51 protein-coding genes are annotated in these 56,097 nt (G+C 69.5%); 31 read left to right on the forward strand and 20 right to left on the reverse strand.

The window, feature by feature from the left end:
- Positions 1-76 precede the first annotated feature (76 nt).
- From DDF62_RS03630 to DDF62_RS03640, 3 genes are all read left to right on the forward strand, one after another.
- Complete coding sequence (locus DDF62_RS03630; RefSeq protein ID WP_116487847.1) at positions 77-1,159, forward strand: helix-turn-helix domain-containing protein; 1,083 nt, start codon at positions 77-79, stop codon at positions 1,157-1,159.
- Between the two features lie 86 nt (positions 1,160-1,245).
- Positions 1,246-2,385, forward strand: coding sequence for a flavodoxin-dependent (E)-4-hydroxy-3-methylbut-2-enyl-diphosphate synthase (gene ispG / locus DDF62_RS03635; RefSeq protein ID WP_116487848.1), 1,140 nt, complete (start codon positions 1,246-1,248; stop codon positions 2,383-2,385).
- Positions 2,386-2,463: 78 nt separating this feature from the next.
- The gene (locus DDF62_RS03640; RefSeq protein WP_133244884.1) at positions 2,464-3,048 is read left to right on the forward strand and encodes a YajG family lipoprotein; all 585 of its coding nucleotides are present in this window, start codon (positions 2,464-2,466) and stop codon (positions 3,046-3,048) included.
- A gap of 8 nt (positions 3,049-3,056) precedes the next feature.
- Here DDF62_RS03640 and DDF62_RS03645 read toward each other — a convergent pair whose 3' ends face one another.
- Entirely contained in the window at positions 3,057-4,439 is a 1,383-nt protein-coding gene (locus DDF62_RS03645) for an aminotransferase-like domain-containing protein (protein ID WP_116487850.1), read from the reverse strand.
- Between the two features lie 96 nt (positions 4,440-4,535).
- Between DDF62_RS03645 and DDF62_RS03650 the strand changes: the two genes are divergently transcribed.
- The 4 genes from DDF62_RS03650 to prfA all read left to right on the forward strand — a co-directional run bounded on the left by DDF62_RS03650 (position 4,536) and on the right by prfA (position 7,816).
- A complete protein-coding gene (locus DDF62_RS03650) occupies positions 4,536-5,204 on the forward strand; it encodes a LysE family translocator (protein WP_116487851.1) in 669 nt (222 codons plus the stop codon).
- A 59-nt stretch (positions 5,205-5,263) separates the two neighbouring features.
- Positions 5,264-5,740, forward strand: coding sequence for a molybdopterin-dependent oxidoreductase (locus DDF62_RS03655; RefSeq protein WP_116487852.1), 477 nt, complete (start codon positions 5,264-5,266; stop codon positions 5,738-5,740).
- A gap of 59 nt (positions 5,741-5,799) precedes the next feature.
- Positions 5,800-6,642 (forward strand): alpha/beta hydrolase, encoded by an 843-nt coding sequence (locus DDF62_RS03660; protein WP_116488200.1) that lies wholly within the window; start codon positions 5,800-5,802, stop codon positions 6,640-6,642.
- A gap of 112 nt (positions 6,643-6,754) precedes the next feature.
- On the forward strand, positions 6,755-7,816 hold the full coding sequence (prfA, locus tag DDF62_RS03665; RefSeq protein WP_116487853.1) for a peptide chain release factor 1: 1,062 nt from the start codon (positions 6,755-6,757) through the stop codon (positions 7,814-7,816).
- Positions 7,817-7,956: 140 nt separating this feature from the next.
- On the opposite strand, the gene DDF62_RS03670 is transcribed toward prfA, so the two are convergent.
- Both DDF62_RS03670 and DDF62_RS03675 read right to left on the reverse strand, forming a co-directional pair.
- The gene (locus DDF62_RS03670; protein WP_116487854.1) at positions 7,957-8,481 is read right to left on the reverse strand and encodes a GNAT family N-acetyltransferase; all 525 of its coding nucleotides are present in this window, start codon (positions 8,479-8,481) and stop codon (positions 7,957-7,959) included.
- 155 nt (positions 8,482-8,636) lie between these two features.
- Entirely contained in the window at positions 8,637-9,884 is a 1,248-nt protein-coding gene (locus DDF62_RS03675; protein ID WP_116487855.1) for a YihY/virulence factor BrkB family protein, read from the reverse strand.
- A gap of 86 nt (positions 9,885-9,970) precedes the next feature.
- Between DDF62_RS03675 and DDF62_RS03680 the strand changes: the two genes are divergently transcribed.
- On the forward strand, positions 9,971-10,735 hold the full coding sequence (locus DDF62_RS03680; protein ID WP_116487856.1) for an MOSC domain-containing protein: 765 nt from the start codon (positions 9,971-9,973) through the stop codon (positions 10,733-10,735).
- Here the strand turns inward: DDF62_RS03680 and DDF62_RS03685 are convergent.
- Complete coding sequence (locus DDF62_RS03685; RefSeq protein ID WP_116487857.1) at positions 10,732-11,685, reverse strand: DUF1028 domain-containing protein; 954 nt, start codon at positions 11,683-11,685, stop codon at positions 10,732-10,734. The genes DDF62_RS03680 and DDF62_RS03685 overlap by 4 nt on opposite strands.
- A 270-nt stretch (positions 11,686-11,955) precedes the next feature.
- Between DDF62_RS03685 and prmC the strand changes: the two genes are divergently transcribed.
- From prmC to DDF62_RS03725, 8 genes are all read left to right on the forward strand, one after another.
- Positions 11,956-12,825: a peptide chain release factor N(5)-glutamine methyltransferase gene (prmC, locus tag DDF62_RS03690; protein ID WP_116487858.1), complete on the forward strand. Its 870-nt coding sequence runs from the start codon at positions 11,956-11,958 to the stop codon at positions 12,823-12,825.
- A 252-nt stretch (positions 12,826-13,077) separates the two neighbouring features.
- Positions 13,078-14,172 (forward strand): DUF4167 domain-containing protein, encoded by a 1,095-nt coding sequence (locus tag DDF62_RS03695; protein ID WP_116487859.1) that lies wholly within the window; start codon positions 13,078-13,080, stop codon positions 14,170-14,172.
- Positions 14,173-14,255: 83 nt separating this feature from the next.
- Positions 14,256-15,287: a sensor histidine kinase gene (locus tag DDF62_RS03700; RefSeq protein ID WP_116487860.1), complete on the forward strand. Its 1,032-nt coding sequence runs from the start codon at positions 14,256-14,258 to the stop codon at positions 15,285-15,287.
- Complete coding sequence (locus tag DDF62_RS03705) at positions 15,287-15,625, forward strand: response regulator (RefSeq protein WP_116487861.1); 339 nt, start codon at positions 15,287-15,289, stop codon at positions 15,623-15,625. Before DDF62_RS03700 ends, DDF62_RS03705 begins: the two co-directional genes overlap by 1 nt.
- Before the next feature lie 63 nt (positions 15,626-15,688).
- Entirely contained in the window at positions 15,689-16,282 is a 594-nt protein-coding gene (locus DDF62_RS03710) for a DUF4893 domain-containing protein (protein ID WP_116487862.1), read from the forward strand.
- A 203-nt stretch (positions 16,283-16,485) separates the two neighbouring features.
- Entirely contained in the window at positions 16,486-17,235 is a 750-nt protein-coding gene (locus tag DDF62_RS03715; RefSeq protein ID WP_116487863.1) for a M48 family metallopeptidase, read from the forward strand.
- Between the two features lie 100 nt (positions 17,236-17,335).
- Entirely contained in the window at positions 17,336-19,921 is a 2,586-nt protein-coding gene (gene clpB, locus DDF62_RS03720) for an ATP-dependent chaperone ClpB (protein ID WP_116487864.1), read from the forward strand.
- 430 nt (positions 19,922-20,351) lie between these two features.
- Positions 20,352-20,930, forward strand: coding sequence for an OmpA family protein (locus DDF62_RS03725; RefSeq protein WP_116487865.1), 579 nt, complete (start codon positions 20,352-20,354; stop codon positions 20,928-20,930).
- A gap of 120 nt (positions 20,931-21,050) precedes the next feature.
- Here the strand turns inward: DDF62_RS03725 and DDF62_RS03730 are convergent, their stop codons facing one another.
- Positions 21,051-21,527, reverse strand: a complete 477-nt coding sequence (locus DDF62_RS03730) for a tRNA (cytidine(34)-2'-O)-methyltransferase (RefSeq protein WP_116487866.1) — start codon at positions 21,525-21,527, stop codon at positions 21,051-21,053.
- A 201-nt stretch (positions 21,528-21,728) separates the two neighbouring features.
- Here DDF62_RS03730 and petA point away from each other — a divergent pair, with 201 nt between their 5' ends.
- The 3 genes from petA to DDF62_RS03745 are packed head-to-tail and all read left to right on the forward strand — an operon-like array spanning position 21,729 to position 24,459.
- Positions 21,729-22,274 (forward strand): ubiquinol-cytochrome c reductase iron-sulfur subunit, encoded by a 546-nt coding sequence (gene petA / locus DDF62_RS03735; RefSeq protein WP_116487867.1) that lies wholly within the window; start codon positions 21,729-21,731, stop codon positions 22,272-22,274.
- Between the two features lie 5 nt (positions 22,275-22,279).
- Positions 22,280-23,599, forward strand: coding sequence for a cytochrome b (locus DDF62_RS03740; protein WP_116487868.1), 1,320 nt, complete (start codon positions 22,280-22,282; stop codon positions 23,597-23,599).
- Between the two features lie 5 nt (positions 23,600-23,604).
- Entirely contained in the window at positions 23,605-24,459 is an 855-nt protein-coding gene (locus DDF62_RS03745) for a cytochrome c1 (protein WP_116487869.1), read from the forward strand.
- A gap of 203 nt (positions 24,460-24,662) precedes the next feature.
- Here DDF62_RS03745 and DDF62_RS03750 read toward each other — a convergent pair whose 3' ends face one another.
- The 4 genes from DDF62_RS03750 to DDF62_RS03770 all read right to left on the reverse strand — a co-directional run bounded on the left by DDF62_RS03750 (position 24,663) and on the right by DDF62_RS03770 (position 29,441).
- On the reverse strand, positions 24,663-25,058 hold the full coding sequence (locus DDF62_RS03750) for an OsmC family protein (RefSeq protein WP_116487870.1): 396 nt from the start codon (positions 25,056-25,058) through the stop codon (positions 24,663-24,665).
- A 28-nt stretch (positions 25,059-25,086) separates the two neighbouring features.
- Positions 25,087-25,830, reverse strand: a complete 744-nt coding sequence (locus tag DDF62_RS03755) for a hypothetical protein (protein ID WP_165832165.1) — start codon at positions 25,828-25,830, stop codon at positions 25,087-25,089.
- A gap of 258 nt (positions 25,831-26,088) precedes the next feature.
- The gene (locus DDF62_RS03765) at positions 26,089-28,347 is read right to left on the reverse strand and encodes a beta-glucosidase family protein (protein ID WP_116487873.1); all 2,259 of its coding nucleotides are present in this window, start codon (positions 28,345-28,347) and stop codon (positions 26,089-26,091) included.
- A gap of 56 nt (positions 28,348-28,403) precedes the next feature.
- Positions 28,404-29,441 carry a LacI family DNA-binding transcriptional regulator gene (locus DDF62_RS03770; protein WP_116487874.1) on the reverse strand — a complete coding sequence of 346 codons (1,038 nt, stop codon included), beginning with the start codon at positions 29,439-29,441 and terminating at the stop codon, positions 28,404-28,406.
- A gap of 668 nt (positions 29,442-30,109) precedes the next feature.
- Here DDF62_RS03770 and DDF62_RS03775 point away from each other — a divergent pair.
- The 3 genes from DDF62_RS03775 (at position 30,110) to DDF62_RS03785 (ending at position 36,525) form a co-directional block, all read left to right on the forward strand.
- Complete coding sequence (locus tag DDF62_RS03775; RefSeq protein ID WP_116487875.1) at positions 30,110-33,253, forward strand: TonB-dependent receptor; 3,144 nt, start codon at positions 30,110-30,112, stop codon at positions 33,251-33,253.
- 165 nt (positions 33,254-33,418) lie between these two features.
- Positions 33,419-34,957 carry a tryptophan halogenase family protein gene (locus tag DDF62_RS03780; protein ID WP_116487876.1) on the forward strand — a complete coding sequence of 513 codons (1,539 nt, stop codon included), beginning with the start codon at positions 33,419-33,421 and terminating at the stop codon, positions 34,955-34,957.
- A gap of 38 nt (positions 34,958-34,995) precedes the next feature.
- Complete coding sequence (locus tag DDF62_RS03785) at positions 34,996-36,525, forward strand: tryptophan halogenase family protein (protein WP_116487877.1); 1,530 nt, start codon at positions 34,996-34,998, stop codon at positions 36,523-36,525.
- Positions 36,526-36,563: 38 nt separating this feature from the next.
- Here the strand turns inward: DDF62_RS03785 and DDF62_RS03790 are convergent, their stop codons facing one another.
- From DDF62_RS03790 to groES, 5 genes are all read right to left on the reverse strand, one after another.
- Positions 36,564-37,247, reverse strand: coding sequence for a Fe2+-dependent dioxygenase (locus tag DDF62_RS03790; protein WP_101718209.1), 684 nt, complete (start codon positions 37,245-37,247; stop codon positions 36,564-36,566).
- A gap of 216 nt (positions 37,248-37,463) precedes the next feature.
- The gene (locus tag DDF62_RS03795) at positions 37,464-37,775 is read right to left on the reverse strand and encodes a hypothetical protein (RefSeq protein WP_101715081.1); all 312 of its coding nucleotides are present in this window, start codon (positions 37,773-37,775) and stop codon (positions 37,464-37,466) included.
- Positions 37,776-37,806: 31 nt separating this feature from the next.
- Positions 37,807-38,673: a TonB family protein gene (locus DDF62_RS03800; RefSeq protein ID WP_116487878.1), complete on the reverse strand. Its 867-nt coding sequence runs from the start codon at positions 38,671-38,673 to the stop codon at positions 37,807-37,809.
- A 159-nt stretch (positions 38,674-38,832) separates the two neighbouring features.
- Positions 38,833-40,476, reverse strand: a complete 1,644-nt coding sequence (groL, locus tag DDF62_RS03805) for a chaperonin GroEL (RefSeq protein ID WP_116487879.1) — start codon at positions 40,474-40,476, stop codon at positions 38,833-38,835.
- A 62-nt stretch (positions 40,477-40,538) separates the two neighbouring features.
- Positions 40,539-40,829, reverse strand: coding sequence for a co-chaperone GroES (gene groES / locus DDF62_RS03810; protein ID WP_058347663.1), 291 nt, complete (start codon positions 40,827-40,829; stop codon positions 40,539-40,541).
- A gap of 217 nt (positions 40,830-41,046) precedes the next feature.
- Between groES and DDF62_RS03815 the strand changes: the two genes are divergently transcribed.
- The 3 genes from DDF62_RS03815 to DDF62_RS03825 all read left to right on the forward strand — a co-directional run bounded on the left by DDF62_RS03815 (position 41,047) and on the right by DDF62_RS03825 (position 42,701).
- A complete protein-coding gene (locus DDF62_RS03815) occupies positions 41,047-41,430 on the forward strand; it encodes a VOC family protein (protein ID WP_116487880.1) in 384 nt (127 codons plus the stop codon).
- 9 nt (positions 41,431-41,439) lie between these two features.
- Positions 41,440-41,874 (forward strand): DUF4345 family protein, encoded by a 435-nt coding sequence (locus DDF62_RS03820; protein ID WP_116487881.1) that lies wholly within the window; start codon positions 41,440-41,442, stop codon positions 41,872-41,874.
- A gap of 68 nt (positions 41,875-41,942) precedes the next feature.
- On the forward strand, positions 41,943-42,701 hold the full coding sequence (locus DDF62_RS03825; protein ID WP_133244885.1) for a TlpA disulfide reductase family protein: 759 nt from the start codon (positions 41,943-41,945) through the stop codon (positions 42,699-42,701).
- Here the strand turns inward: DDF62_RS03825 and DDF62_RS03830 are convergent.
- A complete protein-coding gene (locus DDF62_RS03830) occupies positions 42,669-43,196 on the reverse strand; it encodes a methylated-DNA--[protein]-cysteine S-methyltransferase (protein WP_116487883.1) in 528 nt (175 codons plus the stop codon). The two genes, DDF62_RS03825 and DDF62_RS03830, sit on opposite strands and share 33 nt — an antisense overlap.
- Before the next feature lie 301 nt (positions 43,197-43,497).
- Between DDF62_RS03830 and DDF62_RS03835 the strand changes: the two genes are divergently transcribed.
- Together DDF62_RS03835 and DDF62_RS03840 are read left to right on the forward strand one after the other, a co-directional pair.
- The gene (locus tag DDF62_RS03835; protein ID WP_116487884.1) at positions 43,498-44,520 is read left to right on the forward strand and encodes a hypothetical protein; all 1,023 of its coding nucleotides are present in this window, start codon (positions 43,498-43,500) and stop codon (positions 44,518-44,520) included.
- 80 nt (positions 44,521-44,600) lie between these two features.
- Positions 44,601-45,683: a S1C family serine protease gene (locus DDF62_RS03840; RefSeq protein ID WP_116487885.1), complete on the forward strand. Its 1,083-nt coding sequence runs from the start codon at positions 44,601-44,603 to the stop codon at positions 45,681-45,683.
- 9 nt (positions 45,684-45,692) lie between these two features.
- Here DDF62_RS03840 and DDF62_RS03845 read toward each other — a convergent pair whose 3' ends face one another.
- Both DDF62_RS03845 and DDF62_RS03850 read right to left on the reverse strand, forming a co-directional pair.
- Positions 45,693-46,652, reverse strand: a complete 960-nt coding sequence (locus DDF62_RS03845) for a TraB/GumN family protein (protein ID WP_244286691.1) — start codon at positions 46,650-46,652, stop codon at positions 45,693-45,695.
- 32 nt (positions 46,653-46,684) lie between these two features.
- Positions 46,685-47,683 (reverse strand): TraB/GumN family protein, encoded by a 999-nt coding sequence (locus DDF62_RS03850; RefSeq protein ID WP_244286692.1) that lies wholly within the window; start codon positions 47,681-47,683, stop codon positions 46,685-46,687.
- 145 nt (positions 47,684-47,828) lie between these two features.
- Here DDF62_RS03850 and mutL point away from each other — a divergent pair, with 145 nt between their 5' ends.
- From mutL to DDF62_RS03865, 3 genes are all read left to right on the forward strand, one after another.
- The gene (gene mutL / locus DDF62_RS03855) at positions 47,829-49,772 is read left to right on the forward strand and encodes a DNA mismatch repair endonuclease MutL (protein ID WP_116487887.1); all 1,944 of its coding nucleotides are present in this window, start codon (positions 47,829-47,831) and stop codon (positions 49,770-49,772) included.
- 71 nt (positions 49,773-49,843) lie between these two features.
- Positions 49,844-50,710 carry a DUF4261 domain-containing protein gene (locus DDF62_RS03860; protein ID WP_116487888.1) on the forward strand — a complete coding sequence of 289 codons (867 nt, stop codon included), beginning with the start codon at positions 49,844-49,846 and terminating at the stop codon, positions 50,708-50,710.
- 88 nt (positions 50,711-50,798) lie between these two features.
- Positions 50,799-51,200 carry a VOC family protein gene (locus DDF62_RS03865; protein WP_116487889.1) on the forward strand — a complete coding sequence of 134 codons (402 nt, stop codon included), beginning with the start codon at positions 50,799-50,801 and terminating at the stop codon, positions 51,198-51,200.
- A gap of 3 nt (positions 51,201-51,203) precedes the next feature.
- Here the strand turns inward: DDF62_RS03865 and DDF62_RS03870 are convergent, their stop codons facing one another.
- The 3 genes from DDF62_RS03870 to DDF62_RS03880 all read right to left on the reverse strand — a co-directional run bounded on the left by DDF62_RS03870 (position 51,204) and on the right by DDF62_RS03880 (position 54,500).
- Positions 51,204-52,400: a hypothetical protein gene (locus tag DDF62_RS03870; RefSeq protein ID WP_116487890.1), complete on the reverse strand. Its 1,197-nt coding sequence runs from the start codon at positions 52,398-52,400 to the stop codon at positions 51,204-51,206.
- 83 nt (positions 52,401-52,483) lie between these two features.
- Positions 52,484-53,752, reverse strand: coding sequence for a hypothetical protein (locus DDF62_RS03875; protein ID WP_116487891.1), 1,269 nt, complete (start codon positions 53,750-53,752; stop codon positions 52,484-52,486).
- A 157-nt stretch (positions 53,753-53,909) separates the two neighbouring features.
- Positions 53,910-54,500 carry a GNAT family N-acetyltransferase gene (locus tag DDF62_RS03880; protein WP_116487892.1) on the reverse strand — a complete coding sequence of 197 codons (591 nt, stop codon included), beginning with the start codon at positions 54,498-54,500 and terminating at the stop codon, positions 53,910-53,912.
- A gap of 167 nt (positions 54,501-54,667) precedes the next feature.
- Here DDF62_RS03880 and DDF62_RS03885 point away from each other — a divergent pair, with 167 nt between their 5' ends.
- Positions 54,668-55,972, forward strand: a complete 1,305-nt coding sequence (locus tag DDF62_RS03885; RefSeq protein WP_116487893.1) for an acyl-CoA dehydrogenase family protein — start codon at positions 54,668-54,670, stop codon at positions 55,970-55,972.
- Positions 55,973-56,097: the final 125 nt, after the last annotated feature.

Below are 56,097 nucleotides of genomic sequence, written 5' to 3' on the forward strand. Positions count from 1 at the left end.
ACGAATGCCGGCTAGCGTCGGCGCAAATCGGTCGGACTCTCGTGCGACGCGAATTTTCTGGGGTGATCTGTTCGTCATGCCGCTCGACACGGGCACGGTGAGCCATTTGAACCTGGTCGCCGAAGGCGATCGTGACGACACGGTCGCGCCGCCGGCGCAGCCGTCGGTCGACCATGGCGTCGACCTGGGCGAGGCCCTGCGCGCCGCCCGTCTGTTCCATGGCATGACTTTGCAGGACGTGGCCGACGCCACGCGCATCCGCCAGGCCTATGTCGAGGCGCTGGAGGACATGCGCCTGGACGAGTTGCCGTCGCGTCCGTTCACCATCGGCTACATCAAGGCCGTGGCCGGCCTGCTGCGCCTGGATCCCGAGGCGGCCGTGGCCCGCTTCAAGCTGGAAGCCCACGACGACGCCGAGCCGCTGCGCGCGCCCATCGGCGTGCACCGTCAGCGCGACCCGCGCCTTGGCCTGCTGCTGGCCGGCGGTCTGCTGGTCGGCGGCGCCATCGTGCTGTGGAACGTCGCCCAGCGCGCCATGACCCACGACGCCGAGCCCAAGGCCCAGGTGGCCTCGCAGGCAGCGCCCGCCGCTCCGGCGACCTCGGTTCCAGCCCAGGCCGGCGGCGCCGTCTCGCTCGGCGCGCCGCTGCCGGCCCCGGCCGAATCGACCACGCCCGCGCCCTACGTGACCCCCGGCCTGGAAGCCGCCGCCGCCGCCGGCGGTTCGGCCGACGCCGTGGCCGCCGCCGCCAAGGCCCGCAAGGAAGCCGAGGCCCTGGCCGCTCCGGAGGCGATCGCCAACCTCGGCGCGCCGTTCAAGGGCAAGGGCGCGATGTATGGCGCGGCCCCGACCGACTCGGCCGGCGTGATCCTGCAGGCCCGCAAGTCGACCTCGCTGACGGTGCGCGGCGCCGACGGATCGGTCTATTTCACCCGCTGGCTGTCGACCGGCGACGCCTTCCGCATCCCGCGCACGCCCGGCCTGGTGGCCGACGTCTCCGAGCCGACCTCGATCGACGTGTTCACCAATGGGGTGCTGACCGGCCGCCTTTCGGCGCCGCAGACCCAGCTGTCGAAGCTGGCGCCGGCGCCCGCCGCCGCGCCCGCGCCGGGCAAGCCCGCCGTCGCCCCGGCGACCGCGACGACGCCCCGCCGCTGATCCTTTCCGTCGATCCTTTCCGAGCGGCGTCACGAAGCTTCCGTGACGCCCTTGGGTTCCTTCGCCAAACCCCTTAGATTGGCGCCATGGCCGCAGACCACACCCACGTCCGTCCCTGGCGCATGATCGAGCGTCGCAAGTCGCGGAAGATCCGCGTCGGCAGCGTGGAGGTCGGCGGCGACGCGCCGATCTCGGTGCAGTCGATGACCAACACCCTGACCAGCGACGCCGCCGCGACGCTGGCTCAGATCCGCCAGCTGGAAGAGGCCGGCGCCGACATCGTGCGCGTCAGCTGCCCCGACGTCGAAAGCACCGAGGCCTTCAAGATCATCGCCCGCGAGGCGAAGGTCCCGCTCGTGGCCGACATCCACTTCCACTACAAGCGCGGCATCGAGGCGGCCAAGGCCGGCGCGGCCTGCCTGCGGATCAATCCGGGCAACATCGGCAGCCCCGATCGCGTGCGCGACGTGGTCAACGCCGCCAAGGACCACGGCTGCTCGATCCGCATCGGCGTCAACGCCGGCTCGCTGGAGCGGGAACTGCTGGAGCGCTACGGCGAGCCGTGCCCCGAGGCGATGGTCGAAAGCGCCCTCAACCACGCCAGGATCCTGCAGGACCACGACTTCCACGAGTTCAAGATCTCGGTGAAGGCGTCCGATCCGTTCCTGACCGTGGCCGCCTACCAGCAGCTGGCCGAGGCTATCGACTGTCCGCTGCACCTGGGCGTCACCGAGGCCGGCGCCCTGCGCACCGGCACGGTCAAGAGCGCCATCGGCATGGGCTCGATGCTGTGGGCCGGCATCGGCGACACCATCCGCGTCAGCCTGGCCGCCGACCCGGTGGAAGAGATCAAGGTCGGCTTCGACATCCTGAAGTCGCTGGGCCTGCGCCACCGTGGCGTCAACATCATCGCCTGCCCGTCCTGCGCCCGTCAGGGCTTCAACGTCATCAAGACGGTGGAGACGCTGGAAGAGCGCCTGGCTCACATCTCCACGCCCATGTCGCTGTCGATCATCGGCTGCGTCGTCAACGGCCCGGGCGAGGCCCTGATGACCGACATCGGCTTCACCGGCGGTGGGGCCGGGGCGGGCATGGTCTACATGGCCGGCAAGCCCGACCACAAGCAGTCCAACGAGGGCATGATCGACCACATCGTCGAGCTCGTGGAAAAGAAGGCCGCCGAACTGCAGGCCGCCAAGGATGCCAAGGCGATCGCGGCCGAGTAGAGTTCTCAGTCGATATTGACTTAAGGATGTATTTTCCCGACGCTCTCGTGACGCCTGCATCTTGCCGGGCGTCTGGGGGTGTCCGCCTTGAGATCGATCCTGATCGTCGCGCTGGCCGCGATGCTTTCGGCCTGCGCCTTGACCGAGGACGTCGTGCCGATCGTCTATGCGCCCGCCGCGGCGGGACCGGTTCCCGGCGCGGAAGGGATCCTCGTCACCGTCACGGCCATCGACGCCCGGGCCAAGGACCGCGATCGGATCTCCACCAAGATCAACGGCTACGGCATGGAGATGGCCGCGATCCGCTCCGAGCGCGAAGTCGCCGACGTCGTGCGTGAGGCGCTGTCGGCCGAACTGCGCCAGCGCGGCTATGGCCTGGGCGAGGGCGGGCCGCGGGTCGAGGTCAGGGTTGTGGTCTTCCACGCCCGGTTCAGCAACGGCTTCCTGGCCGGCAAGGCCGAGGCCGATGTCGACCTGGCGGTGTCGGTGATCTCGCCGGAGGGGCGGGCGATCTACAGCCATGACCTGAAGGCGCGGGCCAAGCGGCCGATCCAGGTGGCCAGCGGCAAGAACGCGGCGGCGACCCTGAGCGACGCCCTGGCCGACGACTTCAAGGCGCTGTTCGCCGATGAGGCTTTCGGGCGGGCGCTGGCGGTCCGCTAGTCCGCGACTCAGATCACCGGTCGCGAGCGCTCGTCGACATCGGCCAGGGCGGCGGCGACGATGCGCAGGCCGGTTTCCAGCTCCACCCGGTCGGCGGCCGCGCCGAGCGCCAGCCGCACGCCGGTGACGAGGCCGGGCGAGACGATCGGGGCGGCCGGCGGGGTCACTTCCGCGCCGCCGCGCAGGGCTCGGCCGGCCAGGCGCTCGGCGTCCAACTCGCTCATCGGCAGCCACAGGTGCGGAACGGTGGGCGAGGCGGGGCTGGCCAGGGCGTTCCCCAGCACTGAGCGCGCCAGGGCGACGCGGGCGGCGGTCTCCTCGCGGATCTCGGCCAGGATGGCGTCGGCGCTACCGTCCTCGATCCACTGGCCGGCGATAAGCATGCCGAAACCCGGCGGGGCGTAGGCGATGGCGCGCATCGTATCGAGGATCCGCTCCAGGGCCGCGTCGCCTGGGGCGATCACGAAGCCGGCCCGCAGGCCCGGGGCCAGGGTCTTGGACACGCCCGAGACGTGGAAGGTCCGCTCGGGCGCCAGCATGGCCAGGGGCGGCGGGGCGCCCGGCGCATAGGCGCCGTAGATGTCGTCCTCGATCAGGGTCAGGTCCAGCCGCCGGGCGATCGCGACGATCGCCTCGCGCCGGGCCAGCGACATGATCCGGCCGGTGGGGTTCTGCAGGGTCGGCAGCAGGGCCACGACCCGGGCGCCGGTGCGCTTGGCGGCCTCTTCCAGGGCCTCGGGGATCGCGCCCTCGTCATCCATGGCCACGCCTTGCAGGCGATAGCCGGCGTGGGTCGCCAGGGCCTTGACCCCATGGAAGGTCGAGGCCTCGCACAGCACGACGTCGCCGGGGCGCACGGCCGCGCCGAAGGCCAGGGCCAGGCCCTGCTGGGCGCCGGCGCAGCAGACCAGGCGCGTCCAGTCGGCGGTCTCGAAGCCGGCGCTGCGGGCCAGCCAGGCGGCGGCCGCGCGGCGGTGGCGTTCCAGCCCGGCGGCGGGGGCGTAGTCCAGGTGGTCGGCCAGGTCGGGGCGCCGGCGCAGGCGCTGCATCGTCTCGCCGATCACCCGCGCCGCCGGCCAGTTCAGGGCGACGTTCTGGGCCAGGTTGATCGGCCCCTCGCGGCGGCGCGGACTAGCGATCGCGCCCGGCGCGTTGACGAAGCTGCCGCGGCCCACATGGGCGCTGACCAGCCCCGCCTTCTCGGCCTCGACATAGGCGCGGGTGACCGTGCCCAGGCCCAGTCCCAGCCGGTGGGCCAGGTCGCGCTGCGGTGGCAGGCGTGTTCCCGCCGGCAGGGCGCCGGACTCGACGTCGGCGCGCAAAGCCTCGACCAGCCGCTCGTAGATCGGGGCGTCGTCGTCGGGCAGGACGGGGGTCCAGGGAGCGGTCATGGGCGCGGTCCGTCTAGATTGTCACTGTATCAATATAAGTTTTGACTCATGGATCAATCGAAATCATCACCGTGACATTCCGCCAGGGAGGTCCCGATGACGCCGCAACTGATCCTCGCCTTCGTGCTGTTCGCCTTCGCCACGGCGGGCACGCCGGGCCCGAACAACATGATGCTGCTGGCCTCGGGCGCGAACTTCGGCTTCCGCCGCACGATCCTGCACATCCTGGGGATCAGCCTGGGTCTCGGCGTCATGGTGCTGGCCATGGGTTTCGGCCTCGGCGGCGTGTTCAAGGCCTGGCCGGTGCTGCACGAGATCCTGCGCTGGGCGGGCGCGGTCTACATGCTGTGGCTGGCCTGGAAGATCGGCACGGCCAAGGGCGTGTCCGAGCGCGACGCGGGCAGCCGGCCGATGGGCTTCTGGGCGGCGGCCGCCTTCCAGTGGGTGAACCCCAAGGCCTGGGCCATGGCGCTGGGCGCGGTGACGACCTATGCGCCGGAGGGCGGCGGGGTCATGGTCGTGCCGCTGCTGGCGGGCCTGTTCATGCTGGTCGGCGCGCCGTGCAGCGCCGCCTGGGCCGGGTTCGGCATGGCCCTGCGCCGTTTCCTCGACCGGCCGGCGATCCTGCGGACCTTCAACGTGACCATGGCCGTGCTGCTGGTGGCGTCGCTGTATCCGACCCTGTTCCGGGATCATGCGTCCAAGGCGGCCCCGCGCGACCTGGCCTTCGCGGCCAAGCCCTTGGTGTTCGGCTGGCGTGGTTGAGGCTTGCGCCGATCGGGGCAGGCGCGTCACATCGCGCGATCCTTCCGGAGCCTCCTTCCATGCGCCTCGCCGCCGTTCTCGTCGCAACCGTCCTGGCGCTGGCCCCCACGGCCTTCGCCCAGGACCTCAAGGTCGTCGTCCAGGGGCGTGACAGCATCGTGCTGACGCCCGCCGATCTGGCCGCCCTGCCGCGCGGCAAGGCGACCATGGTCGAGGGCGGCAAGAGCGCGGTCTACGAAGGCGCTCTGCTGAACGCGGCCCTGGTGCAGGCCGGGGTGGTGCATGGCGACCGGCTGATGGGCCGCTACCTGAACCAGGTGGTGCTGGTGAAGGCCGCCGACGGCTATGTCTCGATCCTCTCGCTGGCCGAGACCGATCCGTTCTACCGGACCAATCCCGTCGTCATCGCCGACCGCAAGGACGGAGCGCCGCTGGACGCCCGCGAGGGTCCGTACCGCGTCGTGGTGGACGGCGACCTCAAGCCGTCGCGCTCGGCGAGGCAGGTGACGACGATCGAGGTCAAACCGGCCTTCTGAGCCTGGACAATCGAGGCGAACCGCAGAAGCCTGCGCGCCAAACGATAGTGGGGCTTTTCGTGACCAAGCTTATCCTGAACCGCCGCGGCCTGCTGGCCGCGACCCTGGCCTTCGCCGCGACGCCTGCCCTGGCGCTCGCCGCGACGGCCATCTCGACCACCACCCTCAAGGTCGGCGACCGCGACGTCGAACTGACCATCCTGCGTCCCGACGCGCCCAAGGGGATCATCATCTTCTCGCACGGGGCGGGCGGCTGGCCGGCGCCGTACAAGGCGCTGCTGGACCTGTGGACGGGGGCCGGCTTCATGATCGTCGCGCCGCTGCACGTCGATTCCCAGAAGCACCCCAAGCGCGCCGACTACGACCTGCGCGCGGCCTTCTCGCTGCGCCTGGCCGACCTGGCGGCCGCCACCGACTACGCCGAGAAGGCCGCGCCGGGCCTGCCGATGGCCTCGGCCGGCCACTCCTACGGCTCGCTGATGTCGCTGATCCGCGCGGGAGCGCTGGAGGGCATGATCCCGGCCCAGGACCCCCGGACCAAGGCCGCCCTGTGCTTCTCGAGTCCCGGCGTCATCAAGGGCCTGATCGGGCCGACCTCGTACGCCAGTGTCAAGAAGCCCGTGCTGATGGTCACCGGCGACCAGGACGTGCTGCCTGGCATGATCGCCGACTGGCATGAGCACCTCTATCCGTTCGAGACCAGCGCGCCGGGCGAGAAGTACCTGTGGGTCGGCAAGGGGATCGGCCATGGCCTGGCCTATCACCCCGAGGCGCCGGGCTTCGCCGAGTCCTCGGCGCTCAGCGTGGCCTTCCTGAAGGCCAAGGTGCTGGGCGACAAGGCCGCCGAGGCGGTGCTGGCCGCGCAGGGCTCGACGCCACTGGCGGACTGGAAGACGCGCTAGGCGTCGAAGCCGGGCGCCGTCCTCGCAGCGGGGCGGCGTCCGGCTCCATTCCATTCCCCACCGAAAAGGCCTAGAGAGACCGACCCATCCTTCAGCCGTGCGATCTCTTCCCTTGCGACTGCCCCAGGCCCGCCTCGACCAGGTTCTCGACCGTTTCCGCGAAGTGGAGGCCCGCATGGGTGCGGCCACCGATGGCGGCGAGATCGTCAAGCTCTCCAAGGAGCACGCCGAGCTGCGTCCGGTGGCCGAGGCTGTCGAGCGCCTTGCCAAGCTGAGCGCCGAGCGCGCCGAGCTGGACGAGATGGCCGCCGATCCGGAGATGGCCGCCATGGTCCGCGACGAGATCGTCGCCCTGGACGAGAAGCTGCCGGTCATGGAGCGCGAGCTGGCCCTGATGCTGGCCCCTAAGGACAAGGACGAGAACGCTTCCGCCATCCTGGAAGTCCGCGCCGGCACCGGCGGCGACGAGGCGGCCCTGTTCGCCGGCGACCTCTTCCGCATGTACCAGCGCTACGCCCAGAACCAGGGCTGGCGCGTCGAGGTCGACAGCATCTCCGAGGGCGAGATGGGCGGCTTCAAGGAAGTCATCGCCTCGATCACCGGCGACGGCGTGTTCGGCCGGCTGAAGTTCGAGAGCGGCGTGCACCGCGTGCAGCGCGTGCCGGAAACCGAAGCGCAAGGGCGCATCCACACCTCGGCCGCCACGGTGGCCGTGCTGCCCGAGGCCGAGGACGTCGAGATCGAGATCAAGGAAAGCGATCTGCGGATCGACACCTACCGCTCGTCCGGCGCCGGCGGCCAGCACGTCAACAAGACCGACTCGGCCGTGCGCATCACCCACTTGCCCACGGGCGTGGTGGTGACCTCGTCGGAGAAGTCGCAGCACCAGAACCGCGCCCGGGCGATGAAGAACCTGAAGGCCCGGCTCTACGACATGCAGCGCGAGGCCCTGGACACCGCCCGCTCCGACGCCCGCAAGAGCCAGGTCGGCAGCGGCGACCGTTCCGAGCGCATCCGCACCTACAACTTCCCGCAGGGCCGGGTCACCGACCACCGGATCAACCTGACCCTCTACAACCTGACCAAGGTGATCGAGGGCGAGGCCCTGGACGACGTCATCAACCCGCTGATCGCCGAGGACCAGGCCGCGCGGCTGGCCAGCCTGGAAGATTGAGGTCTGAAGATCCTCCCCCTCTGGGGGAGGTGGCCCGGAGGGCCGGAGGGGGGCGTTCTCAGCTTCCGCTTGTACGGCCCCGATCTTAGTAACTCCCCTCTCCGTCGGCTTCGCCGACACCTCTCCCACAGGGAGAGGATCTAAAGCGCCTTCTCCATCACCACGAAGCTCAGATCCTCCCGCAGCGGCTTGCCGAAGCGGTCGTCGCCGTGGGGGAAGGGGCGGGTCTCGCCGGTGAGGGCGTAGCCGCGGCGTTCGTACCAGGCGATCAGGGTGTCGCGGATGTGGACCACGGTCATCTGCATCCGGGCCGCGCCGCGTTCCTTGGCGTAGGCCTCGCCGGCCGCCAGCAGGGTGCGGCCCATCTGCCGGTCCTGCAGGTCGGGGCGGATGGTCAGCATGCCCAGGTACCAGACCCCGGCCTTCGCCGGCTCCAGCCAGACGCAGCCGAGAATGGGTCCGTCCGCTTCGTCGCGGGCGGTCAGGATCAGCGCCTGGGGCGCTGCGGCCAGGTCGGCTCGCAGGCTTTCGAGGTCGATGCGCTGGCCGTCGATATAGCCGGCCTCGGTGGTCCAGCCGGCCTGGGCCCCCTGGCCGCGATAGGCTGAATTGACCAGGGCGACGAGGGCGTCGTGTTCGGACGGGGCGGCGGGGGCGAAGATCATGGCGGCGAGCTAAGCCATGCGTCGGCGAGCTTGCCAAGCGGTCGTCGTCCTGCGTGAACCTCGCCCTTCGACGGGCTCAGGGTGAGGTTCAATTTCGGCGTGGCGGTCCATTCGAAATCCTCATCCTGAGCTTGTCGAAGGACGAGGATTTCGCATCACTGTTCCGGCGGCGGCGCCCTCTTGCCCATCCGCGTCGCATGCCCCCAATAGCGGCCGCCGATCCGCTTCACCGTGCCGGCTTCGCGCTTGATCATCTCCCAGGGATGGAAGGCCAGGCCGACGGTGTCGGCCATGGCCGCGCCGCGCGCGCCCATCGGCTTTTCGGGGCCGGTGGTGGAGTCGTGGGCGGTCTGGTGCTCGATCTCGGCGTTGAGCTCGGCGCCGACCAGCACGGTCATGATCGAGAACCACACCCAGACCATGAAGGCGATCACCGCCCCCAGCGGCCCGTAGGTGGCGTCGTAGTGGGCGATGCGGTTGACGTAGATCGAAAAGCCCAGCGAGCCTACCAGCCAGGCCGCCGCGCCGAACAGCGCCCCCAGCACCACCCAGCGCCAGCGCGGCCGGGCCCGGCAGGGGGCGAACCGGTAGAGCATGGCGAAGGCCAGGGCCGTCACCAGCCACACCGCCAGCCAGCGCAGCGGGATCCAGAAGGCCGAGATCGCGCCCAGGCCCACCCGCTCCAGCACGATCGGCATGGCGATCAGCACCGCGGCGATGAACACCGCATAGAGCAGGGCGCACAGGGTGAAGCCGTAGGTCAGCAGGGTCTTGCCCACGAAGTTGCGCTTCTCGTCCTCGTCGTAGGCGACGTTCAGCCCGTCGAAGAGCGCCTTCATGCTGGCGTTGGCGCTCCAGATCGACAGCAGCAGGCTGACCACGAAGGCCACGCCCAGCTTGCCGCCCTCCTGGCTGGCCAGGCGCAGCATCTGCTCGCCGACGATCTGGACGACGCTGGCCGGAAAGACCGTGGCCATCTCCTGCAGCTGCTTCTCCACCGCCGCCACGTCGGCGAACAGGCCGTACAGCGACACGAAGGCGCCGATGGCGGGGAACAGGGCCAGCAGGGTGTAGAAGGTCACGCCCCCGGCCACCGACGGCAGCTTGTCGACGCTGATCTCGCGCGCCGTGCGCCACAGGATGTCGCGCCAGCCCAGCAGTGGGATGCCGTGCGGATGGCGAGCGGCGCGGCCGCGCCGGGGCTCGGCCTGGTCGAATTCGTGCGGCGGCAGCACACGGTCTTCCGACAGGCCCGGCGGCGGGGCGTGCGGCTCGACCTCAGGCTCCAGGCGCTTGGGAAAGGCGAAGGGCGCGACCGCCAGCAGCAGGATCCAGGGCGCCAGGTGATAGGGCCGCGAGGCCAGCCACGACCTTACGGGGCGTCGCGGCGTGGTGTCGGTCATGAGCAGGCCTCCCTGCAGGTCAAATCCGCCAGAGCCTGCGGCGTTCCCGCCTTGCAAAGCTCGATCGCCGCGACCACCTTGCCGCCATGCAAGCCCAGGTCGCCTCGCTCTATCGCCATCCCGTCAAGGGGTTCACGCCCGAACGGCTTTCGGCCGCGACGCTGGAGGCGGGCGCCTGCTTTCCCTGCGACCGGCTGTACGCGGTCGAGGACGGGCCCAGCGGCTTCGACATGGACGCGCCGTCGCACCTGTCGAAGATGAAGTTCACGGTGCTGGCCAAGATCCCGGCCGTGGCCAAGGCCCGCACCGCCTATGACGAAGCCAGCGGCGTGCTGACCGCCTCGGCCGAAGGGCTGGCGCCGTTCTCGGGCGATCTTTCCGGCGACGACGGCCGGCGCGGCTTCGAGGCCTGGCTGGCGGCCTTGCTGGGCGACGAGGCGAAAGGCCCGCTGCGCGTGCTGGAAGGACCGGGCGCGCACCGGTTCATGGACAGCAAGCAGGGCTTCGTCTCGATCGTGAACCTGGCCAGCGTGCGCGATCTGGCCGAGAAGATCGGCCGTCCGGTCGATCCCCTGCGTTTCCGCGCCAACCTCTATGTCGAGGGCTGGCCGGCCTGGGTCGAGAACGGCTGGGCGGGCAAAACCGTGCGGGTCGGCGATGCGACGGCGCAGGTGCTCAAGCCCATCGTCCGCTGCGCCGCCACCCATGTCGATCCGGTCACCGCCGAGCGCGATATCGAGGTGGTGAAGGCCCTGTTCGACAACTACGGCCACACCTTCTGCGGCATCTACCTGAACGTCACTGCCGGCGGCGCGGTGGGGCAGGGCGATGCGGTGGTGGTCGAGGCCTAGAAGCGGCTCAGCGCCGGGTCCTCGCGGACAGGGGCGAACAGCGGGTCGTCGCGCTCCATCCTCGCCCACTTCGGATTGAGACGGTGCATGGCCGCCAGGGCCTGCACCGCCCCGGCGCGGTCGCCCATCGACATTCGCAGGCGCGCGGCCCGACGCCAGACGCGGTCCCAGTCGCCGCCCAGGCCGATGGCGGCCGTGATCTCGTTCCGGGCGGCGTCAGGCTTGCCCCTACGCGCGGCGCGCTCGGCGGCGGCCAGCCGCTCGTTGGCCTGGCGCAGGTTCAGCAGGCGGCGCAGTTCGGCGACCGGCGCGGCGGAGGCGTCCACCCGCAGGTCGATATCGCTCCAGCCGCCATCGACGGTGCGGACCAGAAGCGCCGCCGACATCCGCCCCGTGGTCTGGCCGCCCGCCGCCTCGCCGGCTTCCAGGGCGGCCATCAGCCGGTCGGGCAGGGGGCCGCTCGCCCGCGTGAAGGCCGCTTTCATCGCTTCGAGCACCTGCGCGCCCGCCAGGCCGTTGCCCTGGACGCTGTAGCCGGCCTGGGTCTGGTGTCCCGCCCAGGTCGAGGCGGCGGCTTCGGCGCCGGTGAAGGCGAAGGTCCGGCCGTCGGCCGCGACCACGGCGACCTGCCGCCAGCTTGGGTCCTGGTCCTCGAAGCCGCCGTCCTCGGCCAGCAGGGTGGTCACGACCGCCTGCGGATCCTGACCGCGAGCCAAGAGGGCGAGCCCCTTGGGGCCGTAGTGCGGGTTGGTCTCGAACTGGGTGACGACCGCGCCGACCCCGCCCTGCGCGTAGGCCACGCTGGCGCCGACGGCCAGGTTGTTGGTGGCGACCGCCACGCCGCAGGTCTTCTGGGCGTCGCAGGCCACGATCGAGAAGGTGGCGGCGGCGGGCGTGGCCAGGGCGACCAGACCGCAACCGGCCAGACCCGCGAACATCGAACGGAACATGTCGTCATCCCCCTGATCCCGGCCCCTGATCCCGGGGCGCGACTGTTCCGGCGGCGCCTCCGGGCTGTCACGTGAAAAGTGGTTCATGCCGCGCGTCGACGGCCTTGCGCGGCGCGGGTTTCGAGGCGCCACCGGAGCGGACCAAGAGGGGCGCCCGCAGCAGGTCCGAACAAGCAACAGCGCATCGCCGCCGCTAATCCATCCGCAATCTCGCCCTCGATCTCGCCCTCGATCTCGCGTTGGGGGCCGCGACGCGCTATTGGAGCCGCCATGACCCTCACCCTCGTCAAAGCCTGGAACGGCGCCAAGGAGCGCCTGAAGGAAGCCGGCATCGATCAGCCCGCCATCGACGCGCGCCTGATGCTTGAAGTCGCCGCCGGCGTCAGCCGCACCGACATCATCACCGACCCCTATCGTGAGCTGACCGCCGAGCAGCTGGCCACGCTGGACGACTACCTGGAGCGCCGCGCCCGCCGCGAGCCGGTCAGCCACATCATCGGCCGCAAGGGCTTCTGGAAGATCCTGCTGTCGGTGACCAAGGACGTCCTGACCCCGCGTCCGGAAACCGAGGTCATCGTCGACGAGGTGCTCAAGGCCTTCCCGGAGACCATGGCCTTCAACATGCTGGACCTGGGCGTGGGCTCGGGTTCGATGCTGCTGGCGATCCTGGCCGAGCGCCCGGCCGCCAAGGGCCTGGGGATCGATATTTCCGAGGAGGCCCTGGCCGTGGCGCGCGAGAACGCGGCCAACCTGGACCTCGACGGCCGCGTGGCGCTGATGCGCGGCGACTGGACGACCGGCCTGGGCGACGCGTCGTTCGACGTGGTGGTCTCCAACCCGCCCTACATCCCCACCGCCGACATCGACACCCTGGAGCCGGAAGTTCGCGACCACGAGCCGCGCCTGGCCCTGGACGGCGGGGCCGACGGCCTGACCGCCTATCGCGCCCTGGCGCCCGAGATCCTGCGGGTGCTCAAGCCGGGCGGCCTGTTCTGCGTCGAGATCGGTTTCGACCAGTCGGCCGACGTCGAGATCCTGTTCAAGGCCGCCGGCGCCCAGAACGTGCGGACGGTCAAGGATCTGTCCACTCACGACCGTGTTGTCACGGGCTTCAAAAACCCCTTGGAAACGCCGGCGTGAGGCGGTAGACGATGAGGGTCTCCTTCCAAATCGCCGGGTGACGGGAAGAGCGGTCGTTTCGACGGCCGCTAGACACATCCGGCAGGCGCGAACGGCCGACGAGGCCGAAAGCCGCGCCCGATCCGGACGGAGACTCTACGGAAACCCAGGTCTCAAGAACATCGAAGGCGAGCCCGAGACGGGCGCACCCAGTCTCAAGAGACCGAATACCGATCGGGCTAAAGTGTCCAGATCGGACAGGTTTAGAAGAAGATGAGAGATTTCAAGGGCATGAAGCGCCAGCGTGGCCGCAACAACCGCGGGGGCGGTGGTGGCAAGCCGCAGCAGCACAACGCCAACCGGGCCTTCGATTCGAACGGTCCCGATGGCGTGAAGGTCCGCGGCGCGGCCCAGAGCGTCTATGAAAAGTACCAGCAGCTGGCTCGTGACGCCTCGTCGTCCGGCGACCGGGTGCTGGCCGAGAACTACCTGCAGCACGCCGAGCACTATTTCCGCGTCCTGCGCGCCATCCAGCCGAATCGTCCGGTCAGCGACATCATCGGCAAGGACGCCTATTCGGCCTACGAGATCGACTTCGAGGCCGAGCCGGAAGAGGCCCCCGAGGCCCCGCCGGCCGCCGAGACGCCCGCCGAGGGCGCCGAAGGCGGCGAGGGCGGTGAAGGTCAGGGCGAGCAACGCCGCAACCGCGACCGCTTCGAGAACCGCGACCGTGACCGCAATCGCGATCGTGACCGCGATGGCCAGCAGGGCGAAGGCCGCCGCGACCGCTGGCGCGACCGCGACGACCGTGACCGCAACCGCGATGATCGTCCCCGTGACGACCGTCCGCGTGATGATCGTCCCCGCGATGACCGCCCGCGCGAAGACCGCTTCCGTGACCGTGACGATCGCCCCCGCGACGACCGTCCGCGCGAAGAGCGCCAGCCGCGCGAGGACCGTCCGGCGGCCGAAGGCGGCGAATTCCAGGGCGAGGCCCGCGAAGGCCGCCGCTCGCGCCGTGACCGGGATCGTGACCGCAATCGCGATCGTGACCGCGGCGAGCGCGACCCGCTGGCCGTGATCGAGCCGGAAGCCGCCCCGCTGGGCGGCGAGGCGCAGGCGGCCGAAAGCTCGCCGGTGCTGCGCGGCCAGGACGGCGCCGTCAGCCACGCTCCGGCGTTCCTGGGTCGCAAGTCCGAGCCCAAGCCCGCTCCCGAACCCAAGGCCGAAGCCGCTCCGGCGGCCGAGAGCCCCGTCGCGCCGGCCCCCGAGGCCGCCGGCGAAGAGGTCAAGAAGCCCCGTCGTCGCCGCGCCCCGCGCAGCTTCGAAGGCGGCGATTCCCCGGCTCCCGAGTCGGAAGACGCCTGAGACGTTCGTTAGACTCCGCCGCGAGGACTTGGCGGCGGATCAACCCATAGGCTAGGCTCCTCTGGACCACAGGGGAGCCAGCCATGGGCGGGCGTGGAGCACAGTCAGGCGGCGCGGGCGAAGAGGCCCGCTATCGCGCCATCGTCGACACGGCGGTGGACGCCATCGTCGTCATAGATGAGCACGGCCGCATCGAAGCCTTCAATCCCGCCGCCGAGCGCCTGTTCGGCTATGCGGCGTCCGACATGATCGGATCCAACGTCAACGGCCTGATGCCCGAGCCGCACCACGCGGCCCACGACGGCTATCTCGACACCTACCGCCGCACCGGCGAGCGCCGGATCATCGGCATCGGCCGCGAGGTGTTCGGCCGCCGCCAGGACGGCACGACCTTTCCTCTGGAGCTTTCCATCGCCGAGTGGCGGTCGGGCGGGCGGCGGTTCTTCACCGGCGTGATGCGCGACGTCACCGAGCGCAAGCGGACCGAGGAGCTGCAGCGGCTGCTGGTCAACGAGCTCAATCACCGGGTCAAGAACACCCTGGCCACCGTGCAGTCGGTGGCCGGCCAGACCCTGCGCAACGCCGCCGACCTGGGCGACGCCCGCGAGTCGCTGACCACGCGCCTGCTGGCCCTGGCCCGCACCCACGACATCCTGACCCGCGAGAGCTGGGACGGCGCGGACCTGCACGACATCATGGCCGGCCTCGTCGACTCCTACGGCGACGCCTCGCGCTTCGAGCTGGCCGGGCCGCCGGTGCGGCTGTCGCCCAAGACCGCGCTGTCGCTGTCGCTGGCGCTGCACGAACTGACCACCAACGCCGCCAAGTACGGGGCCCTGTCGCAATCGACGGGGCTGGTGCGGGTGGGCTGGAGCCGGGAAGGCGAGGGCGACGACGAGCGGCTGCGCCTGCTCTGGCAGGAGGCCGGCGGCCCGCCGGTCTCGCCGCCCGAGCGCCAGGGCTTCGGCAGCCGCCTGATCACCCGGGGGCTGGCCCTGGAACTCGATGGCGAGGCGGCGCTGGACTATCCGCCCGAGGGCGTGGTCTGCACCATCGTCGCCCGCATCCGCCGCCGTCCGGCCGCCCAGCCGACGCCGGCCAGGGGAGCCGCCTGATGCGCGTGCTGATCGTCGAGGACGAGATCATGGTCGCCATGCTGGTCGAGGACCTGCTGACCGACCTGGGCTGCGACGTCACCGGCCCGGCGGTCTCGGCCGAGACGGCGGTGGAGGCGGCGCGGCGCGAGATCGTCGACTTCGCCCTGCTGGACGTGAACCTCGACGGCGGCACCTCGTTCGCGGCCGCCGACATACTGCGAGCGCGCGGCGTGCCCTTCGCCTTCGTCACCGGCTATGGCGACCAGGGCGTGCGGCCCGACCTGCGCGACGCCCCGATCCTCAGCAAGCCGGTCGATCCCCGGCAGTTGGCCCGCACCATCGCCGCCGCCCGCTGAGGCGAACCCTCCGGCCGCTGGCGAGTTACCTGTGCTCCTTCGACGTTCCCCGAGGAGCCGCCCATGCGCGCCGTCGCCGCTCTCGCCCTGTCCTTCATCGCCGCAACGCCCGTCCTGGCCGCCTCGGGCGACTGGCGGCGCGATGCGACGCGCGAGGACATGCAGCGGATCGAGCGGCTGAACTCGGCCTGGGAAGGCGCGCTGTCCGAGGCCCGGCGCGGCGGCCACGCCCGCGACCTGCGGGCGCTGGGCGCGCTGGTCGAGCCGCGCGCGGCGCTGCCGCGACCGCAGCCGGCGCCCGGGACCTACCAGTGCCGCACGATCAAGCTGGGCAGCCCGGGCGGCCGGGGGCTGCCCTACGTCGCCTACGGCTGGTTCCGCTGCCGGGTGGAGCTGACGCCGGGCGGCGACCTCCTGCTGGAAAAGACCACGGGCTCGCAGCGCCAGGCCGGCAACCTCTATCCCGACAGCGACCGGCGGCTGGTGTTCCTCGGCGCGGTGGCGTGGGGCGACCGCGAGGGCCGGGCGACCTACCGCCGCGACCCCGAGCGTGACCAGGCCGGGGTGTTCGAGCGCATCGGGCCCAATCGCTACCGCCTGGTCATGCCCTGGCCCAAGCAGGAATCGAAGCTCGACATCCTCGAGCTGAAGCGGTGACCTTGAGGCCCTCTTCCTGTGGGAGAGGCGCCCGCGAAGCGGACGGAGAGGGGAGGGGCTTCTGACCTTCCAGCGCCTCGAAAGCTGAAAACGGCCCCCCTCCGGCGCTTCGCGCCACCTCCCCCGGAGGGGGAGGATCTTGTTGCCAGCAGCCATCCCCAAGCCTTAAGTCGGGCCGTCGACAACAATAACGCGAGCCGTCCATGCGCCTTCGTCCGTCGCTGGTCCTGATCGCCGGCCTGATGCTTTCGGGCTGCGCCTACAACGCCGAGCTTGGCCGCGACCAGTTCGCCATGGTCGACGAGGCCAGCCTGGCGCGGTCGGGCGAGCAGGCCTGGGAACAGACGCTGCGGACCAGCAAGGTCTCGAAGGACGCGCGGATGAACGCCCGGGTCACCACGGTGGGCCAGCGGATCATCGAGGCGGCGGGCCTGGCCAACCGGCCGTGGGACTACGTGGTGTTCGACAACGACACCCCCAACGCCTTCGTGCTGCCGGGCGGCCATATCGGCGTCAATTCGGGCCTGGTGCGCCTCGTCGACAACGACGACCAGCTGGCCGCTGTGCTCGGCCACGAGGCCGCCCACGTGCTGGGCCGCCACGCCGCCGAGCGCTATTCGCAGCAGATGAGCACCCAGCTCGTCCTCGCCATCGCCCAGGCGGCCGCCGGGGGCGGAAGCAGCGACGGCGGCCGGGCCGTGGCCTCGCTGGGCGGGGCGGGCGCGCAGATGGGCTTCCTGCTGCCGTTCTCGCGCAAGCACGAACTCGAGGCCGACCGCATCGGCGTCGACATCATGCAGCGCGCCGGCTATCGCCCGCGCGAGGCCGTGACCCTGTGGCGCAAGATGCAGGCGCAGGGCGGCTCGGGCCGGCCGGAGTTCGCCTCGACCCACCCCTCGGACGCAACCCGCATCCAGGCGCTGGAAAACTATCTGGCGAGCCAGGGCTGGTGAGCCTTGTGTGGCTCTAGGGCCACACTACATCCCCTGACGGACCGGGCCGTGCTCATCAGAGGCGGCCCGGCCAGATCCGCCTAGTGAAGGGGACGCTGACTTGAAGATCGACATCTATTCCGACCGCGCCAAGCAGGCCGTGCAATCCGCGCAGAGCCTCGCCCTGGCCCGTGGTCACCAGCAACTGGGGCCCGAGCACCTCCTGAAGGTGCTGCTGGAAGAAAAGGACGGGCTTTCGCGCACCATCATCGCCAACGCCGGCGGCCGCCCCGATGCGGCCGACGCGGCCGTGGACGCGATCCTGGCCAAGAACCCGCGCGTCGACGGCGCCGGCGGCCAGCTCTACATGAAGCCTGACACCGCCCGGGTGTTCGCGGCCGCCGAGGACGGCGCCAAGAAGGCCGGCGACGCCTTCGTCACCACCGAACGCCTGCTCGTGGCCATCGCCAAGGACGGCGCCGAGAGCGCCAAGGCGCTGAAGGACGCCGGCGTCTCGGCCCAGAGCCTGGAGACCGCCGCCGCCGCCCTGCGCAAGGGCCGCACCGCCGACAGCGCGACTGCCGAGGAAGGCTATGACGCGCTCAAGCGCTACGCCCGCGACCTGACGGCCGCCGCTCGCGACGGCAAGATCGACCCGGTCATCGGCCGTGACGAGGAGATCCGCCGCACCATCCAGGTCCTGTCGCGCCGCACCAAGAACAACCCGGTGCTGATCGGCGAGCCGGGCGTGGGCAAGACCGCCATCGTCGAAGGCCTGGCCCAGCGCATCGTCAACGGCGACGTGCCCGAGAGCCTGAAGGACAAGAAGCTGCTGTCGCTCGACATGGGCAGCCTGATCGCCGGCGCGAAGTATCGCGGCGAGTTCGAGGAGCGCCTGAAGGCCGTGCTGGCCGAGGTGACCGCGGCCGAGGGCTCGATCATCCTGTTCATCGACGAGATGCACACCCTGGTCGGCGCGGGCAAGAGCGACGGGGCGATGGACGCCAGCAACCTGCTCAAGCCCGCCCTGGCGCGCGGCGAGCTGCACTGCGTGGGCGCCACGACGCTGGACGAGTATCGCAAGCACGTCGAGAAGGACGCCGCCCTCGCGCGTCGCTTCCAGCCGGTGTTCGTGCAGGAGCCGACGGTGGAGGACACCGTCTCGATCCTGCGCGGCCTGAAGGAGAAGTACGAGGTCCACCACGGCGTGCGCATCAGCGACAGCGCCATCGTGGCCGCCGCGACGCTGTCCAACCGCTACATCGCCGACCGCTTCCTGCCCGACAAGGCCATCGACCTGGTGGACGAGGCCGCCAGCCGCGTGCGGATGGCGATCGATAGCAAGCCCGAGGAGCTGGACGAGATCGACCGCCGCCTGGTGCAGCTGAAGATCGAGCGCGAGGCGCTGTCGAAGGAAACCGACGCCGCCTCCAAGCAGCGCCTGGAGAACCTGGAGGTCGAGATCGACGACCTGCAGTTCCGGTCGGACGAGATGACCGCCCGCTGGAAGGCCGAGAAGGACAAGGTCGGCGGCGCGGCGCAAGCCCGCGAAGCCCTCGACCGCCTGCGGGCCGACCTCGCCAACGCCCAGCGCGCCGGCGATTTCGCCCGCGCCGGCCAGATCCAGTACGGCGAGATCCCGGCGCTCGAAAAGCGCCTGGCCGACGCCGAGGCCGGCGAGAACGGCGACAAGGCGCTGACCCCCGAGGTGGTCGACGCCGAGCAGATCGCCGCCGTCGTCAGCCGCTGGACCGGCGTGCCGGTCGAGAAGATGCTGGAAGGCGAGCGCGAGAAGCTGTTGCAGATGGAGGTCGCTCTGCGTTCGCGCGTGGTCGGCCAGGACGAGGCCCTCGAGGCCGTGTCCGACGCCGTCCGCCGCGCCCGCGCCGGCCTGCACGATCCCACGCGGCCGATCGGCTCGTTCCTGTTCCTGGGCCCGACGGGCGTGGGCAAGACCGAGCTGACCAAGGCCCTGGCCGAGTTCATGTTCGCCGACGAGCATGCGATCACCCGCATGGACATGTCGGAATACATGGAGAAGCACTCGGTCAGCCGCCTGATCGGGGCGCCTCCCGGCTATGTCGGCTACGACGAGGGCGGGGCGCTGACCGAGGCTGTCCGTCGCCGTCCGTACCAGGTGGTGCTGTTCGATGAGATCGAGAAGGCTCACCCGGACGTCTTCAACGTGCTGCTTCAGGTGCTGGATGATGGCCGTCTCACGGACGGGCAGGGGCGGACGGTCGATTTCCGCAACACGATCATCATCATGACCTCCAACCTTGGCGCCGAGTTCCTGGCCAATCAGGAGGACGGGGCCGACGTGGAAGAGGTTCGCCCGCTGGTCATGGCCACCGTGCGCGGCCACTTCCGTCCGGAGTTCCTGAACCGGATCGACGAGATCATCCTGTTCAAGCGGCTGGACCGCTCGAACATGAGCGACATCGTCCGCATCCAGCTTGGGCGGGTGGAGAAGCTGCTGGCCGATCGCCGCATGACCCTGGCGCTGGCGCCCGAGGCCCTGCAGTGGCTGGCCGACAAGGGCTACGACCCGGTCTATGGCGCGCGCCCCCTCAAGCGCGTGATCCAGAAGGAACTGGTCGACCCGATCGCCCGCAGGCTGCTGGCGGGCGAGCTGGAGGACGGCGGCGTCATCGCCGTCGGGGCCGACGACGCCGGCCTGTCCTTTGGCCGTGCGACCTTGCAGTAGGCTCCGGCCTGAATTCGACGAGAAGCGCGCTTCGGTCCTCCGGGGCGCGTTTTTCGTTTGCGGTGGCGCGAAAGCCGCCTACATCTAGAGGGAGAGCCGGACGCTTGTCCTGGCCGCCGGCGACGTTCACCCGATTCCGTCGGGAAGCGCCCAGAGCCCGAGTCGAGGGCTTGCGAGCCCGTCGCTCAGCCCCAAAAATCCTCTTCGAACTGAAAATAATTTATGGAACCAAATCGTGGTTCGAGCGATCGCGCGCGGTCAATAGAGTGACCAAGAGCATAGGCTGCAAGCGGCGCCAATCGCGACAAGAACACGCCTATTTTTCGCCTCTGTCACCTGACGGTTTCGTAATGCGAAAGCTGAACGACCCGGATGATTGCGTAGGTCCAAGGTCAAGCTTTCTTTGGATCAATAGGAGAAGATGCGAACAATGATCGGCCAAGTCAAAGGCAGCTTGAAGATGGCGACGGTCGTCGCGCTGGTGGCTGGGGGCCTGGCGGTCAGCGGCTGCGCGACGAAGAAGTACGTCAACACTCAGGTCGGAGCGGTGAACACGCGGGTGGATGGTCACGACACCCAGATCTCCGAGCTCGACAAGACGTCCCGCGAAGCCCTCGATCGCGCCACTGCCGCCGGCAAGCTCGCCGAAGGCAAGTTCATGTACTCGATGGTCCTGTCGGACGACTCCGTGAAGTTCCCGACCGACCAGGACGCCCTGTCCCCCGAGGCCGAACAGCGCCTGGCGGACTTCGCGGCCAAGCTGAAGGAAGAGAACAAGAACGTGTACCTGGAAATCCAGGGCTACACCGACGCCACCGGCGAGGCTGGCTACAACGAAAAGCTGGGCCAGCGCCGCGCCGACGCCGTGCGCAAGTTCCTCTCGCGTCAGGGCGTCGCCCTGAACCGCATGGCGACCATCTCGTACGGCGCGGAAGATCCCGTGGCCCCGAACGAGACCACCGAAGGCCGGGCGCAGAACCGCCGGGTCGTGATCATGGTGCTGGCCTAAGCCTCACGGCTTGGCCGCCAGGGACGCCGAGCGCGGGCGAAGACTCCACACCTCGCCCGCCGCTCGCGGCCCAGCGCCGATGGTTCAACTTGGGCGGTCCCGGAAACGGGGCCGCCTTTTTTACGTCTGCAGCGTGCTCAGCGACGGGAAACCGCCCGTCTGGCGCAGGGCCTCGGCCAGGGCCATCCCAGCGGTCACCGAGACGTTCAGCGAGCGGGCCTGCGACCGCAGCGGGATCACCACCCGGGCGTCGACGGCGGCGTGGACCTCTTCGGGCGCGCCGCGACTCTCGTTGCCGAACAGCAGGGTGTCGCCGGGCTGGAAGGCGAAGTCGTGGAAGCCCTGCTCGCCGCGGGTGGTGAAAAGCACCAGGCGCCCATGGGCGCGCTGCGGCGCCTTCAGAAAGGTCTCCCACGAATCGTGCCGAGTCAGGTGCGCGAGCGGGCCGTAGTCGAGGGCCGCGCGCTTCAAGCTCTTGTCGTCCAAGGGAAAACTACAGGGCTCGATGACGTCGAGCCCCACGTCCAGGCAGGCCGAAAGCCGAATCGCTGCGCCCACGTTCTGGGGAATGCCGGGTTGAAAAAGCGCGAGACGCATTCTAACGAAACCAACCATGGGGCTAGTAGGGGCATTGCTGCACATCGAATAGGGCTTGCGAACTCTGTTCGCCCATCCGATAGGGAGCGTGCCCCTTGTGGCGAAGATCCGTTCGCGGGTCGAGGTAAAGATATCGCGCCGAATGGCGCATTTCCTGGTCTGGCCGTTCGCGGTCGGACGGATTTCAAAGGGTGGAACAAGGTGGCCGACACCGCCGAGGGCGCAACGAAAGGGCCTGGGTCCGATCCCAGCCGACGCGATTTCATTTACATTGCCGCGATCACCGCAGCAGCCGGCGGCGCAGCGGCGCTTGCCTGGCCGTTCATCGACCAGATGAACCCTTCGGCCGATACGCTGGCCCTGGCTTCGACCGAGTTCGATCTGACCAAGGTCGCCGACGGCCAGCAGGTGACGCTGAAGTGGCGGGGTAAGCCGCTCTTCGTGCGCAACCGCACCCCGGCCGAAATCCAGAAGGCGGTCGCCGACGACAGCGCGTCGATGAAGGATCCCCAGAAGGACGCCGACCGCGTGAAGCCGGGCAAGGCCCAATGGCTGGTGTTGATCGGCTCGTGCACCCACCTGGGCTGCGTGCCCACCTTCGGCGGCGGCGACTACGGCGGCTGGTTCTGCCCGTGCCACGGCTCGCACTACGACACGTCGGGCCGCATCCGTAAGGGTCCGGCTCCGCTGAACCTCGCGGTTCCGGAGTACGAGTTCCTGTCCGACACCAAGGTCAAGATCGGGTAAGCCAGATGAGCGGACATTCGACCTACCAGCCGAAGACCGGTTTCGAGCGCTGGCTCGACGCCCGTCTTCCGATCGTGCGCCTGGGCTACGACAGCTTCGTCGACTACCCGACCCCGCGTAACCTGAACTACTGGTGGACCTTCGGCGGCATCCTGTCGCTGTGCCTGGCCAGCCAGCTGATCACCGGCATCATCCTGGTGATGCACTACACCCCCAGCGCCGACCACGCCTTCGCCAGCGTCGAGCACATCATGCGCGACGTGAACTACGGCTGGCTGATCCGCTACATGCACGCCAACGGCGCGTCGATGTTCTTCATCGCCGTCTATGTCCACATGCTGCGCGGCCTCTACTACGGCTCGTACAAGGCGCCCCGCGAGGTGCTGTGGATCCTGGGCTGCGTGATCTACCTGCTGATGATGGCCACGGCCTTCATGGGCTACGTGCTGCCCTGGGGCCAGATGAGCTTCCACGGCGCCGTCGTGATCACCAACCTGTTCGGCGCCCTGCCGCTGGTCGGTCCGTCGATCACCACCTGGCTGTGGGGCGGCTTCGCCGTCGACAACGCCACGCTGAACCGCTTCTTCTCGCTGCACTACCTGCTGCCGTTCATGATCGCGGGCGTCGTGATCCTGCACATCTGGGCCCTGCACGTGGTCGGCCAGAACAACCCGACCGGCGTCGAGCCCAAGTCGAAGGCCGACACCCTGCCCTTCACCCCGTACGCGACGGTGAAGGACGGTTTCGCGATGAGCGTCTTCCTGATCCTCTTCGCGACCTTCGTCTTCTATCTGCCCAACGCCCTGGGCCATGCCGACAACTACGTCGAGGCCAACCCGCTGGTGACGCCGGCGCACATCGTGCCCGAATGGTATTTCCTGCCGTTCTACGCGATCCTGCGCGCCGTGCCGGACAAGCTGCTGGGCGTCTTGGCCATGTTCGGCGCCATCGCCTGCCTGTTCGCCCTGCCGTGGCTGGACACCTCGAAGGTGCGCTCGATGCGCTACCGCCCGACCGCGAAGCTGTATTTCATCATCTTCGTGGTGGCGTGCTGCATCCTGGGTCTCTGCGGCGCCAAGTTGCCGGACGATCCGGTGCTGGGTCACTTCAAGACCTTCACCCTGGGCGACGCCGACCTGAACAGCTTCGTGTGGCTGAGCCGCTTCGCCTCGCTCTACTACTTCGCGTTCTTCCTGGTGATCCTGCCGGTGCTGGGCCTGGTCGAGAAGACCCTGCCGGTTCCGGACTCCATCGCCTCGCCCGTCCTGTCGCACCCGGCCGCCGCGCCGGAGCAAGCGACCGCCGCGCCTGAAATGAAGGGCTGATCCCGATGCTGCGCAAACTCTCCGTCATCGCAGCGGTCGCGGGTCTGATGGCGTCGTTCGCCGCCGCCCCGGCCCTGGCCGCCGGTCACCCGCTGGAACCGGAAAAGATCCACTGGTCGTTCAACGGCCCGTTCGGCAAGTTCGACCAGGCCCAGCTGCAACGCGGCTACAAGGTCTATCGCGAGGTCTGCTCGTCGTGCCACTCCATGAAGCTCGTCAGCTTCCGGAACCTCGGCGACAAGGGTGGTCCGTTCTATAACGAGAAGTACCCGAACTCGAACGACAACCCGTGGGTCAAGGCGATCGCCAAGGAGTTCGAGGTCGCCGACATCGACTCCGAGACCGGCGACGCCATCAAGCGTCCGGCCACCAGCGCCGACCGCTTCCCCTCGCCGTTCCCGAACGAGGCGGCGGCCCGCGCCAGCAACGGCGGCGCGTTCCCGCCGGACATGTCGCTGCTGGCCAAGGCCCGCACCGGCGGTCCCGACTACATCCACGCCATCGTCACGGGCTACAAGAACCCGCCGGCGGGCCTGAAGGTCGGTCCGGGCCAGCACTACAACCCGTACATGCCGGGCGATCTGGCGGCCTACTGGAGCGGTGACCACGCTCATGTTCCGCCGGGCGGCTTCATCGCCATGGCCCCGCCGCTGACCGAGGGCGGCGTCACCTTCGACGACGGCACCAAGGCCACGGTCGACCAGCAGGCCCGCGACGTCTCGGCCTTCCTGATGTGGGCCGCCGAGCCCAAGCTGGAGGAGCGCAAGCAGACGGGCTTCGCGGTGATGATCTACCTGATCCTCTTCGCCGGCCTGCTCTATGCGAGCTACCGCAAGGTCTGGAAGAACGAGTCGCACTGAGCGGCCTGTTCGGACCAGAAATGAAGAAGGGCCCGGCGGCGACGCCGGGCCCTTTTGTTTGGAACCTCCCCCTCTGGGGGAGGCGATCGCGTAGCGATCGGTGGGGGGAGTAACTGGCAATCGGCCATCGCTTCGACAGCTGAAAGCTTCCCCCCGCCGGCCTTCGGCCTCCTCCCCCAAAGGGGGAGGTTCCTTGCTGCCGCTCACCCCCGGTCCAGCACCGTGTCGATCGTGAACCCGCCCTTCAGGGCCAGGGTCACCGGCGTGCGTTCGACCACGTCGCGCAGGCGGGCGATGGCGGCCTCGTCGAGCGCGCCCGTGGCCGAGACCTTGCGGTCGATGCGGGGCTTGTCGCCGTGGGTGTCCAGCGTCAGCGTCGTCTCGATGGTCACCTCGCCCCAGCCCTTGCGGTCGGCGTACATGCGCAGGGTGGTGGCCGTGCAGGCCGCCAGGCCCGCCAGGACGAAGCCGAAGGGCGGCGGACCGGCGTCCTGGCCGCCCAGGGCCTGGGGCTCGTCGCCGACCAGCTTGTGGCCGTTGACGTCGAGCAGGATCGTGTGGCGCGGATCGGCGGTGACGGCGTGAGCGCGTGAGGCCATGGGAAACTCCGTACAGGGAAGAAGCGAGCTAGGGCGTGAGCCAAAGGGCGTGAGCGGCGGGATCCAGCCGCAGGCGACCCCGGGCCAGCACCTCGACGCCGAGGGCGCCGACGACGCCGGGGGGCAGGTCGCCGGCCTTCACCGCGCGGGCGCGGGGATAGAGCCGGCCGTCGAAGGCCAGGCCCGCCACCGTGCCGGCCGGGGCCTGACGCGGTCCGTCGGCCGGTCCACGGGCGCGCAGGGCGGCGGCCGAGGCCGTGTCGAGGGCGAAGGGGCCCTGGACGCTCGAGAAGCCGTCGGAGGCGCTGGCGCGCACCGTCGGCACCCCGCCGACCATCTCGACCGGCAGGGAGGGTCCTGAGGGGCGCGAGAGGCCGTCGGCGGGCTCCAGCCGCAGGCGGCAGGGGGAAAAGTCGATCACCACCGTGTAGCGGGCCAGGATGTCGGCGCCGATGACGCCTGCGATGGGGGCGACGAAGCCGACGCCGCGATAATCGAGGTCGACCACCGTCACGGGCTGGGCCGGCAGGGCCTGGCCGGCCACGCGGACGGGCAGGGAGAGCTCGCTTCCCTCAAAGCCGCCGGCCTGGGCCTTGGTGTCGTGCAGCAGGGTATGCGGCGCCGACAGGTCGATGACGAAGTCGCCGGTCATGTCGCCGATGGCGGCGGGCGCGACGACCGCGCCGTTCTCGAACCAGCAGGCGGTCTCGCCAGCCCGCGCCGAGGCGGCGGTGGCGAGCGTGACGGCCAAAGCGAGAAGCGGAGCGCGCATGGGGGCAGACTAGAGCGTGTGGGGCAGGGGTGGAAAGCGTCGGGTGGCTGACCAAGCCTTAGCCGCACGCATCGCGCATGGCTTGAACGGAAAGAGGGCGGACGCCTGCGCGTCCGCCCCCCTCCGGCCCGTTCTCCAAGATGCTCCCCCTGGAGGGGGAGCTGTCGCGAAGCGACTGAGGGGGAAGTGACAGCGGCGTCGCAGAAGCCGCTTCCCCCTCCGGCCCTTCGGGCCACCTCCCCCTTCGGGGGGAGGGTTTTACTTCCGCAGCCCCACCGGCACGCTCTGCGCCGCGACGGCCGCTGTAGCGCGCGCCGAGATCGCCGCGGACGACGCCCCCAGCTGGACCTCGTAGTCGCCGGCCGCCACCGTCCAGCCATGGGCCTTCTCGTTCCAGGTCGCCAGCAGGCGCGGGTCGACGGCCAGGGTCACGGTCTTGCTGGCGCCGGGTGCGAGGTCGACCTTCTCGAAGCCAGCCAGGCGGCGCGGAGCCTCCCAGCCGCCGGCCTTGGGCGAGACATAGACCTGCGGCACGTCCTTGCCGGCCCGCTTGCCGGTGTTGGTCACCTTGAACGACACGCTCAGCTGGCCGCCGGCGCTCGAGGTCTTCAGGTCCGAATAGGCGAAGCTGGTGTAGGACAGGCCGTGGCCGAACGGGAACAGCGGCGACAGGCCCTTCTTGTCGAACCACTTGTAGCCCACGGCCGCGCCCTCGATCGAATAGTCGACGGAAAACAGCGCGTCGGGCGTCTTCGGGTCGCCGTCGAGCTTGGGCCGCGGCAGCTGGGCCTCGCTGGCCGGGAAGGTCACCGGCAGGCGGCCCGAGGCGTCCACCTCGCCGGTCAGCACGCGGGCGATGGCTTCGCCGCCGCTCGTGCCCGGGAACCAGGCCTGCAACACCGCGCCGACGTCCTTGAGCCACGGCATGGTCACCGGGCCGCCGGTCTCGAGCACGACGACGGTCGGCTTCCCGGCCTGGGCGGCCGCCGCGATCATGGCGTCCTGGTTCTTGGGCAGGGCCAGGGACGACACGTCCTCCGACTCGGTGGTCCACTGGTCGGCGAAGACGATGACGAGGTCGCTGTCGGCCGCCAGCTTGGCGACGGCGCTCGCGTCCTTGCCGTCGTTGTAGGTGAACTTCGCCTGCGGGGCGCGGGCCTGCAGGGCCTTCAGCGGCGACGACGGGTAGTAGATCACCGGGCCCGGCCAGGTCTTGGGCTCCAGCCCCTGCACGGCGCGGCCGCCGGCCGGATAGACCTGCGACGAGCCCCCGCCCGACAGCACGCCGACATCGGCATAGGCGCCGATCACGGCGACCTTCTGGGCCTTCAGCGCCAGGGGCAGCACGCCCTTGTCGTTCTTCAGCAGGACCATGCCTTCCTCGGCGTCGGCCTGGCTGACCTTGCCGTTGGCGGCCAGGTCGATGGGCGCGATCTTCACCGGGTGGTCGACCGCGCCGCTGGCGAACAGCGAGCGGACGATGCGGCGGGCCATGTCGTCGAGGCGCGCCTGGCTGACCGCGCCGCTGGCGAGATCCGCCTTCAGCACGCTGGCCAGGAAGGGCTGCTTGTCGAAGGCGTCGCCGGCCGATTCCTGGTCGAGGCCGGCGTTGACCGACTTGGCGCCCGAGTGCACGGCGCCCCAGTCGGACATCACGTAGCCCTTGTAGCCCCAGTCCTGCTTGAGCACCTTGTTCAGCAGCCAGTCGTTCTCGCAGGCGTAGTGGCCGTTGACGCGGTTGTAGGCGCACATCACCGAGTGCGGATCGGACGCCTCCATGGCGATCTGGAAGGCCAGGAGGTCGGAGGTGCGGGCGTCGGCGTCGCCGATCCTGCTGTCGACCACGAAGCGTCCGGTCTCCTGGGCGTTCAGGGCGTAGTGCTTGATGGTCGAGACGATGTGGTTGGACTGGATGCCCTTGATCTGGGCCCCGACCATCACGCCGGCCAGCAGCGGGTCCTCGCCGCCATATTCGAAGTTGCGGCCGTTGCGCGGCTCGCGGACCAGGTTCACGCCGCCGGCCAGCATGACGTTGAAGCCAGAGTCGCGGGCCTCCTTGCCGATCATCGCGCCGCCCTTTTCGGCCAGGGCCGGGTTCCAGGTGGCGGTGGTGGCCATGCCCGAGGGCAGGGCGGTGCGCTCGCGGAACTCGGCCGCGCTGCCTTGGGTGGCCACGCCGATGCCGGCGTCGGTCTCGAACTGGGCCGGGATGCCCAGGCGCGGCAGGCCCGGCACGTAGCCGGCCGAGCCGGGCAGCGAGGCTTCGATGCGCGTATACTTCGGCTTCATGTCGGCGCCGAAGTAGCCGTAGACGAGGGTCAGCTTCTCGTCCTGGGTCATGGCCTTGACGGCCAGGTCGGCGCGGGTGTCGGCGTCGAGCTTGGGGTCCAGCCAAGGCTGGCCGGCCGGCGCGGCGGCGGGCGCGGCGTGGCCGGCATGTTCCTGGGCGAGGGCGGGGACGCCCATCGTGGCGATGGTCAGGGCCAGGGCGCTGGCGCGCCAGAGACGCGAGTTCATTCTACCTCCCACTTGTATGATCTTGGCCGGCGGACCGGCGGGTGTTTCGTCGTCCGTCAGCCGGACTTGCCCGGCGGCCGCTTGCGGGCCGGGCCGGTGGATTCGCGGACCACCAGGGTGTGCTGGGCAAGGAACGGACTGGGGCGGATGCCGGAGTCGCTGCTGTTCCAGGCGGCGAAGGTCTGCAGGGCGCGCAGGGCCATCGGCTCGAACGGCTGGCGGATGGTGGTCAGGGTCGGCCAGATGACCCCGGCGATCGGCGCGTCGTCGAAGCCGACCACCGACAGGTCGTCGGGAATGCGCAGGCCGCGGCGCTGGGCCTCCATGCAGGTGGCGGCGGCCATGTCGTCATTGGCGGCGAAGATGGCGGTCGGCGGCTCGTCGATGTCGAGCAGCAGCTTGGCCGCGTCCATGCCGGTCTTGAAGGTGAACTCGCCCCCGACGATCAGCTCCGGGGCCGGGCGCGGCAGGCCGGCGGCGGCGTAGGCCTCGAAGAAGCCGTTGCGGCGGTGGGTGCTGGCGGCGTGGTCGGGGTGACCGGCGATGTGGCCGATGCGGGTGTGGCCCAGGCTGAACAGGTGCTCGACCACCTCGCGGGCGGCGGCGCGGTCGTCCATGGCGATGGCCGGGAAGTTGGGGTCGGGCGTGGTCGGCGAGATCAGCACGCAGCGCACGTCAAGCTCGCGCATCAGCGCCTTCAGCGGACCAAAGTCGCATTCGGGCGGCAGAAGGATGACTTCGCGGATGCCGCCGTCCTCGATGAAGGCGCGGATGCGCTCGTGCCAGCCGACCACCGGGCCGTCGAACAGTTCCACCGTCAGGTGGCGGCCGGTCTCCAGGCAGGCCAGCAGCAGGGCGTGGTGGGTGCGGGTGTGATAGCCGCCGCTGGGGTCGCCCATCAGCACGCCGACGGCCGAGGCCCCTTGCGCGCGGAAATGACGGGCCACGGCGCTGGGCTGGTAGCCGATGGCGGCCATGGCCTCGCGGACCTTGTCGCGGGTCTTTGTGGTGACGCTGGCGTGGTCGTTCATCACGCGCGAGACGGTCTTGGCCGAGACCCCCGCCCGTTTGGCCACATCGTGAATCGTCGTCATTCGTAAAGACCCGCACCCGACTCGGCCGCGTGACGCGCATCCCCCAAGAGGGGCGGCGCGGCGGCTCCCGGGGACCAGCCATACCGCAGCTCGACCGCCTTGTCATGCGACTGGACAATTGCGGGTCAAAAAATGTCCTTGTCGTGGACATTTGGCGGGTCATTTGGGGGTGCCCGTCGGGTCATTGCGGTTGCTCTGGAACCGCTTCCGATTCCCCTTCGATCGAAAAATGACGTCGGTCTGTCCTTCTCGGACATCCTGCAAGCGGCTCGCGCCTGGGTAGCTGTCAGCGCTGTCTTTCAGGCTTTGGATGCGGCGGGGGGGTCAGAATATTCAATAAAAACAACATGAAATTCCAGTGGTGGTTTAGGGGCGCGGCGCGCCGCCTCGTCGTGGCGACGCTTCGAAATCCGCCGATTTCCGAAAATGACAACGTTGACATTCTTGTTGACTTGCCGGGGACATTTGGGAATGTTGCCACCGTGACCGGCGTCTGAGAGCCGGATCGCAGCACCGTTCCGGCGCCGGGGGTCGCCGACAGGACAATCACCGGGTCACGACCGCCGAAGCAGGTTGGCGTGAAGGTCGAGACCCGGCTCGAGACCCACCGCGGCGTCAAAAGGCGTCGCGGCCCGAACGCAAGAACAAGACATTGGGGAGCGATCGATTTGACCACACCACGTAGCAAGTCCGTCTGGACTCGCGGCCTGACCCTGGCCCTTCTGGCCGGCGCGTCGCAGGCCGTCATCACCACATCCGCCCTGGCGCAGACCGCCGGTTCGACCGAAGAGACCGCGGTCGAGGAGATCGTCGTCACCGGCGTGCGCGGCTCGCAGCTGAAGTCGGTCGACGTCAAGCGCCGCGAGGCCTCGATCGTCGACGCCATCTCGGCCGAGGACATCGGCAAGCTGCCCGACGTCACCATCGCCGACTCGCTGCAGCGCATCCCGGGCATCCAGATCCAGCGCAACGCCGGTGAAGGCGCCACCGTCAACATCCGGGGCCTGGCCCAGGTCATCACCCTGCTGAACGGCGAGCAGTACCTCAGCGCGGGCAACATGGGCTCGGCCCAGCCCAACCTGCTGGACGTGCCCTCGCAGCTGATGAACCAGGTGCTGGTCTACAAGTCGACCGACCCGAACAACGCCCTGTCGGGCATCTCGGGCACCATCGACCTGCGCACCCGCCGGCCGTTCCAGATGCAGGAAGGCTTCACCTTCGCCGGCGCGGCCGAGGCCCAGCGCGGCGAACGCACCAAGGAAGACGACTACCTGGCCAACATCCTGGCCAGCTGGCGCAACGACCGCGTCGGCCTGCTGGTTTCGGCCGCGCAGAGCAAGTCGAACCTGGGCAACAACTTCTCGGGCGCCGTCTCGCTGTCGGGCAACAACGACTGGGGCGGTTCGAACCCGAACAACTTCCTGTCGCCGCACGGCTTCGAAAGCTTCAACCGCGTCGTCGAGCGCAAGCGCACCGGCGTCAACGTGTCGTTCGAGGCCGACCTGGGCGAGGGCTTCACCCTGGTCGCCGAGGGCTTCTACGCCAAGCTCGACGAATACAACCGCGCCGCCGGCATCAACATCTCCAACCGCTGGGACGGCGGCGCTTTCGGCAACTGGACCCGTCCCACCGACTTCGAGCAGACCGGCGTCAGCGCGCCGCCGCCCGGCCCGGCCCCGATCGGCGGCAACGGCCGTCCGTGGCTGGCGGTCAGCGAGTACGACATCGACGCCTGGTGGGTGAACTCGTTCACCGTCAACCGCGTCACCAAGTCCGAGAGCAAGAACTACAATCTCGAACTGAAGTACGACAACGGCGGCAACTTCACCTCGGAAGTGCGGGCCATCCGCGCCAACGGCGACCGCCTGAGCATGAACGGCCAGGCCCAGGGCGACCTGTCCAACTGGCAGTACGCGCCGGACCGCTTCACGCTGTTCCGCAACGCCCAGGACCGCACCCGCGGCACCTTCTATCCGAAGGCCATCTGCGACCAGTATCCGGCCAGCCAGCGCAGCAACGCCGTCACCGGCTCGGCCGGCGGCTGCTACCTGAACCCCAACCCCTTGGGCTACGGCCAGAACCCGCAGCTGCACTATGACGTCAGCGGCAAGAGCCCGGTGTGGAGCGGCTTCGACACCCCGATCTCGGGCGGCCTGGGCGCAGGCAAGACCCTGCGCGACTACATGGCCAACAAGGACAGCTACGCGATCGGGGCCTTCTCGTCGGAAGGCAACAACGAAGTCGAGTCGGACATGAACGTGTTCCGCGCCGACGGTCACTACAAGTTCGACGAGAAGTTCCTGGGCTTCATCACCAAGGTCGACGCCGGCGTCCGCCAGAGCGACCGCTCGGTCAGCGTCGAGCAATTCCACCTGTTCTCGGGCTTCTACGGCGGGGTTCCCGGCGCGGTGCAGGCCAACGGCGCGCCCGTTCCGGCCGGCGGCTGCATGGCCCAGTGGAAGGCCATCGACGTCGTTATGAACCAGAACCAGTGCCAGGCCGGCGAGTTCGTGCCCAACCCGATCACCGGCGTGCCGGAGTTCCAGGGCTACACGGTCAACCGTCCGACCAAGCTGACGACCTACAACAACGCCATCTGGGTCAACAACCTGGGCGGCGTCACCAAGGGCATGCCCGGCTTCTGGGCCATCGACCCGCGTGACTTCGACGACGTGCTGGCCTTCCAGAAGAAGGTGTTCGGCGACGCCGTCCGCGTGCAGGTGCCTGGCCAGACCTACGACGTCGACCTGAAGGAACAGAGCGCCTACGGCGCCGGCGCCTTCGAGATCGGCCAGCTGTCGGGCGACTTCGGCCTGCGCGTCATCCAGACGGAACTGCTGGTGAAGCAGAACCTGACCGGCGACGTCATGAACTACGGCGACACCAACGCCGACGCCGGCGACACGGTCACCCGCCGCAAGTACACGGACTGGCTGCCGTCGTTCAACGCCACCTACGACCTGACCGACAACATCAAGCTGCGCTTCGCCTATTCGAAGACGATGCAGCCGCTCGACCTGGGCAGCTACGGCGGCGGCCTGTCGATCTTCACCGCCGACTGCGGCGCCAGCATGCCGAACGTTCGCTGCGTGACCGGGGCCAGCGCCTCGGGCAACCCGAACCTCGACCCGTGGCGCTCGCAGAACTTCGACGGCGCGATCGAGTACTACTTCGGCCGGGCCTCGATGCTGAACATCTCGGCCTTCAAGCTGAAGATCGACAGCTTCGTCACCGGCGGCACCATCAAGGGCAGCTTCCCCGACCAGGACGGCGTGATCCGCCGCGAGGTCGACGTGTCGCTGCCGCTGCAAGGCGACGGCGGCGAGGTCTCGGGCGTGGAGCTGGGCGCCAAGATCGCCTTCACCGACATCATCCCGGACGTGCCGATCCTGAAGAACTTCGGCGTCGACACCAACTACACCTACTCGCCCAGCGAGGAGTCGCGTCTGGACCTGAAGGGCGACAAGCTGCCGTTCTTCGACAACTCCAAGCACCAGTTCAACCTGGTCGGCTGGTACCAGGACGACAAGCTGCAGGCGCGCGTGGCCTACAACTACCGCACCGATCGCCTGTCCGGCACCATGGGCGGCGGCGGCCAGCGGGTGATCCCCATCTACCAGGGCTCCACCGGCTACGTCGACGTCAACGTCAGCTACGACGTCCGCAAGGACGTGACGGTCTACTTCAACGGCTCGAACGTCACCGGCGAGATCGAGGACTACTACCTGCGTTTCGCCAAGGGCAAGGAACAGTACTCGTCGCAGAACGAGTTCGAGCCCCGCTACACGATCGGTCTCCGCGCCAAGTGGTGATCTGAAGCCTTCCTCCCTGCGCCCGCCGTGGCGGCCCTTCGGGGTCGCCACGGCGGCTCTTTTTGTTTGGGAGGCAGCTATTCAACGGCGCTTTCGGGCGCCAGTTTTCCGGTTCGGCCATCGGCGCTTTCCGGCGTCGATTTTCCGGTTCGGGGAGGACCGGCCATGAGCGAAGACGTCCGCAACGGGCGCATCCGCAGCATCGTCATCGTCGGCGGGGGCACCGCCGGCTGGATGGCGGCCGCGAGCCTGCGCCGCCATTTCGGCAAGGCGCCGATCGACATCACCCTGGTCGAGAGTTCCGAGATCGGCACGATCGGGGTGGGCGAGGCGACCATCCCCACCATCCGCAATTTCTACCAGTCGCTGGGCCTGGACGACCTGGAGGTGCTGCGCGCCACGCAGGGCACGTGCAAGCTGGGCATCCGCTTCAAGGACTGGATGGCCCCGGGCTCGGCCTTCATCCATCCCTTCAGCCTGTACGGCCAGGACCTGAACGGCGTTCCCTTCCAGCACTATTGGCTGAAGGCCCGCGCCTCCGCCGACGTGGGCGAAATGGGCGAGTATTCGCTGGGCGCCAGCCTGGCGGCGGCGGGCAAGTTCACCGTGCCGACCGCCAATCCGCCCTCCAGCCTGTCGGTGTTCGACTGGGCGCTGCACTTCGACGCGGCCCTGTTCGCCCAGCTGATGCGCCGCGTGGCCGAGGCCAACGGCGTCAGGCGCATCGACGCCAAGGTCGTGAAGGTCAACCTGCGCCCAGAGGACGGTTTCGTCGCCTCGCTGGACCTGCATACAGGCGCAAACATCGAGGGCGAGCTCTTCATCGACTGCTCGGGCTTTCGCGGCCTGCTGATCGAGGAGGTGCTGGGAACCGGCTACGAGGACTGGTCGCGGTGGCTGTTCTGCGACCGGGCGCTGGCCGTGCAGAGCCAGCCTCCGGAGGGCGCGCAGCCTCCGCCCTATACCGACGTCACCGCCCACAGCGCCGGCTGGCGCTGGCGCATTCCGCTGCAGCACCGCTACGGCAACGGCTACGTCTATTCGAGCCGCCACATCGACGACGAGGCCGCCAAGGCCGAGCTGGTCGCCGCCGTGCCAGACCGGCTGCTGCACGAGCCGCGCCTGATCCGCTTCACCCCCGGCCGCCGCAAGCAGGTGTGGAACCGCAACGTCGTGGCCCTGGGCCTGGCGTCGGGCTTCCTCGAGCCGCTGGAGAGCACCTCGATCGCGCTGATCGAGACGGGCATCGAGAAGCTCAAGGCCCTGTTCCCGGACCGTAGCTTCGATCCGGCCGTGGTCGACGAGTTCAACGACTGGTCCCGCCGCGAGATGGAGCGGGTGCGCGACTTCGTGGTGCTGCACTACAAGGCCGCCCAGCGGGGCGACACGCCGTTCTGGCGCACCACCCGCGACGCCGACATCCCCGAGACCCTGGCCCGCAAGGTCGAGCTGTTCCGCTCGCGTGGGCACATCGCTCGCTACCGCTGGGAGATGTTCCAGCCGCCCAGCTGGCTGGCGATCTTCGCCGGCTTCGACATCCTGCCGGGCGGCTGGGATCCGGCGCTGGACGGGATCGACGGGCAGGCCCTGGCCGCCAGCCTCAACCAGATGCGGGCGGGCGTGGCCCGGGCGGTGGCCCAGGCCCCCACCCACGGCGATTTCCTGCGCCGCTATGTCGGCGCGGCGCCGGCGGCGGCCGAATAGACAAGAACGACAAGAAACAAGCGTACGGGAGACGGCCGATGGCCAACAATCTGCGGAAGATCGTGATCGTGGGCGGCGGCTCGGCCGGCTGGATCACGGCGGCGATGATCAGCCACTATCTCAAGGACAGCCCCTGCGAGATCGAGCTGATCGAGTCCGAGCAGATCGGCATCATCGGCGTGGGCGAAAGCACCATCCCGCCGTTCCTCCAGCTGATCCGCAGCCTGGGGATCGACGAGAAGGAGTTCATGCAGGAGACCCAGGCCGCCTTCAAGCTGGCCATCCGGTTCGAGAACTGGCGCCAGAAGGGCGAGGTCTACTACCACCCGTTCGGCCTGATCGGCGGTCTGGTGGACGTGCACGAGTTCTACCAGGTCTGGCTGCGCGGCAAGGCCGAGGGCCATCCGTCCAGCCTGCAGGACTTCGCCCCGGCCTCGGTGATGGCCGATCGCTGGAAGTTCATGTCGCCGGCCATGGCCCCGCGCACCATGCTGGCCAACGCCAACTACGCCGTGCACATCGACGCGGCCCTGCTGGCCAAGTTCCTGCGCAAGTTCGCCGAGGCCCGGGGCGTCAAGCGCACCGAGGGCATCGTCAAGGACGTGGCCACCCGTCCCGACGGCTTCATCGAGAAGGTGATCCTGCAGGACGGCCGCGAGGCCTCAGGCGACCTCTTCATCGACTGCTCGGGCTTCCGTTCGCTACTCAGCGGCAAGACCCTGGGCACCGAGTTCCTCGACTGGTCGGACGTGCTGCTGAACGACCGGGCCATCGCGGTGCAGACCGCCAACATCCAGGACCCGCACCCCTACACCCTGGCCCAGGCCCAAGACGCCGGCTGGCGCTGGCGCATCCCGCTGCAGCACCGGGCCGGCAACGGCTACGTCTATTGCAGCCAGTATTGCAGCGACGACGAGGCCCTGGCCACGCTGATGAGCCAGGTCGAGGGCGAGGCGGTGCGCGATCCCTGGCTGGTGCCGTTCAAGACCGGCATGCGCAAGCAGCTGTTCAACAAGAACTGCGTGGCCATCGGCCTGGCCGGCGGCTTCATCGAGCCGCTGGAGTCGACCGCCCTGCACCTGATCTATCGCGGCGTCGACTACCTGCTGCGGTTCTTCCCCGATCGCGACTGCGATCCGTTGCTGGCGGCCGAGTACAACAGGCGCATGCAGGTCGACTACGAGGAGATCCGCGACTTCATCGTGCTGCACTACTTCACGACCAAGCGCGACGACACGCCGTTCTGGCGCGCCTACCAGCAGGTGACGCCGCCCGAGAGCCTGCGCGAGCGGATCGAGCTGTTCAAGGCCAGCGGCGTGCTGCGCGACGGCGTCGACGACATGTTCCGCGCCCCCAGCTGGCAGTCGGTGATGGAGGGCATGGGCATCCGGCCCAAGCGCTACCAGCAGCTGGTCGACACCCTGCCGGCCGGGGTGGTGAAGGGGCTGCTCGACAAGTCGGCCCCGATGCTCAGCGAGCTGGTGGACACCCTGCCCAGCCACGGCGACTTCCTGCGCCAGCACTGCCCGGCGCCGGTGCCCGAGGCGCTGCTGAAGAAGGCGGGGTAGATCGTTTTACCCTCTCCCCACGGGAGAGGTTTCCCAACCTACACCTCGGCCCACATCCGCAGCAGGTTGTGATAGGTCCCGGTCAGCGACAGCACCGACGGGTCGGCCTGGCCGACCTGGCCGGCCAGGCGCTGGATCGAGACGTCCATGTCCAGCATCAGGGCCCGCTTGGCGTCGTCGCGCACCAGGCTCTGGATCCAGAAGAAGCTGGCGGTGCGAGTTCCGCGCGTGACCGGGGTCACGTGGTGCAGGCTCGAGGCCGGATAGAGGATCAGCGAGCCGGCCGGCAGTTTGACCAGGTGGCTGCCGTAGGTGTCGTCGACCACCAGCTCGCCGCCGTCGTAGTCGTCGGGATCGCTCAGGAACAGGGTGGCCGACAGGTCGGTGCGGATCTGGGCGCCGGTGGCGGGGTTGCGGCGGATCGAGTTGTCGACATGGTCGCCGAAGCCCATGCCCTCGCCGTAGCGGTTGAACAGCGGCGGCAGGATGGTGTGGGGCAGGGCGGCCGACACGAACAGCGGATTGGCTTGCAGGGCCTGGACGATGATCGCCCCCACCTCGCGGGCGGCCGGGCCGTCCTGCGGCAGCTGCTGGTTGTTCTTGGCCATGGCCGCCTGGAAGCCCGAGGTGGCGTTGCCGTCGACCCACGGCGCCGCGTCGATGACCGCCCGGCAGTGGGCGACTTCGTCGGGGCTCAGCACGTCGGGGATCTGCAGCATCATGGCGGGGCGGCCCTAAGTCGTCTTGTGCTCAGGCTTTAGGCCCTGAGACCGCGCGCGGCAATGCGAACGCCTCGCAGAAGATTGCGTAAGGTGGAAAGATGCTCCCCCTGAAGGGGGAGCTGTCGCGGAGCGACTGAGGGGGAAGTCGTTGCGGCGGCTCAGAAGCCGCTTCCCCCTCCGGCCCTTCGGGCCACCTCCCCCTTCAGGGGGAGGATCTCAGAACAGCCACCGCCTTGGGTACTTGTCGCCAAGGGCCCGGGCCTCTCCGGTCTTCAGGCCCAGCTCGCGCATGCGGTAGGCCAGGATCTGGCGCATGGCGTCGACCGGCTCGCGGCCGTCGACGGGGCTGGAGGCGATCGTCCCGGCCTGCTGGGCCAGATCCGTCGCCGCCCATTCGGCCAGGGCCCGGTCGGCCTTGCCGACGGCGAAGTAGTGCGGGACGGGCGTGCGTTCGCCGGGAACCTCGACCATCACGGCGATCACCCAGCCCTGGGGGATCATGTCGGCGTCGGGGCGTTGGCGGAACATGGGCCGGATGTAGCGGGACGGCGGCCGTCGTTCAATTGCCCCCGTGGCTGCCCCCGTCGTTGCCGCCGCCGTGCGCGGGGCCGTCGTCCTTGCAGATGCCGGTGATCACGCAGAACTGGGTGTCGAGCAGGTTGCGGATCGCCACGCCGGCGGCCTGGGCTTCGTTGCCGTTCTGGTAGCGGAAGGTTGCCCGGGCCCTGATCAGCGACTGGCCGACCGGCCCCTCGTAGAAGCCGACGGCGGCTTCGAGGTCGGCGGAGCTCATCTCGCGGGCCAGGGCGCGGCCGGCGGCCTCGACCATGATCTGGCGCGCCTTGGGCCGGGCCTCCTGCAACATGTCGTACACGGCGCGCCGCTGCTCGGCGGGGATCGGCTTGTCGGTCCGGTAGAGCAGGGAGCCGCCATAGGCCATCATCTCGGTCTCTGCGTCGTCGCCGATGCGCATGGCCAGCGCCAGCCGGCGGCCGAGCAACTGGTCGGTCAGGGCGGGCATGGGGCCGGAGACGGCCTTCTCCTCCCGGGGCGGCGAGAAGGTGATGGGGATCGACACCGTCGTCGGGGTCGGCTGGCCGCAGCGGATTTCAGGCTTGAACTCCATCAGCGGGCGGAGGCTGACGGCTGCTTCGCCAAAGCCCATGCCCGGCGGGGTTTCGGAGATGACGAAGCACTCGCTGGCCTTGCCCTGGGTGTCGACCGTGCACTGGATGACGACCCGGCCGCCCTGGCGCTTGGCCGCGGCCTGGGGCGGATAGGCCCACATGATGTCGTCGGGCGACAGCGGGGTCTTCCAGTCGGCGCGGACCTTGGGAATCGATGGATCGCCGCCTGCGGGGCAGTCCGTATCCACGCTGGCGGCAGTCGCCGCGGCCAAGGCCAGCGCTGCGATCAGAAAGCTCATTCACCCGTCCCCCGACTCCAAGGTTCGTTGCTAGTGGAGCTTGGCCGTTGGAGCAACCTGGGTGCGAGCGCGAGGTGACGGTCCCGCGTGATCGGCAAAGAAAAAGGGCGGAGCCTCGCGGCCCCGCCCTTCTCTTGTCGGTTCAGGTAACCGGATTTCTTAGAAATCCATGTCGCCCATGCCGCCCGGCATGCCGCCCGGAGCAGCGGCGCCGCCGCCCTTCTTGGGGGCTTCGACGATGGCGGCTTCCGTGGTGATCAGCAGGCCGGCCACCGAGGCGGCGTTCTGCAGAGCCGTGCGGACGACCTTGGCCGGGTCGATGACGCCGTCGACGACCAGGTCGACATACTGTTCGCTCTGGGCGTTGAAGCCGAACGAGCTGCTGTCGTTTTCCAGGATCTTGCCGACCACGATCGAGCCTTCGACGCCGGCGTTCTCGGCGATCTGACGGATCGGAGCCTGCAGGGCGCGACGGACGATGGCGATACCGGCGGTCTGGTCGTCGTTCTCGCCGACCACGCCGGCCAGGGCCTTCGAGGCCTTCAGCAGGGCGGTGCCGCCACCCGGGACGATGCCTTCGTCGGCGGCCGCGCGGGTCGCGTTCAGGGCGTCGTCGACGCGGTCCTTCTTTTCCTTGACTTCGACTTCGGTCGAGCCGCCGACGCGGATGACCGCGACGCCGCCGGCCAGCTTGGCCAGGCGTTCTTGCAGCTTTTCCTTGTCGTAGTCCGACGTGGTGTCTTCGATCTGGCGCTTGATCTGGGCGATGCGGGCTTCGATCGATTCCTTCTCACCGACGCCGTCCACGATGGTGGTGTCGTCCTTGGTGATCTGGATCTTCTTGGCGCGGCCCAGCATGTCGAGCGAGACGTTCTCGAGCTTGATGCCGAGGTCTTCGCTGACGACTTGGGCGCCGGTCAGGATGGCGATGTCTTCCAGCATGGCCTTGCGGCGGTCGCCGAAGCCCGGAGCCTTGACGGCGGCGACGCGCAGGCCGCCACGCAGCTTGTTGACGACCAGCGTGGCCAGGGCCTCGCCTTCGACGTCTTCAGCGATGATGACCAGCGGGCGGCCCGACTGGACGACGGCTTCCAGCACCGGCAGCAGCGGCTGCAGCGACGACAGCTTCTTTTCGAACAGCAGGATGAGCGGCTCTTCGAGCTGAACTTCCATCTTGTCGGCGTTGGTGATGAAGTACGGCGACAGGTAGCCGCGGTCGAACTGCATGCCTTCGACGACGTCGAGTTCGGTTTCGGCGGTCTTGGCTTCTTCGACGGTGATGACGCCTTCGTTGCCGACCTTGTCCATCGCCTTGGCGATCATCTCGCCGACTTCCTTGTCGCCGTTGGCCGAGATGGTGCCGACCTGAGCGATTTCAGCGTTGGTCGTGACCTTCTTCGACGAGGTCTTGATGTCCTCGACGGCGATCAGGACGGCCTTGTCGATGCCGCGCTTCAGGTCCATCGGGTTCATGCCGGCGGCGACCGACTTAAGGCCTTCCTGGACGATGGCTTGAGCCAGGACGGTGGCGGTGGTGGTGCCGTCGCCAGCCTTGTCGTTGGTCTTCGAGGCCACTTCGCGGATCATCTGCGCGCCGAGGTTCTCGAACTTGTCGGCCAGTTCGATTTCCTTGGCGACCGAGACGCCGTCCTTGGTGGTGCGCGGGGCGCCGAACGACTTTTCGATGACCACGTTGCGGCCCTTCGGACCAAGGGTCACCTTCACGGCGTTGGCGAGAATGTTGACGCCGCGCAGCATCTTGTCGCGCGCGTCGGAGGAGAAGTAGACGTCTTTAGCGGCCATGTCGGGCGCCTTTCTAATCTAGAAAATTTCGGAGGCGGAAAGCAGTCCGGATGGGAAGCCGATTAGGCTTCGACCACGCCCAGGACGTCGCTTTCCTTCATGATCAGGAGGTCCTGACCGTCGACCTTCACTTCGGTGCCCGACCACTTGCCGAACAGGATGCGGTCGCCGGCCTTCAGGTCGAGAGCGACGATGTCGCCCTTGTCGTTGCGGGCGCCGGGGCCCACGGCGACGACTTCACCTTCCTGGGGCTTTTCCTTGGCGGTGTCGGGGATGATGATCCCGCCCTTGGTCTTGGTTTCTTCTTCGACGCGCTTCACGAGGACGCGGTCGCCCAGGGGACGAAACTTCATGTGTCTTCTCCGTCGGAACGGTTTCTGTAAAAGGCTTTCGTAGGCCGAGGGAGCGTCGCTGTTAGCAGTCGCTCCCATCGAGTGCCAACGTCGGTCACGAGTTAGGCGCCGCCCCCTGGTGAGTCAAGGACGGCGGCCGCGAAGTTTTTGCGATCCCGGTTAATTGGCACGGTGAATTGGCAAGGTGAACGGCGGGCGCGAAAGGGAGGAGTTCTCGATGTTCGACCACATGGGGTTCGACGTCGCCGATTTCGAGCGGTCGGCGGCTTTTTACGACGCGGCCCTGGCGCCGCTGGGCGTCTCGCGCCTGTACGCCGTGCCCAAGGAATATACCGGCGGGATCGACGTGGTCGGCTACGGCGCCCAGCGCCCGCAGTTCTGGATCTCGGGCGGCGGCGGCACGAGCGGCAAGCTGCACGTCTGCTTCGCGGCCGGCAGCCGGGCGCAGGTCGACGCGTTCTACGAGGCGGCGATGAAGGCCGGCGGTCGCGACAACGGCCCGCCCGGACTTCGCCCTCATTACCACGAACACTACTATGGGGCCTTCGTGCTGGATCCGGACGGGTTCAATGTCGAGGCCGTCTGCCACGCCCCCGCCTAGGAGTTCCGAATGTCGAGCTACGCCCTGTCGCTGATCCTGGCCGTGATCGCCTGCGTCATCGGCGGCGTGCTGGGCGGGCTGGTCCTGGCGCGGCCGGACTCGATGCTGGGCCTTGCGGGGCTAAAGAGCGAGCAGGAGGGCGGGGTCAACGCCGTCACCGAGGGTCGGGCCTTCGGCGGCCTGCTGATCGCCTCGCACGGGGCCGCGGCCCTGTTCCTGGGCTGGCAATCCAGCGCCGGCGCGGCCATGGCCCTGGTGCTGGCCGTCGCCTGGTTCGGCGCTGCCTTCGGGCGGCTGGTCTCGATGCTGCTGCAGAAGGCCGGCGGGCGCTTCAACTACGGCAGCGTCGTGCTCGACATCCTGATGGGGATCACCCTGGCCCTGCCGTTCTTCAACGAAGGCAGCCTGCCGCTGCACCGCATCGGCGGCAGCATGCTGGTCTGAAGCTTCGCCGCAAAAGCGCCGCCGTTCCACTTGAGATTGCGCTGGGGTTTCCAGCGACGGAGAGCGGGATGGCGACGTGGACGAGGCGCGGGGCGATGGCCGGCGCGGCGGCCCTGACGGGCCTTGGGACTGGCGTGGCCGGGGCGCAGACGAGGGTTCCGGTTCTGGGCGATCCGGCCAAGGTGCTCGACACGCCGGCCCTGCGCGGCAACCGCATGGCGAGAGCGTTCCGCGAGCCGCCGGCGGGGCTGACGGTTCCCGTGGTGAACGTCGAGCGCCGCGAAGGCGTGGCGCCGCTGAAGCTGCAGCCGGGCCTGACCCTGGTGTCGCTGTGGGCGCCCTGGTGCGCGCCGTGCCTTCATGAGCTGGGCGACCTGGCCAGGCTCCAGGAGAAGTTCGGCGGCAAGAGCTTCCGCATCCTGCCGATCCTGACCTCGCCGCGCGAGCCTATCACGGCCGCCGAGGCGGGTTTCGTGCTCAAGAAGCACAAGGCCGGCGTGTTCGCGCCGGTGATCGATCGCGGCGCCGACTCCAAGGGGCTGTTCCAGGCGCTGAGCATGCGCGAGACGCCCAACGGTCCGGCTCGTCCAGGCCTGCCGTGCAACCTGCTGGTCTCGGCCGACGGGGCCGTGCTGGCTCGCCAGTTCGGCGCGCCGATGGCCGGCATGGTCAACGGCACGGGCGAGGGCGGCAAGGTCACGCCCGCCGACATCGCCAAGATCGGCACCCTGTGGGCCACGTTCGATGGCGAGGCGCTGATGAGCGCCCTGGCCCGCGGCGAGATCGCCGGAGGCTCAGCCGCGCGGCCGCGCCCCTTCGTGAGCTAGCAGCCAGGCCTTGCGCTCGACGCCCCCGCCGTAGCCGGTGAGGGCGCCGTCCGCCCCGACCAGGCGGTGGCACGGCACGACGATGCTGAGCGGGTTTGCGCCGTTGGCCGCCCCGACGGCGCGCACCGCCGCCGGCTTGCCGATGCGCGCGGCCAGCGCGGCGTAGGTCAGGGTGGTCCCCGGTGCGACGTCGCCCAGGGCGCGCCACACCGCCTGCTGGAACGCGGTGCCGCCGGTGGTCCAGGCGATCGTCGCGAGCGCGGCCAGGTCGCCCGCGAAATAGGCCGCCAGGGCCGCGCGGGTCGCCGCCGGCGCGGCGCCGGCCTCCAGCGTCGTCTCGCCGTAGTGCAGCCGCAGCAGGCGCAGCATCCGCGGCTCGTAGTCGTGGAAGTCGACCGCCCGCAGCCGGCCTTCGCCGTCGCTGGCCAGCAGCAGCTCGCCGATCGGGCTGGGCGCGCGGTCGAGGATCAGGCGGACAGGGGCGAAAGTCGGCATGGCGACACTATGCGTCGGGCGTCTTTCGCTGTCCGCCCGTTTCTTGCGGGCGTGGCGGTTATTGTCCAGTTCGCCATTCGGGTGTGGTGGTGGCGTCTTCGCAAGAGTTGTGATGTTGACATAGCGCCTGGAAGATTTGTCGTGTCTCAGACTTAAGTGAACTTCGCTGTTCGGGGTGCGACATTTTGCGCGTGAAAACTGATCGAATACACGGAGGTTAATGTCCGATTCGCCATGGCGATTATGATCTCGGCAACCGCGTTCGCCGCCCAATACGCCCGCAGTCGGGAGGCTTTCGGGCATGGCGTGGAACAAGCATTGGATGGTGGCGGGCGCGGCGGTAGCCGTCCTGGCCATGGGCGGACTGGCGAGCGCTCGCCAGGAGCGTGAAGCGCCGGGCGTCAGCCTGGCGCAGGAGGTCGTGGCCGCGGCCAGCGCCTTCGAGACCTATACACGGGGCGCGGGATCGATCTCGCCGGCCGTGTTCACGAACGGCGAGGGCGTGGCCCGGGCCCTGGTCGCCGGTTCGGCCTACAAGGCCGAGCAGCTGGAGACCGGCATGATCGCCTACGGCGCCATCGCGGCGCTGCAGGAGCCGGCCTTCATCGACGGCGTGCGTGATGCGGCCCGCCAGACCTCGCGCGAGGCGCTGGTCGAGCGCCTGCTGGCCTCGCCCGACAGCGTGGTCGAGATCGAGGGCGTGGGTCTTGCCGCCGCCCGGGCGCAGATGGCCCTGCAAGGGCGTGGCGCGCCGCTGGCCGTGGCCGGCAGGGCGGTCAAGCAATCGGCCTACGACATCCAGCACCAGACCTGGTCGAAGGGCGCGGTGGCCGACACCGCCGGGCGCCTGGCGCGGGTCAAGCAGCTGTCGGCGACGGCGTTCGCGCCGGGCCAGGAAGACGCCGGGCGCCTGATCCTGGCCGCGACCGGCGGCGCCGGCGGCTTCGCCGAGGGCGGCCGGGTGTTCACGCCGGTGACGGTGCGGTCGGCGGCCCTGGCGGCCCTGGCCGTGCTGGACGCGGCGGGCGACGCCGACGTGGCCCGCCTGGCGCCGGTGCTGAGCGAGAAGAAGGCCAGCTTCTGCATGAAGATCGCCAAGCTGAACCTCTATCAATGCCTGGCCGTGGCCGGTCCGCACTATGAGGACGTCTTCTGCCTGGGCCAGCACGCGATGATCGACACCGCCCAGTGCGTCAACGACGCGGCGGGCGCAGGCCTGAACTCGCCGGCGATCGCGCCGCCCTCGCCGCCGCCGAGGCCTGCGGGCTTCGTGATCCCAGTGGCCAGCGTCGCGCCGTCGGCCATTGCTCAAGCCCCGCGCTGAGCCGGGCTTGATCGGCGCGCGTCGCCGTCGTTAACCTTCTCCCCCGGCGGTCGCCGCTGGTTGCCGTCGGGGGGCGGGGGATGAAGGCGCGCAAGTACGAGCTGTTCGCGAGGGCCAGGCGCCCGCGTCCGATGCGGGCGCGCGAGATCCTGGCCTGGCCGGCCGAGGCCCAGTTCGTGTTCGACGCAGGAAGCGGTCCGCCGCCCGCGCCGCCCCGCGTCGACGAGGGCGACCTGCTGGACGCCTATTCCAACGCCGTGGTGCGCGCCGTCGAGACGGTGGGGCCCAGCGTCCTGCGCATCCACCCGATGCTGGACGACGCCAATGTGCAGGGCGTCGGCTCGGGCTTCGTGGTGGCCGAGGGCGGGATCGTCCTGACCAACAGCCATGTGGTGCAGGGCGCGCGCCGCTTCGTGGCGGTCACCGCCGAGGGGCGCAGCCTGACGGCCCGCTGCGTGGGCGACGATCCCGACACCGACCTGGCCTTGCTGAAGATCGACCAGGCCGTCGACCTGCCCGTCGTGCGGCTGGGAAACTCCAAGGCCCTGCGGCGCGGGCAGCTGGTCATCGCCATCGGCGCGCCGCTGGGGTTCGAGGCCACGGTGACCACCGGCGTGGTCTCGGCGCTCGGCCGGTCCCTGCGCGGCGAGCGGGGCCGCCTGATCGAGGACCTGATCCAGACCGACGCGGCGCTCAATCCCGGCAATAGCGGCGGTCCGCTGGTGGCTTCGAACGGCGAGGTGGTGGGCGTGGCCACCGCCGTCATCGCCGGCTATCCGGGCCTGTGCTTCGCCGTGGCGGCCAACACCGCCCGCTTCGTGATCGGCGAGCTTCTGGCCCACGGCCAGGTGCGACGGGCCTCGATCGGCGTCGTCGCCCAGCAGGCGCCGTTGCCGCCGCTGCTGGCCCGCTCGACCGGCGTCACCCAGGGCTATGCGGTGTTCGTCGCCCAGGCCGACCCGGGCGGTCCGGCCGCCAAGGCCGGCGTGCGGGCCGGCGACCTGCTGGTCAGGGCCGGCGAGCGGCCGCTGACCGGCCTCGACGACCTGCTGCGGGCGCTGGACCACGCCTGCATCGACGTGGCCACGCCCTTCACCCTGATCCGCGAGGGACGGTTGATGACCGCGACGATCACGCCGAGGCTGCGGCGCAAGGGCGGGTAGGGGCGGCGGTCAGTTCGCGCTGTCGGGCGTGGTCACCTTGAAGCCGCGCGCCCGCAGCTTCTCCAGCACCCCGTCCTCGGCCACCAGGCCGCGCAGCGAGAACACCGCCACCGCCTTGCCCGGGGTCTTCATGGCCTGGGACACCGCCTCGACCTGGGCGGCCGACATGCGGCGGAACTCCTCGGCCATGCCGGGCAGGGCCATGACGCAGCGCTGGCCCTGGCGCGGGGCGTGGACAGCGGCGCGGACCTCGCCGTTGGCCCAGGCGCGTGCGGCCCGGCGCACCGGCTCGGGACCTGCCTCGACCTCGTCGATCACGCCCTCCAGGCAGATCAGGCCCGCCTCCTCGGAATGCTGTTTCACCAGCGTCTTGATCATCGGCATGGCCTTGTAGACGGCGGCCGGCTTCGCCTTGACCTTGTGCTTGCGGGCCAGCTTCTCGATCGTCTTGTCTGGCTCGGCGTCGGTCAGGCCGCTTTTCCGGACGGCGTAGCCCGCCAGCATCAGGCCCGCGCCCAGCGGCTTCCAGTCCTTCCAGTCGTCGTCCTTGTGGCCTGTCGCCGCCCAGGCCCTGGCCAGGCGCGGGGCCAGATCTGGCGCGACCTGATCGAGAGGTCGGTCGGCCTTGAGCTTGCTGCGCATAGACAGCAGGGCCGGCAGGTCGGTCAGGCCGGCCCGGGCCTGGGGCGGCGTGATCAGCGTGAAGGCCCCGTCAAGTCGCCTGTCCAGCACGGAGGTGTCCCAGGTCATGCCCTTCGGGACCGCGCCCGGCACGCCCAGGATGTAGACCGTGGTGTCGCCGTCGCTGACCTTCCACCACGCCGGGCCGGGCAGCTTGGCGTTGACCACCAGTTCCTCGACGACATTGGCCTCGGGGTCGTCGATCGGTTGCCCGGCGTTCTGGGCGCGGACCAGCGGGGCGGCCGCCAGGACCGCCAGGGCGGCGATGGCCGCGAAGCATCTACGCACGATGTGACTTCCCCCTTGGCCGACGAGCGGCGTCATTCGTCCGGCGTCGTGACTTTGAAGCCCTTGGCCCGCAGCTGATCGAGGACGCCGTCCCGCGCCAGCAGCGAACGCAGTTCGATGACGGCAACCGCCTTTCCCGGCTTTTTCAGGGCGACCTCGATGGCGTTGACCGCATCGTCGCGGCCCTCGCGAAGTTCGCGGGCGATGGAGGGCGTGGAGTCCAGGCAGCGCTGGAAGCCGCGATCGGCCGCGACCACGTCGCGCACCTGGCCCTCGGCCCAGCGTGCGGCGGTGGCCCTGATGCCGCCTTCGCCGTTCTCGGCCTGGCGCAGGCCTGCGTCCAGGCACAGCAGCTGCAACGGCTGGGGCGCGGTCGCCAGCGCCTTGATGGCGTCGACCAGGCTGTAGCCCGGCAGGTTCTGGATGCGGGGACGCTTGGCCAGGTCCCGGCTCCTGGCGATGTCGCGGATGCGGTCGGTGACGCCGCCCACGCTGATCGAGACCTTGCCGTCCTCGGCGTTGGCGACCAGGAAGCCGGCGAAGGCGGGCTTGGTGTCGTCCAGCGCACCGGGCGTTTGCTTCATGGCCTCAAGCCGCGCCTCCAGGCGGGCGCGCAGTTCCGGCGACAGGGTCTGGCGCATCGGCTTGTCGGACACGAACAGCTTGCGGCCGCCCGCGGCCAGGGCGATCACGCGCACCAGGCTGACGTCGGCTTCCTGGCCCATGATCAGCACGTTGGCCCCGTCCAGGCGGCGACGCAGCACGGACTCGTCGGCCTTGGTCTTGGTGGGAACCATGGCCGGCACGCCCAGCACGTAGACGGTGGTGTCGTCGTCGCTGACCTTCCACCAGGCGGGCCCTGGCAGGCGGGCGTTGACCACCAGCTCCTCGACCAGGTTCTCGTTGGGGTCGACGCGATTGATGTCGATCGGCCCGGACGCGTCGACCGCCTGCTGGGCGAGAGCGGGAGCAGCGCAGAGGGCGAGGAGAAAACCCGCGACGGCGGGGGCTGCGGCTATGCGGCGGATCACTATCTCTCGTCCTCGGCAGGTCTGGAATCGTTCTAGGATGACGGGTCGCCGCAAGCTGAACCGTTCTCAACCGGGGCGGTCAAATTAAGTCGTCGCAATGCAGGGCTCGCCTGCGCTGCCCGGCTGCGCTGAGAGTCCGATTTCCATGCCGATCCGCCGCCTGCCGCCCGAGACCGTCAACCGCATCGCCGCCGGCGAGGTGGTCGAGCGGCCCGCCAGCGCCATCAAGGAGCTGGTCGACAACGCCATCGACGCCGGCGCGACCCGCATCGAGGTCGAGGCCCATGGCGGCGGCCTGACCCGGATCATGGTCGCCGACGACGGCTGCGGCATGAGCGCCGAGGAGCTGCCGGTGGCCATCGAGCGCCACGCCACCTCCAAGCTGGCCCCCGACGAGGAAGGCCTGTGGGACCTGCTGCGCATCCACACCATGGGCTTCCGCGGCGAGGCCCTGCCGTCGATCGGCTCGGTGGCGCGCCTGCAGATCAGCTCGCGCGCCAAGGGCCAGCGCGAGGCCTGGTCGATCCTGGTGGAGGGCGGCCGCGTCGACGACGTCGCCCCGGCGGCCTTCGCCGGCGACCATGGCACGCGGATCGAGGTGCGCGACCTGTTCTACGCCACGCCTGCGCGCCTTAAGTTCATGAAGTCCGAGCGCGCCGAGGCCCTGGCGATCACCGAGGAGCTGAAACGCCAGGCCATGGCCCACGAGTCGGTGGGCTTCTCGCTCGACATCGACGGCCGCCGCATCCTGCGCCTGCCGCCCGAGCATCCGGGGCCGCAGGGGCGCCTGGCGCGCCTGGCCGCCGTGCTGGGCCGCGACTTCCAGGACAACGCCTTGGAGATCGACCAGGTGCGCGACGGCGTGCGGCTGGCGGGCTTCGCGGGGCTGCCGACCTACAACCGCGGCAACGCCGCCCACCAGTACCTGTTCGTCAACGACCGTCCGGTGCGCGACCGCCTGCTGCAAGGCGCGCTGCGGGCGGCCTATGCCGACTTCCTGGCGCGTGACCGCCACCCCAGCGCGGCGCTCTACGTCACGCTGGATCCGACCGAGGTCGACATCAACGTGCACCCCGCGAAGGCCGAGGTGCGCTTCCGCGACCCGTCGCTGGTGCGCGGCCTGATCGTCGGCGCCCTGCGCCACGCGCTGGCCGGGGCGGGGCACCGCGCCTCGACCACCACGGCCGCCCAGGCGCTGGACAGCATCCGGCCGCAGAGCGTGTTTCCCGGCTATCAGCCAGGACCCAGTCCGGCAGGCTTCTCGGCCTGGCGCGAGGGCGGCTGGACGCCGCCGACGCAGCGCCCGATGAACCTGCCCGGCCTGTCGGACGTCTCGGCCCGTCACGAGGCGCGGCCGGAAGAGGCCTACCAGACGCTCGGCGGCGGTTTCGGGGGAGGCGGCGTCGCCGAGGCCGTGCGCGAGGCGGCCTATGGCGGCTACGACGCGCCGCCGTCGATCGCCTATCCCGGCCCCGACCAGGCGCCGGCCCAGCCGTTCGACCCGATCGACTTCCCGCTGGGCGCGGCCCGGGCCCAGGTGCACGAGACCTATATCGTCTCGCAGACCCGCGACGGGGTCGTCATCGTCGACCAGCACGCCGCCCACGAGCGCCTCGTCTACGAGCGCATGAAGCACGAGATGGAGGCCGGCGGCGTCGCTCGCCAGGCCCTGCTTCTGCCCGAAGTGGTCGAGCTGGATCCCGCCGAGGCCGAGCGGGTGGTGGCGCGCGCCGAGGAACTGTCGGCCTTGGGCCTGGTGCTGGAAGGCTTCGGTCCCGGCGCGGTGCTGGTGCGCGAGACGCCGGCCTTGCTGGGCAAGACCGATGCGGCGGGCCTGGTGCGCGACATCGCCGACGACCTGGCCGAGAACGGCCAGGCCCTGGCGCTGAAGGAGCGGCTGGAAGAGGTCTGCTCGACCATGGCCTGCCACGGCAGCGTCCGCGCCGGCCGCCGCCTGGCCGCCGCCGAGATGAACGCCCTGCTGCGCGAGATGGAGGCCACCCCCCACTCGGGCCAGTGCAACCATGGCCGGCCGACCTATGTGGAGCTGAAGCTGTCGGACATCGAGAAGCTGTTCGGGCGGCGCTAGGCTCGGCTTGACCGTGTGACGGGGTGGCTTCTATTCCGAGGGTTGAGTTTTCAGCTTTCGGAGTCGCTTGAATGATCGCCCTGCTCGTCGATGGTCCGCTGAACATCCGAGTCAACAAGCTCGTGGACGCGCTCAACGAGTTCGACGAGGAGAACACCTGGACCCATACGGCGCCCGGGCTCGATGGTGATCCGGACGCCGTCGTCAGCGAGACCCTGGGCTTGATCGCCGAGGGGCCGACGGGCGGGCTGGTGACGCTGATGGACATCTCTGTCCCGCTCGACGCCGGTCTTGTGGACGAGGCGCGCGCTCGATCCTGGTGGTACCAGGAAGGCGAACGGGCGGCTGCGCATCGCGGGCATTGGCTGATCGCCGGCGGTGCGACGGACGGCTGGAAGGCGGCGGTGCTGCGGGCCAAGGTCAGCACGCTGATCGCGGCGCTGGTGATCCACGACAACCCCTCGGTCGTCGCCGTCTGGAACGGCGTGGTCGGCACTCTCTTCACGCCTGACAACGTACGCGGCGACCTGCGCTTCATCGCGCGGGATCAGGTACCGATCATGTTCTGGACGCATTGCGCCCTGCACAGCCTGGAGGACGGCGACGTCTCCATGTCGACCGGCGGCATGCAGCCCTTCGTCGGCTACGAGATCGAGATATGGAACGCGCCGCGTACCGCCCAGCAGGTCAACGAGCAGCTGAACGCCGTGCTGAACTACCTGCTCGATCGCGGGCCGGTGATCAGCGCGGGCCAGACCATCGGCCGGGATGGCGATCCCGAGACCCTCTATTGCGAGTTCGGGCCGAGCCGGGCCGAGCGCAACGAGCCGGTCGAGGCGCTATTCCTGAGCTATCTCGATGGCGAGGCGGAGGCGGCGGCCCCGCCGGCGGCCAAGCCCAAGTCGTCGCTCCTGGGTAAGCTGTTCGGGCGTTCCTGACGCCAGGCCGCGGCACGGTCTCCTGCGCCAAGCGGAGCCGAACCGGTTTTCCGCCCGAGCGTTTCCCGCCCGATCACAGGAGATGCCCATGCAACTGCACCGCGGCCGAATGATCGACCACGTCCAACTGCGCGCCGGGGATCTGGACGCGACCAAGCGCTTCTACAAGGCCGTGCTGGAGGTGATCGGCGTCGAGTACGACGACCAGGCCGATCACCTCTCGGCCGACGAGCTTTGGATCGACGCGGGCGAGCCGGCGACGCACATCCACCTGGCTTTCCAGGCCAAGGACCGGGCGATGGTTCAGCGTTTCCACGAGGCGGGCCTGGCCGCCGGCGGTCGCGACAACGGCGGGCCGGGCGAGCGGGCGTATCATCCCGGCTACTACGCCGCCTTCCTGCTGGATCCCGACGGCAACAACATCGAGGCGGTTTTCCACGGGCCGCACGAGCGCTCGGCCCAGAGCGTGGTGCTGACCTGGGACGAATAGGGCTCAGGCCGCGGCCTCGGCCGTCCAGCCGTAGAGCGGCAGCTGGCCCTTGGCGTAGGGCGTGACGTTGACCGGGGCCTCCAGCAGGTCGGTGACCAGCGGGCCGCTGACGAACGGCGCGCCCTGGTCGAGGGCGGCGAGCAGTTCACGCGGGCTGCGCAGGTCGCTGACGCCCTGCCAGACCTGGCGGCGGCGATAGGCCGGAGCGTCCTTGAGGAAGCGGCCGATGGCGGCGATGCGGCTGGCCTCGACCTCGCCCTCGGGGGTGAAGGTGACGCTGGCGGCCAGGCCCGGCGCCAGGTCGTCGACCTTGAAGGCCGGATCGCTGATGCGCAGGTCCACGCGGCTGAAATAGGGGTCCAGGAACGCCTTCATCTGGCCCAGGGCCACGAAGGAGGGCGCACGCGGCACGCCGTAGACCCCCGCCGCCAGCCGCCCGCGCAGGTCGCGGGGCAGGGTGCGCAGGCAGGCTTCCAGCTCGGCGCGCAGGGAGGGCTTCAGCGCCGAGGAAAAGCCGATAGGCAGGTAGGTGACCCCCGAATTGGGACCGATGGCGGCGATGGCCGCCTTGAGGATCGCCAGGTCGTGCTGCTGGCGCTGGCCGTCGACATAGATCTCGTAGGGGCGCCCCGCGAGCCCGGCTTCGCGCCAGACCCCGACATTGCCGACGAACAGTTCGCGGCCGACGTGATAGACGCCGCGCCAGGCCACGCGGGCCGGCGGCGGGCGCGGGCACAGGCGCGCCAGGGCCTCCATGGTCGGCACGCCGGTGATCGGCCCGCCGAAGGGCATGACCGAGCGCACGTCGCGCGGGGTGATGCGGCAGACCCGTCCGGCCAGCGAGGCGTCCTCCTCGCCCGCCAGCAGCAGAGACAGCTGGCGGGGCGGCAGGCCGGCGAAGCGCATCACCTCGTGCTGGTCGCCCTCGAACATCAGCATCACGATCTCGCCGTCGTCGTCGTCGCCGAACAGCTTGTGTTGCAGCGCCCGGGCCAGGGCCTGGAGTTCGCGGGCGTCAAGCCGCGTGGCGCGGGGATCGGCCAGCACGAACGAGAACGGGGCGACCAGGCCGTGGCGGCGCGGGGCCAGCCACGCGCCCTTCAGATAGTCGGCGGCGACCTTGGCGATCAGGGCTGCGTTACGCTCGGTCTCGACGGGGTCTTCGCCGACGAAGACTTTCAGGCAGGCGATGGCGGTCATGCCGCCCAGGTTGCGCGATGGTGGTTACCACGCGTTATGGGTTGGCTGCGACCCAGCGTCGCGAACGCTGGTTTTCGAGCTTGTCAGGCGGCTTGGAGAGGCAGGGCGTCGGCCGGATTGGCGCCCAGGGCCGGCGGCTTGTCTAGCAGGGCGCTGACGGCCAGGCCGGTGACGTAGCCCAGCCCGGCGGCGCGGCAGGCGTCCAATTCCTTGGCGTTGCGCACGCCCAGCACGCCCTGGTGCACGCCCTTGGCGCGATAGACCGACTGGCGCGAGGCGAAGAGGGCTATGGCCTTGATCCGCTCGGCGTCGGGCTCGTCGCGCAGTTCCAGGGTGATGCTGGAGGCGATGTCGCCCGGCAGGGTGTTCACCGGGAAGTTCGGGTCGGAGATGCAGAGGTCGATATAGGCGAACGAGCCGTGCAGGAAGGCGCGGATCTGCTGCAGCAGGCCCATCGAGGGCTCGCGCGGGGTGTCGTAGACGGTGGCCCCCAGGCGCGGTTGCAGGTCGAGCGGATAGCGCGACAGGCGACGCTTGTAGGCCTCCTGCGAGGCCGGGGTCGTCAGGTTCCAGAAGCTGAGCGGCAGGAACAGGGCGCCTTCGCCCGTCTTGACCGTCGGGAAGCCGAACTGGGCGTCGTTGAGGCCGGTGAGGTCGCGGGCGAGGAGTTCGCCGTCCTCTTCCGGGCGCGGGGCGGCCAGGTCGGCCTTGTGGCCGAGCACCGCGCCGACGACGCTCTCGGTGGGCAGGTGATAGATCGCGCGCCAGCCGGTTGTCAGCGACGCGGCCGGCTTGGGCGGCGGAACGGCGGCGACCGGGCGGACCGGGGCGGCGGCGGGCTTGGCCGGCGCCGGCTTGGCCTTGGGCGGCGCCTCGATCGGCGCGGTGGTCGCGGCCGGCTTGGCCTGCGGCGCGGGCGGGGCTTCCGGCGGGGCGCTGGGGACGGCGCGAATCTCTTCGGCGGTGATCACCTGCACGTGGCCCGGCGCGCCGGAATAGCCGCGGCCGGCCATCAGGCCCGCCAGCTCGCCCTGCGACAGGCTGGCGAACTGCAGCACGGCGTTCTCGTCGCCCTCGAAGGTCATCAGGCAGACCTGGCCGCTCTTGCGGCCGGGGAACAGCGAGGTCTCCAGCTCGATCGCCAGCGCCTGCATTTCCTCGGGATCGAGCTTTTCGGCCTTGGTGTCGGCCAGCACGAAGGCCAGGGGCGCGACGACGCCGTAGCGGCGCGGGTGCTTCCAGCGGTGCTTGAGATAGAGGTCGGCGGCCGCCTCCACATGGGCGGGGGGGACGCTGGCGCCCGCCGTCTCCGCGGCGGTGAGCAGGATACGCAGGCAGGCAATGGCCGTCATGGCCGGTAATTTGACCGCCAATGCTTGGCGAAATCCTTACGAGAGAAGGATAACGGCGGTTTTTTATGTATTGCTCAGGTATAGGTGCGGCAGGGTGTCGCAATCGCTTTCGCCTATGGCGCTGGCGACACCCCGGTTTTCCCGCGCGCCGTGAGCTCTAAACGAAGTCTTCGCTGAGGCGGAACTCCAGGCGCTGCTTGACGCCCGGCCAGTCGAAATCGGTGATCGAGAACACGGCGGTGTCGCGCACGTGGCCGGTCCAGGTGATCTTGTGGCTGCGCAGCACGCCTTCCTTGCTGGCGCCCAGCTTCTCGACCGCGGCCTGGCTGCGGGCGTTGCGCACGTCGATCATGAACTCGACCCGGATGACGCCGGCGTCGAAGGCGTGGCCTAGCAAGAGGCGCTTGGATTCGGGGTTCACCGGGCCCGAGCGGGCGTCGGGGTGCAGGAAGGTCGAGCCGATCTCCAGGCCTTTGTGCAGTCGGCGGATGTTGAGGTAGCTCGAGGTGCCGACGATCTTGCCGTCCGACTTGCGGCGGATGGCGAAGCCGACCCGCTCGCCGCGGTCGCTTTCGCCCAGCAGCGCGCCCCACCAGTCCTCGAAGCCCTCGCCGCAGCCGTTGACCGACATGATCTCCCAGCTGGAGGGATCGCAGTCGATGGCGCCGCGCAGCTCGTCGCGCAGGTCGGGGGTGATCGGTTCCAGCCGGACGTAGCGGCCTTCGAGGGGCTTGATGGTCAGGTTCATGACCGGTGTTTTCCGCCAGGAGCGGGCGGCTGGCAAGCCGTCTGGCGAGCATCCGGGCGCAAGACGACGCGAACGTTCAAACCGGCCGCAACGCCCGCTTGCCGCGCCCGTCAACTCGGTGCTACACATGCTTCAAACAAGTGTTTGAACCAGGGATCGGGAACGCCATGGACTTCGACATCTCTCCCCGCCAGCGGGAATTCCTCGACCGGGTGAACGGCTTCATCGAGACGCACGTGCGTCCGGCCGTCCCCGTCTACGAAGCCGAGATGGACGTTCCCGCCGACCAGCGCTGGAAGGTCGTCCAGGTGCTGGAGGACCTGAAGCAGAAGGCCAAGGCCGAGGGGCTGTGGAACTTCTTCATGCCGCCCCACAGCGGCCAGACGCATGTCGACGACACGTTCCAGTTCGAGGGCGTGCAACTGACCAACCTCGAATACAGCCTGATCGCCGAACAGCTGGGCAAGATCGGCTTCGCGTCTGAGGTCTTCAACTGCTCGGCGCCCGACACCGGCAACATGGAAGTGCTGATGCGCTACGGCACGCTGGCGCAGAAGGAGCGCTGGCTGCGCCCGCTGATGAACGGTCAGATCCGCTCGGCCTTCCTGATGACCGAGCCGGCGGTGGCCAGCTCCGACGCCACCAACATCGAAACCCGCATCGAGCGCGACGGCGACGACTACGTCATCAACGGCCGCAAGTGGTGGTCCTCGGGCGTGGGCGACCCGCGCTGCAAGGTCGCCATCGTCATGGGCAAGACCGATCCGACCGCCTCGACCCACCAGCAGCAGAGCCAGGTGCTGGTGCCGCTGGACGCGCCGGGCATCGAGGTGGTGCGCATGCTGCCGGTGTTCGGCTACGACGACGCCCCGCACGGCCATGCCGAGGTGATCCTGAAGGACGTGCGCGTGCCGGTCGAGGACGGCCTGATCCTGGGCGAGGGGCGCGGCTTCGAGATCGCGCAGGGCCGCCTTGGTCCCGGCCGCATCCACCACTGCATGCGCACCATCGGCGCCGCCGAGGTGGCGCTGGAGAAGATGGTCAAGCGCCTGATGACCCGGAAGGCCTTCGGCAAGTACATCTCCGAGCACTCGGTGTGGGAGCAGCGCATCGCCGAGGCCCGCATCGACATCGAGATGTGCCGCCTGCTGTGCCTGAAAGCCGCCGACATGATGGACAAGGCCGGCAACAAGGCCGCCCGGCTCGAGATCGCGATGATCAAGGTCGCCGCGCCGCGTATCGCGCTCAAGGTGATCGACGACGCCATCCAGGCCCACGGCGGCGGCGGCGTCACCACCGACTACGGCCTGGCCAAGCTCTATGCCGGCATCCGCACCCTGCGCCTGGCCGATGGCCCCGACGAGGTGCACTGCCGCACCATCGCCCGGATGGAATACGCCAAGTACGGCGATCTGGCCTACGCCCAGAAGGCCGAGCGCGAGGCGGCGCTGCACGTGCCGGGGATTCGGTGATCCGCTAACGGGTCGAGTTTCGAGGAACCTCCCCCTGTGGGGGAGGCGGCCGAAGGCCGGTGGGGGGGAAGTTTTCAGCTTCCGCCGCGCCGGCCTTTTCTGCATTCACACCCCCCACCGATCGC

This window comes from Caulobacter radicis, assembly GCF_003094615.1.
In the GTDB taxonomy this organism is placed as follows: domain Bacteria; phylum Pseudomonadota; class Alphaproteobacteria; order Caulobacterales; family Caulobacteraceae; genus Caulobacter; species Caulobacter radicis.

Bases quoted from the DNA above. Each gene is read 5' to 3' on its own strand.
- DDF62_RS03630 (WP_116487847.1), top strand. From the start codon at position 77: ATGCCGCTCGACACGGGCACGGTGAGCCATTTGAACCTGGTCGCCGAA.
- ispG (WP_116487848.1), top strand. From the start codon at position 1,246: ATGGCCGCAGACCACACCCACGTCCGTCCCTGGCGCATGATCGAGCGT.
- DDF62_RS03645 (WP_116487850.1), bottom strand. From the start codon at position 4,439: ATGACCGCTCCCTGGACCCCCGTCCTGCCCGACGACGACGCCCCGATC.
- DDF62_RS03650 (WP_116487851.1), top strand. From the start codon at position 4,536: ATGACGCCGCAACTGATCCTCGCCTTCGTGCTGTTCGCCTTCGCCACG.
- DDF62_RS03655 (WP_116487852.1), top strand. From the start codon at position 5,264: ATGCGCCTCGCCGCCGTTCTCGTCGCAACCGTCCTGGCGCTGGCCCCC.
- DDF62_RS03670 (WP_116487854.1), bottom strand. From the start codon at position 8,481: ATGATCTTCGCCCCCGCCGCCCCGTCCGAACACGACGCCCTCGTCGCC.
- DDF62_RS03675 (WP_116487855.1), bottom strand. From the start codon at position 9,884: ATGACCGACACCACGCCGCGACGCCCCGTAAGGTCGTGGCTGGCCTCG.
- DDF62_RS03680 (WP_116487856.1), top strand. From the start codon at position 9,971: ATGCAAGCCCAGGTCGCCTCGCTCTATCGCCATCCCGTCAAGGGGTTC.
- DDF62_RS03685 (WP_116487857.1), bottom strand. From the start codon at position 11,685: ATGTTCCGTTCGATGTTCGCGGGTCTGGCCGGTTGCGGTCTGGTCGCC.
- prmC (WP_116487858.1), top strand. From the start codon at position 11,956: ATGACCCTCACCCTCGTCAAAGCCTGGAACGGCGCCAAGGAGCGCCTG.
- DDF62_RS03695 (WP_116487859.1), top strand. From the start codon at position 13,078: ATGAGAGATTTCAAGGGCATGAAGCGCCAGCGTGGCCGCAACAACCGC.
- DDF62_RS03700 (WP_116487860.1), top strand. From the start codon at position 14,256: ATGGGCGGGCGTGGAGCACAGTCAGGCGGCGCGGGCGAAGAGGCCCGC.
- DDF62_RS03705 (WP_116487861.1), top strand. From the start codon at position 15,287: ATGCGCGTGCTGATCGTCGAGGACGAGATCATGGTCGCCATGCTGGTC.
- DDF62_RS03710 (WP_116487862.1), top strand. From the start codon at position 15,689: ATGCGCGCCGTCGCCGCTCTCGCCCTGTCCTTCATCGCCGCAACGCCC.
- DDF62_RS03715 (WP_116487863.1), top strand. From the start codon at position 16,486: ATGCGCCTTCGTCCGTCGCTGGTCCTGATCGCCGGCCTGATGCTTTCG.
- DDF62_RS03725 (WP_116487865.1), top strand. From the start codon at position 20,352: ATGATCGGCCAAGTCAAAGGCAGCTTGAAGATGGCGACGGTCGTCGCG.
- DDF62_RS03730 (WP_116487866.1), bottom strand. From the start codon at position 21,527: ATGCGTCTCGCGCTTTTTCAACCCGGCATTCCCCAGAACGTGGGCGCA.
- DDF62_RS03740 (WP_116487868.1), top strand. From the start codon at position 22,280: ATGAGCGGACATTCGACCTACCAGCCGAAGACCGGTTTCGAGCGCTGG.
- DDF62_RS03745 (WP_116487869.1), top strand. From the start codon at position 23,605: ATGCTGCGCAAACTCTCCGTCATCGCAGCGGTCGCGGGTCTGATGGCG.
- DDF62_RS03750 (WP_116487870.1), bottom strand. From the start codon at position 25,058: ATGGCCTCACGCGCTCACGCCGTCACCGCCGATCCGCGCCACACGATC.
- DDF62_RS03755 (WP_165832165.1), bottom strand. From the start codon at position 25,830: ATGCGCGCTCCGCTTCTCGCTTTGGCCGTCACGCTCGCCACCGCCGCC.
- DDF62_RS03765 (WP_116487873.1), bottom strand. From the start codon at position 28,347: ATGAACTCGCGTCTCTGGCGCGCCAGCGCCCTGGCCCTGACCATCGCC.
- DDF62_RS03770 (WP_116487874.1), bottom strand. From the start codon at position 29,441: ATGACGACGATTCACGATGTGGCCAAACGGGCGGGGGTCTCGGCCAAG.
- DDF62_RS03780 (WP_116487876.1), top strand. From the start codon at position 33,419: ATGAGCGAAGACGTCCGCAACGGGCGCATCCGCAGCATCGTCATCGTC.
- DDF62_RS03785 (WP_116487877.1), top strand. From the start codon at position 34,996: ATGGCCAACAATCTGCGGAAGATCGTGATCGTGGGCGGCGGCTCGGCC.
- DDF62_RS03790 (WP_101718209.1), bottom strand. From the start codon at position 37,247: ATGATGCTGCAGATCCCCGACGTGCTGAGCCCCGACGAAGTCGCCCAC.
- DDF62_RS03795 (WP_101715081.1), bottom strand. From the start codon at position 37,775: ATGTTCCGCCAACGCCCCGACGCCGACATGATCCCCCAGGGCTGGGTG.
- DDF62_RS03800 (WP_116487878.1), bottom strand. From the start codon at position 38,673: ATGAGCTTTCTGATCGCAGCGCTGGCCTTGGCCGCGGCGACTGCCGCC.
- groL (WP_116487879.1), bottom strand. From the start codon at position 40,476: ATGGCCGCTAAAGACGTCTACTTCTCCTCCGACGCGCGCGACAAGATG.
- groES (WP_058347663.1), bottom strand. From the start codon at position 40,829: ATGAAGTTTCGTCCCCTGGGCGACCGCGTCCTCGTGAAGCGCGTCGAA.
- DDF62_RS03815 (WP_116487880.1), top strand. From the start codon at position 41,047: ATGTTCGACCACATGGGGTTCGACGTCGCCGATTTCGAGCGGTCGGCG.
- DDF62_RS03820 (WP_116487881.1), top strand. From the start codon at position 41,440: ATGTCGAGCTACGCCCTGTCGCTGATCCTGGCCGTGATCGCCTGCGTC.
- DDF62_RS03825 (WP_133244885.1), top strand. From the start codon at position 41,943: ATGGCGACGTGGACGAGGCGCGGGGCGATGGCCGGCGCGGCGGCCCTG.
- DDF62_RS03830 (WP_116487883.1), bottom strand. From the start codon at position 43,196: ATGCCGACTTTCGCCCCTGTCCGCCTGATCCTCGACCGCGCGCCCAGC.
- DDF62_RS03835 (WP_116487884.1), top strand. From the start codon at position 43,498: ATGGCGTGGAACAAGCATTGGATGGTGGCGGGCGCGGCGGTAGCCGTC.
- DDF62_RS03840 (WP_116487885.1), top strand. From the start codon at position 44,601: ATGAAGGCGCGCAAGTACGAGCTGTTCGCGAGGGCCAGGCGCCCGCGT.
- mutL (WP_116487887.1), top strand. From the start codon at position 47,829: ATGCCGATCCGCCGCCTGCCGCCCGAGACCGTCAACCGCATCGCCGCC.
- DDF62_RS03860 (WP_116487888.1), top strand. From the start codon at position 49,844: ATGATCGCCCTGCTCGTCGATGGTCCGCTGAACATCCGAGTCAACAAG.
- DDF62_RS03865 (WP_116487889.1), top strand. From the start codon at position 50,799: ATGCAACTGCACCGCGGCCGAATGATCGACCACGTCCAACTGCGCGCC.
- DDF62_RS03870 (WP_116487890.1), bottom strand. From the start codon at position 52,400: ATGACCGCCATCGCCTGCCTGAAAGTCTTCGTCGGCGAAGACCCCGTC.
- DDF62_RS03875 (WP_116487891.1), bottom strand. From the start codon at position 53,752: ATGACGGCCATTGCCTGCCTGCGTATCCTGCTCACCGCCGCGGAGACG.
- DDF62_RS03880 (WP_116487892.1), bottom strand. From the start codon at position 54,500: ATGAACCTGACCATCAAGCCCCTCGAAGGCCGCTACGTCCGGCTGGAA.
- DDF62_RS03885 (WP_116487893.1), top strand. From the start codon at position 54,668: ATGGACTTCGACATCTCTCCCCGCCAGCGGGAATTCCTCGACCGGGTG.